Annotated in this window: 54 protein-coding genes (2 of these 54 cut by a window edge); 32 read left to right on the top strand and 22 right to left on the bottom strand. The window is 40.4% G+C overall.

The window, feature by feature from the left end; all coding sequences use genetic code 11:
- The 5 genes from aceF to ampD all read right to left on the bottom strand — a co-directional run.
- Positions 1-794, bottom strand: the start of a protein-coding gene (gene aceF, locus ACHUE3_RS11855; RefSeq protein WP_394192624.1) for a pyruvate dehydrogenase complex dihydrolipoyllysine-residue acetyltransferase. The gene continues 1,120 nt to the left of window position 1, outside the view; the window shows 794 of its 1,914 coding nt (coding positions 1-794); its start codon is at positions 792-794; the stop codon falls past the left edge of the window.
- An 11-nt stretch (positions 795-805) separates the two neighbouring features.
- On the bottom strand, positions 806-3,472 hold the full coding sequence (aceE, locus tag ACHUE3_RS11850; protein ID WP_394192623.1) for a pyruvate dehydrogenase (acetyl-transferring), homodimeric type: 2,667 nt from the start codon (positions 3,470-3,472) through the stop codon (positions 806-808).
- Positions 3,473-3,565: 93 nt separating this feature from the next.
- Positions 3,566-4,315, bottom strand: coding sequence for a pyruvate dehydrogenase complex transcriptional repressor PdhR (gene pdhR / locus ACHUE3_RS11845; RefSeq protein ID WP_099294704.1), 750 nt, complete (start codon positions 4,313-4,315; stop codon positions 3,566-3,568).
- Positions 4,316-4,896: 581 nt separating this feature from the next.
- The gene (gene ampE / locus ACHUE3_RS11840; protein WP_394192622.1) at positions 4,897-5,748 is read right to left on the bottom strand and encodes a beta-lactamase regulator AmpE; all 852 of its coding nucleotides are present in this window, start codon (positions 5,746-5,748) and stop codon (positions 4,897-4,899) included.
- A gap of 24 nt (positions 5,749-5,772) precedes the next feature.
- Complete coding sequence (ampD, locus tag ACHUE3_RS11835) at positions 5,773-6,318, bottom strand: 1,6-anhydro-N-acetylmuramyl-L-alanine amidase AmpD (protein ID WP_394192621.1); 546 nt, start codon at positions 6,316-6,318, stop codon at positions 5,773-5,775.
- A gap of 249 nt (positions 6,319-6,567) precedes the next feature.
- On the opposite strand from ampD, the gene nadC reads away from it, so the two are divergent.
- The 8 genes from nadC (at position 6,568) to yacG (ending at position 15,068) form a co-directional block, all read left to right on the top strand.
- Positions 6,568-7,413 carry a carboxylating nicotinate-nucleotide diphosphorylase gene (nadC, locus tag ACHUE3_RS11830; RefSeq protein ID WP_394192620.1) on the top strand — a complete coding sequence of 282 codons (846 nt, stop codon included), beginning with the start codon at positions 6,568-6,570 and terminating at the stop codon, positions 7,411-7,413.
- Positions 7,414-7,906: 493 nt separating this feature from the next.
- On the top strand, positions 7,907-8,335 hold the full coding sequence (locus tag ACHUE3_RS11825) for a pilin (RefSeq protein ID WP_394192619.1): 429 nt from the start codon (positions 7,907-7,909) through the stop codon (positions 8,333-8,335).
- Between the two features lie 383 nt (positions 8,336-8,718).
- Positions 8,719-9,723 (top strand): O-antigen ligase family protein, encoded by a 1,005-nt coding sequence (locus ACHUE3_RS11820; RefSeq protein WP_394192618.1) that lies wholly within the window; start codon positions 8,719-8,721, stop codon positions 9,721-9,723.
- A gap of 95 nt (positions 9,724-9,818) precedes the next feature.
- Positions 9,819-11,048 carry a type II secretion system F family protein gene (locus ACHUE3_RS11815; RefSeq protein ID WP_394192617.1) on the top strand — a complete coding sequence of 410 codons (1,230 nt, stop codon included), beginning with the start codon at positions 9,819-9,821 and terminating at the stop codon, positions 11,046-11,048.
- A gap of 112 nt (positions 11,049-11,160) precedes the next feature.
- The gene (locus tag ACHUE3_RS11810) at positions 11,161-12,066 is read left to right on the top strand and encodes a prepilin peptidase (protein WP_394192616.1); all 906 of its coding nucleotides are present in this window, start codon (positions 11,161-11,163) and stop codon (positions 12,064-12,066) included.
- 1 nt (position 12,067) lies between these two features.
- Positions 12,068-12,703 (top strand): dephospho-CoA kinase, encoded by a 636-nt coding sequence (coaE, locus tag ACHUE3_RS11805; protein WP_394192615.1) that lies wholly within the window; start codon positions 12,068-12,070, stop codon positions 12,701-12,703.
- Positions 12,704-12,817: 114 nt separating this feature from the next.
- Positions 12,818-14,497, top strand: coding sequence for a type IV-A pilus assembly ATPase PilB (pilB, locus tag ACHUE3_RS11800; protein WP_394192614.1), 1,680 nt, complete (start codon positions 12,818-12,820; stop codon positions 14,495-14,497).
- Between the two features lie 340 nt (positions 14,498-14,837).
- Positions 14,838-15,068 carry a DNA gyrase inhibitor YacG gene (yacG, locus tag ACHUE3_RS11795; protein WP_394192613.1) on the top strand — a complete coding sequence of 77 codons (231 nt, stop codon included), beginning with the start codon at positions 14,838-14,840 and terminating at the stop codon, positions 15,066-15,068.
- A gap of 86 nt (positions 15,069-15,154) precedes the next feature.
- On the opposite strand, the gene ACHUE3_RS11790 is transcribed toward yacG, so the two are convergent.
- Positions 15,155-15,688 carry a Spy/CpxP family protein refolding chaperone gene (locus tag ACHUE3_RS11790; RefSeq protein WP_394192612.1) on the bottom strand — a complete coding sequence of 178 codons (534 nt, stop codon included), beginning with the start codon at positions 15,686-15,688 and terminating at the stop codon, positions 15,155-15,157.
- A 185-nt stretch (positions 15,689-15,873) separates the two neighbouring features.
- On the opposite strand from ACHUE3_RS11790, the gene ACHUE3_RS11785 reads away from it, so the two are divergent.
- The 3 genes from ACHUE3_RS11785 to ACHUE3_RS11775 are packed head-to-tail and all read left to right on the top strand — an operon-like array spanning position 15,874 to position 18,909.
- On the top strand, positions 15,874-16,563 hold the full coding sequence (locus ACHUE3_RS11785) for a response regulator (protein ID WP_394192611.1): 690 nt from the start codon (positions 15,874-15,876) through the stop codon (positions 16,561-16,563).
- Positions 16,541-17,956: an ATP-binding protein gene (locus ACHUE3_RS11780; protein WP_394192610.1), complete on the top strand. Its 1,416-nt coding sequence runs from the start codon at positions 16,541-16,543 to the stop codon at positions 17,954-17,956. The genes ACHUE3_RS11785 and ACHUE3_RS11780 overlap by 23 nt, the downstream gene beginning before the upstream one ends.
- A gap of 2 nt (positions 17,957-17,958) precedes the next feature.
- Positions 17,959-18,909 (top strand): alpha/beta fold hydrolase, encoded by a 951-nt coding sequence (locus ACHUE3_RS11775; protein WP_394192609.1) that lies wholly within the window; start codon positions 17,959-17,961, stop codon positions 18,907-18,909.
- Here ACHUE3_RS11775 and ACHUE3_RS11770 read toward each other — a convergent pair.
- On the bottom strand, positions 18,876-19,784 hold the full coding sequence (locus tag ACHUE3_RS11770) for a cation diffusion facilitator family transporter (RefSeq protein ID WP_394192608.1): 909 nt from the start codon (positions 19,782-19,784) through the stop codon (positions 18,876-18,878). The genes ACHUE3_RS11775 and ACHUE3_RS11770 overlap by 34 nt on opposite strands.
- 108 nt (positions 19,785-19,892) lie before the next feature.
- Between ACHUE3_RS11770 and trmL the strand changes: the two genes are divergently transcribed.
- Positions 19,893-20,357, top strand: a complete 465-nt coding sequence (gene trmL, locus ACHUE3_RS11765; RefSeq protein WP_099294734.1) for a tRNA (uridine(34)/cytosine(34)/5-carboxymethylaminomethyluridine(34)-2'-O)-methyltransferase TrmL — start codon at positions 19,893-19,895, stop codon at positions 20,355-20,357.
- 88 nt (positions 20,358-20,445) lie between these two features.
- On the opposite strand, the gene gpsA is transcribed toward trmL, so the two are convergent.
- Genes gpsA through ACHUE3_RS11745 form a run of 4 tightly spaced genes read right to left on the bottom strand, consistent with a single transcriptional unit; the run spans position 20,446 to position 22,709 of the window.
- Complete coding sequence (gene gpsA, locus ACHUE3_RS11760) at positions 20,446-21,453, bottom strand: NAD(P)H-dependent glycerol-3-phosphate dehydrogenase (protein ID WP_394192607.1); 1,008 nt, start codon at positions 21,451-21,453, stop codon at positions 20,446-20,448.
- Between the two features lie 3 nt (positions 21,454-21,456).
- The gene (gene secB, locus ACHUE3_RS11755; RefSeq protein ID WP_394192606.1) at positions 21,457-21,942 is read right to left on the bottom strand and encodes a protein-export chaperone SecB; all 486 of its coding nucleotides are present in this window, start codon (positions 21,940-21,942) and stop codon (positions 21,457-21,459) included.
- A 47-nt stretch (positions 21,943-21,989) separates the two neighbouring features.
- Entirely contained in the window at positions 21,990-22,247 is a 258-nt protein-coding gene (gene grxC, locus ACHUE3_RS11750; RefSeq protein ID WP_394192605.1) for a glutaredoxin 3, read from the bottom strand.
- Positions 22,248-22,277: 30 nt separating this feature from the next.
- A complete protein-coding gene (locus ACHUE3_RS11745; RefSeq protein WP_099294742.1) occupies positions 22,278-22,709 on the bottom strand; it encodes a rhodanese-like domain-containing protein in 432 nt (143 codons plus the stop codon).
- Between the two features lie 203 nt (positions 22,710-22,912).
- Between ACHUE3_RS11745 and gpmM the strand changes: the two genes are divergently transcribed.
- The 5 genes from gpmM (at position 22,913) to ACHUE3_RS11720 (ending at position 28,873) form a co-directional block, all read left to right on the top strand.
- Positions 22,913-24,457, top strand: a complete 1,545-nt coding sequence (gene gpmM, locus ACHUE3_RS11740; protein ID WP_394192604.1) for a 2,3-bisphosphoglycerate-independent phosphoglycerate mutase — start codon at positions 22,913-22,915, stop codon at positions 24,455-24,457.
- Positions 24,458-24,460: 3 nt separating this feature from the next.
- On the top strand, positions 24,461-25,600 hold the full coding sequence (locus ACHUE3_RS11735; protein ID WP_394192603.1) for a murein hydrolase activator EnvC family protein: 1,140 nt from the start codon (positions 24,461-24,463) through the stop codon (positions 25,598-25,600).
- Between the two features lie 37 nt (positions 25,601-25,637).
- Positions 25,638-26,894 (top strand): S41 family peptidase, encoded by a 1,257-nt coding sequence (locus ACHUE3_RS11730; protein ID WP_394192602.1) that lies wholly within the window; start codon positions 25,638-25,640, stop codon positions 26,892-26,894.
- Between the two features lie 60 nt (positions 26,895-26,954).
- Positions 26,955-27,695 carry a divergent polysaccharide deacetylase family protein gene (locus ACHUE3_RS11725; RefSeq protein WP_394192601.1) on the top strand — a complete coding sequence of 247 codons (741 nt, stop codon included), beginning with the start codon at positions 26,955-26,957 and terminating at the stop codon, positions 27,693-27,695.
- A 341-nt stretch (positions 27,696-28,036) separates the two neighbouring features.
- Positions 28,037-28,873, top strand: a complete 837-nt coding sequence (locus ACHUE3_RS11720; protein ID WP_394192600.1) for a DUF2971 domain-containing protein — start codon at positions 28,037-28,039, stop codon at positions 28,871-28,873.
- Between the two features lie 229 nt (positions 28,874-29,102).
- Here the strand turns inward: ACHUE3_RS11720 and rpoH are convergent, their stop codons facing one another.
- From rpoH to ftsY, 4 genes are all read right to left on the bottom strand, one after another.
- Positions 29,103-29,966 (bottom strand): RNA polymerase sigma factor RpoH, encoded by an 864-nt coding sequence (rpoH, locus tag ACHUE3_RS11715; RefSeq protein ID WP_099294756.1) that lies wholly within the window; start codon positions 29,964-29,966, stop codon positions 29,103-29,105.
- 222 nt (positions 29,967-30,188) lie between these two features.
- Positions 30,189-31,175, bottom strand: a complete 987-nt coding sequence (ftsX, locus tag ACHUE3_RS11710) for a permease-like cell division protein FtsX (protein WP_394192599.1) — start codon at positions 31,173-31,175, stop codon at positions 30,189-30,191.
- A complete protein-coding gene (gene ftsE, locus ACHUE3_RS11705; protein WP_394192598.1) occupies positions 31,172-31,849 on the bottom strand; it encodes a cell division ATP-binding protein FtsE in 678 nt (225 codons plus the stop codon). The genes ftsX and ftsE overlap by 4 nt, the downstream gene beginning before the upstream one ends.
- 58 nt (positions 31,850-31,907) lie before the next feature.
- Positions 31,908-33,848, bottom strand: a complete 1,941-nt coding sequence (ftsY, locus tag ACHUE3_RS11700) for a signal recognition particle-docking protein FtsY (protein ID WP_394192771.1) — start codon at positions 33,846-33,848, stop codon at positions 31,908-31,910.
- Positions 33,849-34,046: 198 nt separating this feature from the next.
- On the opposite strand from ftsY, the gene rsmD reads away from it, so the two are divergent.
- From rsmD to ACHUE3_RS11635, 13 genes are all read left to right on the top strand, one after another.
- Positions 34,047-34,646, top strand: coding sequence for a 16S rRNA (guanine(966)-N(2))-methyltransferase RsmD (rsmD, locus tag ACHUE3_RS11695; protein ID WP_394192597.1), 600 nt, complete (start codon positions 34,047-34,049; stop codon positions 34,644-34,646).
- Positions 34,647-34,810: 164 nt separating this feature from the next.
- Positions 34,811-35,026: a 30S ribosomal protein S21 gene (gene rpsU, locus ACHUE3_RS11690; RefSeq protein WP_002957797.1), complete on the top strand. Its 216-nt coding sequence runs from the start codon at positions 34,811-34,813 to the stop codon at positions 35,024-35,026.
- A gap of 20 nt (positions 35,027-35,046) precedes the next feature.
- The gene (locus ACHUE3_RS11685) at positions 35,047-35,493 is read left to right on the top strand and encodes a GatB/YqeY domain-containing protein (RefSeq protein WP_394192596.1); all 447 of its coding nucleotides are present in this window, start codon (positions 35,047-35,049) and stop codon (positions 35,491-35,493) included.
- Between the two features lie 163 nt (positions 35,494-35,656).
- Positions 35,657-37,411: a DNA primase gene (gene dnaG / locus ACHUE3_RS11680; protein ID WP_394192595.1), complete on the top strand. Its 1,755-nt coding sequence runs from the start codon at positions 35,657-35,659 to the stop codon at positions 37,409-37,411.
- Positions 37,412-37,537: 126 nt separating this feature from the next.
- Positions 37,538-39,382, top strand: coding sequence for an RNA polymerase sigma factor RpoD (gene rpoD, locus ACHUE3_RS11675; protein ID WP_394192594.1), 1,845 nt, complete (start codon positions 37,538-37,540; stop codon positions 39,380-39,382).
- Positions 39,383-39,449: 67 nt separating this feature from the next.
- Positions 39,450-40,334: a 50S ribosomal protein L11 methyltransferase gene (gene prmA / locus ACHUE3_RS11670; protein ID WP_394192593.1), complete on the top strand. Its 885-nt coding sequence runs from the start codon at positions 39,450-39,452 to the stop codon at positions 40,332-40,334.
- Between the two features lie 277 nt (positions 40,335-40,611).
- A complete protein-coding gene (gene dusB, locus ACHUE3_RS11665; protein WP_394192770.1) occupies positions 40,612-41,583 on the top strand; it encodes a tRNA dihydrouridine synthase DusB in 972 nt (323 codons plus the stop codon).
- A 20-nt stretch (positions 41,584-41,603) separates the two neighbouring features.
- Positions 41,604-41,894 carry a DNA-binding transcriptional regulator Fis gene (gene fis, locus ACHUE3_RS11660; protein ID WP_002957804.1) on the top strand — a complete coding sequence of 97 codons (291 nt, stop codon included), beginning with the start codon at positions 41,604-41,606 and terminating at the stop codon, positions 41,892-41,894.
- Positions 41,895-42,086: 192 nt separating this feature from the next.
- Positions 42,087-43,673 (top strand): bifunctional phosphoribosylaminoimidazolecarboxamide formyltransferase/IMP cyclohydrolase, encoded by a 1,587-nt coding sequence (gene purH / locus ACHUE3_RS11655; RefSeq protein ID WP_394192592.1) that lies wholly within the window; start codon positions 42,087-42,089, stop codon positions 43,671-43,673.
- Between the two features lie 108 nt (positions 43,674-43,781).
- On the top strand, positions 43,782-44,600 hold the full coding sequence (locus ACHUE3_RS11650) for a class I SAM-dependent methyltransferase (RefSeq protein WP_394192591.1): 819 nt from the start codon (positions 43,782-43,784) through the stop codon (positions 44,598-44,600).
- Positions 44,601-44,618: 18 nt separating this feature from the next.
- Positions 44,619-45,902: a phosphoribosylamine--glycine ligase gene (gene purD / locus ACHUE3_RS11645; protein WP_394192590.1), complete on the top strand. Its 1,284-nt coding sequence runs from the start codon at positions 44,619-44,621 to the stop codon at positions 45,900-45,902.
- A 106-nt stretch (positions 45,903-46,008) separates the two neighbouring features.
- Positions 46,009-48,522: an EAL domain-containing protein gene (locus tag ACHUE3_RS11640; RefSeq protein ID WP_394192589.1), complete on the top strand. Its 2,514-nt coding sequence runs from the start codon at positions 46,009-46,011 to the stop codon at positions 48,520-48,522.
- Positions 48,523-48,625: 103 nt separating this feature from the next.
- Positions 48,626-49,435, top strand: coding sequence for a DUF2797 domain-containing protein (locus ACHUE3_RS11635; RefSeq protein ID WP_394192588.1), 810 nt, complete (start codon positions 48,626-48,628; stop codon positions 49,433-49,435).
- Here ACHUE3_RS11635 and ACHUE3_RS11630 read toward each other — a convergent pair.
- Positions 49,407-51,926, bottom strand: coding sequence for an EAL domain-containing protein (locus ACHUE3_RS11630; protein ID WP_394192587.1), 2,520 nt, complete (start codon positions 51,924-51,926; stop codon positions 49,407-49,409). The genes ACHUE3_RS11635 and ACHUE3_RS11630 overlap by 29 nt on opposite strands.
- A 74-nt stretch (positions 51,927-52,000) precedes the next feature.
- On the opposite strand from ACHUE3_RS11630, the gene ACHUE3_RS11625 reads away from it, so the two are divergent.
- Positions 52,001-52,297 carry a DUF4144 family protein gene (locus ACHUE3_RS11625; RefSeq protein WP_394192586.1) on the top strand — a complete coding sequence of 99 codons (297 nt, stop codon included), beginning with the start codon at positions 52,001-52,003 and terminating at the stop codon, positions 52,295-52,297.
- Here the strand turns inward: ACHUE3_RS11625 and ACHUE3_RS11620 are convergent.
- The 6 genes from ACHUE3_RS11620 to ACHUE3_RS11595 form a co-directional block, all read right to left on the bottom strand.
- Complete coding sequence (locus tag ACHUE3_RS11620) at positions 52,283-53,200, bottom strand: histone deacetylase family protein (RefSeq protein WP_394192585.1); 918 nt, start codon at positions 53,198-53,200, stop codon at positions 52,283-52,285. The genes ACHUE3_RS11625 and ACHUE3_RS11620 overlap by 15 nt on opposite strands.
- A gap of 86 nt (positions 53,201-53,286) precedes the next feature.
- The gene (locus ACHUE3_RS11615; protein ID WP_394192584.1) at positions 53,287-54,834 is read right to left on the bottom strand and encodes a serine hydrolase; all 1,548 of its coding nucleotides are present in this window, start codon (positions 54,832-54,834) and stop codon (positions 53,287-53,289) included.
- 20 nt (positions 54,835-54,854) lie between these two features.
- A complete protein-coding gene (locus ACHUE3_RS11610) occupies positions 54,855-55,349 on the bottom strand; it encodes a gamma-glutamylcyclotransferase family protein (RefSeq protein WP_394192583.1) in 495 nt (164 codons plus the stop codon).
- A gap of 12 nt (positions 55,350-55,361) precedes the next feature.
- Complete coding sequence (locus ACHUE3_RS11605; protein WP_394192582.1) at positions 55,362-55,985, bottom strand: LysE family translocator; 624 nt, start codon at positions 55,983-55,985, stop codon at positions 55,362-55,364.
- Positions 55,986-55,989: 4 nt separating this feature from the next.
- Positions 55,990-56,772, bottom strand: a complete 783-nt coding sequence (locus ACHUE3_RS11600) for a hypothetical protein (protein WP_394192581.1) — start codon at positions 56,770-56,772, stop codon at positions 55,990-55,992.
- 15 nt (positions 56,773-56,787) lie between these two features.
- Positions 56,788-57,258, bottom strand: a complete 471-nt coding sequence (locus tag ACHUE3_RS11595) for a CreA family protein (protein WP_394192580.1) — start codon at positions 57,256-57,258, stop codon at positions 56,788-56,790.
- 286 nt (positions 57,259-57,544) lie between these two features.
- Here ACHUE3_RS11595 and ACHUE3_RS11590 point away from each other — a divergent pair, with 286 nt between their 5' ends.
- Positions 57,545-57,671, top strand: partial view of a 5-carboxymethyl-2-hydroxymuconate Delta-isomerase gene (locus ACHUE3_RS11590; RefSeq protein WP_394192579.1) — the beginning only. Its footprint extends 203 nt past the window's final position; only the first 127 of its 330 coding nucleotides appear in the window; the start codon lies at positions 57,545-57,547; its stop codon lies beyond the right edge, outside the window.

Below are 57,671 nucleotides of genomic sequence, written 5' to 3'. Positions count from 1 at the left end.
ATTTCTTTTACTGTGCCCGCAAACGGTGCAGGAACTTCCATTGCCGCTTTGTCGCCTTCAACGTTTAAGATTGATTGATCTTCTTCAACCTTATCGCCGACCGCAACCATGACTTCAGTCACTTCAACTTCGTCACCGCCAATATCTGGCACGTTGACTTCTTTGCTACTTGACTGAGCACTTGCTGCTGGTGCAGATTCTTGCGCTGGCTCGTCTTGTGCAGCTTCGTCTTGTGCAGGTGCTGCTGATTCGCTACCAGCAACTTCAAAAACAAACACTAAAGAGCCTGTTTTTACTTTATCGCCAGTTTCAATTTTGATTTCTTTAACAGTGCCTGCAAACGGTGCTGGTACTTCCATAGCAGCTTTGTCGCCTTCAACGTTTAAGATAGATTGCTCTTCTTCTACGCTGTCGCCCACTGCAACCATGATTTCTGTTACTTCAACTTCATCATCACCGATATCTGGTACAGTCACTTCTTTTGTTGTTGAGCCTGAAGAGGCAGCAGGTGCTGCGTCTTCAGATTTAGCAGAAGCTTCTGGCGCTTTTTCTTCGCCAGCACTCTCGCCTTCAAAAATCATAATTAAAGAGCCAGTAGTAACCGTGTCACCTTCGCTTACTTTAATTTCTTTAACTGTACCCGCTTGCGCAGCCGGTACTTCCATTGACGCTTTATCGCCTTCAACAGTTAGTAATGATTGGTCAACTTCAACAACGTCGCCAACATTTACTAAGATTTCGGTTACTTCGACTTCATCGCCACCGATATCTGGTACATTAATTTCAATACTCATTGCAAAACCTCTTAAGCGTACAGTGGGTTAAGTTTGTTAGTGTCGATGTCGAACTTCTTAAGCGCGTCAACAACCACTGACTTTTCAACTTCACCACGTTTAGCAAGTTCAGATAACGTAGCAACAACAACATAACCTGCGTTAACTTCAAAATGACGACGTAAGTTTTCACGGCTGTCTGAACGACCGTAACCGTCAGTACCTAATACTTTGTAGTTGCTGCTAGGAATGAATGAACGTGCTTGCTCAGCGTAGTTTTTCATGTAATCGGTTGCTGCAACAGTCACTGAATCATTTAATACGCTAGTAATGTAAGCCGTTTTTTGCTCACCTTCAGGGTTAAGCATGTTTGAACGCTCAACGTCTTGACCATCACGAGTAAGTTCGTTGAATGACGTTACAGAGAAAACATCTGACGCAATGCCATAGTCATCACTTAAAATAGCTGCCGCTTTACGTACTTCAGTCATGATAGTACCTGAGCTTAATAGTTGTACGTTGGCTTTTTTGCCTTCGTAGCTTTCAAGCTTATAAATACCTTTACGAATACCTTCTTCAGCACCTTCAGGCATTGCTGGCTGTGCGTAGTTTTCGTTCATAAGCGTTAGGTAGTAGTAAATGTTTTCTTGGCCTTCACCGTACATACGACGAATACCATCTTGAATAATTACCGCTACTTCGTACGCATACGTTGGATCATAAGAGATACAGTTAGGCACTGTGTTAGCAAGAATGTGGCTATGACCATCTTCATGCTGCAAGCCTTCACCATTAAGCGTTGTTCGACCTGCCGTAGCACCTAATAAGAAACCACGTGCTTGTTGATCCCCTGCCATCCACGCCATGTCGCCAACACGTTGGAAACCGAACATTGAATAGTAAATGTAGAATGGGATCATTGGTAAATCGTTAGTGCTGTACGACGTTGCTGCTGCAACCCACGATGACATTGCACCTAACTCATTGATACCTTCTTGCAATACTTGGCCTGATGTTGCCTCTTTATAGTAAGAAACAATATCACGGTCTTGTGGAGTATAGTTTTGGCCATGCGGGTTATAAATACCGATTTGACGGAATAAACCTTCCATACCAAACGTACGCGCTTCATCGGCAATAATTGGTACGATGTTTTTACCAATACCTTTATCTTTTAATAAGATATTAAGCGCACGCACAAAGCCCATTGTTGTTGAAATGTCGCGCTTTTGCTCATCAAGTAGCGGCTTAAATGCGTCTACTTCTGGCAACTGTAACTTTTCAGAGAAGTTAGGAATACGCGTAGGCGTGTAACCTTCTAAATCTTTACGACGAGCATGTAAGTACTTGTACTCTTCAGAACCTTCTTCAAGCTCTAAGTAAGGTAAGTCTTTAATTGCTTCATCAGACACAAGATCTTGTAGACCTAAACGCGAACGTAAGTGTTCAACGTGTGTCATGTCCATTTTCTTAACTTGGTGCGCAATGTTTTTACCTTCAGCTGCTTCACCCATGCCGTAACCTTTTACAGTTTTAGCAAGAATAACCGTTGGACGGTCATTAGTTTGTTCAGCTTTTTTGAATGCAGCGTATAGTTTTGATGGCTCATGACCACCACGCTTAAGGGCAAAAATCTCGTCATCTGTCATATCAGCAACAAGTGCTGCTGTTTCAGGGTAACGACCAAAGAAGTGTTCACGTACGTAAGCACCGTCTTTCGCTTTATATGTTTGGTAATCACCATCGATGGTTTCGTTCATCAATTGTAGTAGCTTACCTGTGGTATCTTTAGCAAGTAAGATATCCCAACCGCTACCCCAAACGACTTTAATAACATTCCAGCCAGCACCTTTGAATAGACCTTCAAGTTCTTGAATGATCTTACCGTTACCCATTACAGGGCCATCTAGGCGTTGTAAGTTACAGTTGATTAGGTAGCAAAGGTTGTCTAACTTCTCACGAGCAGCAAAAGAGATAGCACCACGTGATTCTGGCTCATCCATTTCACCATCACCTAAAAACGCATACACACGTTGGTTTTTAGTATTTTTTAAGCCGCGACCATCTAAGTACTTTAAGAAACGCGCTTGATAAATAGACGCGATAGGACCAAGGCCCATAGATACTGTAGGGAACTGCCAAAACTCAGGCATTAACTTAGGATGAGGGTATGAAGGTAAGCCTTTACCGTCTACTTCTTGGCGGAAGTTATCTAACTGGGCAGCAGATAAACGACCTTCAACAAATGCACGCGCATAGATACCTGGAGAAATATGACCTTGATAATAAACTAAGTCACCACCGTCTACGTCATTTGGCGCTTTAAAGAAGTGGTTAAAACACACTTCGTAAAATGCTGCCGAAGATTGGTAAGACGCCATATGGCCGCCTAAGTCGAGGTCTTTTTTCGATGCGCGCAATACAATCATGATTGCGTTCCAACGAATAATAGAACGAATACGGCGCTCAAGGTTAACATCCCCTGGGTATGCTGGTTCTTGATCTACCGGAATCGTATTAACGTAGTTTGTGTTGATACCTGTTGGCATATCAACACCGTCTAAACGGGCTTGCTCTAATACTTGCTCAAGTAAAAACTGAGCACGTTCAACACCTTCTTCACGCACAACTGATTCAAGAGCTTGTAACCACTCTTGTGTTTCTAGCGCGTCTACGTCAATTTTATTGACTTCAGACATATGGAGGTTTCCTTATGTTTAAAATACGAATGTTTTTAATTAATACGGTAAATTGTGTGTTGCATCACCGTACTTGTTTAAATAGTTACTTTGCTAATTTTGCTTTGTGCGTCTTAAACTACGTTCAATTCGCGAATGCTCTTTGCCTGCTTCAAGCAATGCTTCTTCAATAAAGGCTAAGTGAGCATTACTGGCTAAACGAGCTTGTTCTGGATTCCCTTCAATCACCGCATCCATTAACAAACGGCGATGTTCTGCTAATTGCTTACTTATATGCGGTTTTTCTAACAATACAGTTAAGTTTTGTAAAATATTTTGCTCAAGCAGTGCTTGCATTCCTCGCACTAAATGAAGCAACACCACGTTGTGTGATGACTCAGCAACACTAAAATGAAAAGCATTGATTGCTTTAGCTTTTTGTTGCAAATCATCATTTGCTGATGCAATGCTGTCAAAACTTTGTTTCACTTTATCAAAGTCAGTACTTGTGCCACGAAGTGCAGCATAATATGCAGCAATACCTTCTAAGGCGTGACGAAACTCTAATAAATCAAATTGTGATTCAGGGTGTTTACTGATCAAATCAAAAAGCGGATCAGTGAGCCCTTCCTCTAGCTGGTTTTTTACAAAGGTACCGCCACCTTGACGGCGAGTAACTAAGCCTTTGGCTTCTAGCTTTTGAATTGCCTCACGCAATGAAGGGCGCGACACCTCAAACTGTTTTGCTAATTCCCGCTCTGGCGGCAGTTTTTCACCGGGTGCTAATGAACCCTCAAGAATCATATTCTCAAGTTGCTGTAAAATAACATCCGACAATTTTGCTGCTTTAATCTTTAAAGACATTCATCAACGTCCGCATTGTAGTGGGCTCTGGCTTAAACAACCAGATAGTGCCTATAGCTGAAACCAACAGGTAAATTGGTCATACCAAATTTGAGCCATACGTTATCAAAAAGCAAGTTTGCTGTCAATTTCACTAAGAATACATACAACAAAACAGCCTAACGCATTTAGCTCAAAGAATAAACAGTAGGTTATAACGAGAGGCTTTGGGAGGTTTTTTTGCTTGGCCTTCAAATGGTCTGACCAGATAATTACCACTTGAGAAGCGGACAACTTAATACCAGTAAATGACTTAAATATCTTTGCACCAAGAGAAGTAAATGAAAAAAACCACGGGCTAAGGGTAGCGAGCTTCGGGCTAAAAATGTATCTAGCAATCATGTAGGTCGTCATTCATGGCGTCATTTTTATTTGTGATTAAATAAAAATGACGCGCTAAAGCGCGACCTACACCTCTACACTTTATATGACTCTTAAGCGCAACGCCTCATAACCTCTTTGTGAATAAATCACTTAGAGCTATTAAAAAATTACGGGCTATAAATATAAATAGCACCTAGTCACTTCCCTAGAACTTTTTTTTACGCCAGCCCACCAAATAAGGTAAGCAGTGCTATTAGTACTAGATAAAATAAAACGTTACGTTTAACTAGCTTCATCATGCATGTTGCCTCTACTGTGCAACCAAAGTGCGCTTGCTCAATTTGCTCTGCGGCTAATGCCGTATCAGCCACAACTTTACGGTTGCTAACAGAGAAATCAAACACATACCTAAGCAAACAACTTGTACCTTTATTAAAGTTACCAATTACAAGGTAACCAAAGCTGGTAATACGTGCAGGTAACCAATCAAGCCAGAAAAGTAGTGTGTGAATAAGTTTGAAACGAGCTGCATAAGGTACTTTTTTATCTTCGCGCACCAAGTCGGCGTAAGTACGTACTAACGCATAAAATACAGCGCCTGGAGCACCTAAAATAACAAACCAAAAAATCACTGCACAATAAAAACGGAAATTAATCCAAGCCAGTGTTTGTCCAAACGTTTCACCACCGGGTTCATTTTCAGTTTTTTTCTGCCCCATTTGCAAAGCATATAAAGTCGCAGCTTCTTTATCATCACGGGTTAGTGCATTTAAATATGATTTATACAATGCGCGCTGTTTGGCACAGCCAAAACAAACAAGTAACACCACTATATTAACGACTAACTGCCACACCACAAAATCAGAAAACGTATAAACTAACGCAGTTGCGATAACGGGCAAAACTAGCCAGACCAAAAAACCATACGCTGAGTTAAACAGGCCATTTTCACTCAATTGCTTTTTAGAACGCGCTAAATAACCTTGTGCGTAATGGCTTATCTGCCAATAGTCAGAGCGCGCGCCAAGGCGCTCTAAAATTAATGCGATAATTATTGAAATTAAAATCATAATGTTCTCTTTAGTGAAGCCAAGTTAATTTAGGTCGGCAAAAAAATGTTGCCAGTCAAAACTTTCACCAGGATCGGTTTTTCGCCCAGGTGCAATATCACAATGTCCAACAATACGTGCTTTATTTATTGAAGGATACTTATTCATCAATAACTTAGTAATTGATTGTAATGTATTATATTGACTTTGGGTATAACCGCTAGTGTCGGTTCCTTCAAGCTCAATGCCAATACTAAAATCGTTACATTGTTTGCGCCCTAAAAACTCAGACTTACCAGCATGCCAGGCCCGCTGTATAAAAGGAACATACTGCACTATTTCACCCGTGCGCTTTATAAAGCAATGAGCAGAGACCCTTAAGCCGTCTAAATCAATAAAGCTTGGATGAGCATCGCAATCAATTGCTCCCATAAACAAATCATCAACATACTTAGTGCCAAACTCCCCTGCTGGTAACGAAATATTATGAATTACTAATAGCGATATTTCTTCTCCAAAGGGGCGTGCATCAAAGTGCGCACATTCACGCTGTGTTGCACCTTCGAGCCTTCCTTCACAATCAATTTGCATGCTATAAAACCATTATTACACTCTGTTGAAGATGCTAAAGGATAAAACATATAAATAAAAGCAGGCAATAACTTACTATAATAAACAGGTTTAATTTAACGAGTCGTAATTGAGTGTATTTGTGCCTTCAGATACTAGTCTATCTAAAATAATTTTGAACAACCCATAGCAAAGGGGTCATACCTCTTCTATTTGTTATGCAAACATAGTAAAATTTTGCCAATCTCCTAATTATAATGAGCTTTTATAATGTCTATTCCACACAGCCTTTTAAGCCAGTTAGTAAAACTTGCCCTTGATGAAGACTTAAATTACCAAAGCGCTGAGCAAGGTGACATTACGGCTGCCTTAATCCCACAGGCACAGCAAGCAAACGCCAAAGTAATCACCCGTGAAAACGCCGTTTTTTGTGGTAAAGACATTATATTAGAGGTGTTTAAACAAGTTGATCCCAGCGTACAGGTTAATGTGTTAGTGAATGATGGCGACGCAATAAAAGCCAACGACACCTTGTTTACAGCCAAAGGCTCTGCACGCGCTATTTTAACCGCAGAACGTACCGCACTTAACTTTGTACAAACCCTATCAGGCACAGCCACAACTACCGCACATTATGTTAAGGAATTAGCAGGAACAACAACACAGCTGCTTGATACCCGTAAAACAATCCCAGGCTTACGTGCTTTGCAAAAGTACGCAGTAAAATGTGGCGGCGGTGCAAACCATCGTATTGGTTTGTTTGATGCGTTTCTTATCAAAGAAAACCATATAGCGGCATGCGGCGGCATTGAAAATGCAGTTTCACAAGCAAAATTGAATCACCCAGATAAACCTGTTGAAGTAGAAGTTGAATCACTTGATGAGCTAGATCAAGCTATTAAAGCCGGTGCTGATATTATAATGCTTGATAACTTTACACCCGAGCAAATTAAACAGGCAGTTATACTAACGGACAAGCGAGCTAAAATTGAAGTATCAGGCAACATGACAATAGAAACGCTTAAAACGTATTCGCAAGCCGGAGTAGATTTTATTTCAAGCGGCGCACTTACAAAAAATTTACAATCAATTGATTTATCCATGCGATTCGAGTAAATATTCCAAGTTTAATGAATATATTATTTACCTAAAACGTTGACATTTTAAGCAATTAATCATTAAATACGCCGAAAGGCTTATTTTGTAACAAACTGTTAATTAGAGTTCCCTTTTTACAAAAAAACGATGCTATGATAAAACCATCGTTTGATGAAACGTAAAAACACCAAACCTAAATAACTAGATTTAATTACTAAGCACAGCCACTTTAGATTGCAAAAACTGCACTGAACGCCCTTAAATCACTAGGAAAGTTCTTAAAGTACAGACCAATGTTAAAGAAGTGACTTCCAAAACAATGTTTTAGTGCTAAAGTAAATTTAATAGTCTATTTTTAATTTAGGTTCAGTATTAGATTAAGTAGTAAATTAAGTATTAACGCATCATTTAAAAAAACAGTAAGAAAAGTTGCTTATACTCTTTAATGCGCAACCCGCTTAACGTGTAAATCAATTTAACTTACACACATACTATCCTTTAGGAGAGGAACATGGAAAAAATGACACAACAAAGTCAAAAGGGTTTTACCCTAATTGAATTAATGATTGTAGTAGCAATCATCGGTATTTTAGCAGCAGTAGCACTACCTGCTTATTCTGATTATCAAGCATCTTCAAAACTAACTGCTGGTTTAGCTGAAATTACAGGTGCTAAGACTGAGTTTGAAATTAAGAGAAATAACGGAGAGACTATCTCTGGAATCTCAGATTTAAAGAGCATTAAAAATACATCAACTAAAAACTGCACTATTACTGCAACAGGTACTACCATTGTATGTACAATCGTAAATGCCCCTTCACAAGTTAATGGCGCCACAATCACATGGACTAGAGATGATGCATCTGGTGCATGGTCATGTGCTACGGGTGGGATTACAGGTGATAAGTCATTAGCACCTAAAAGCTGCCCTGCTTCTTAATTATATAAAACTTCATAAAGCGCCTTTTTTGGCGCTTTATTTTATATCCAATGAAATTACAAAACCTAATAGTTAAATACCTAATAATTTTTTTTTCTTCGCTTACTTTATTACCTCTAATTCCTACTTTTTCTTATGACTATCACAATCACCAGCGGATTATTCAAGTAGCCACACTTCTCTGCATTAGTCTATTACTCATTATCAATTTAAATACATCAAAAAATTATCCTAAGATACAAAACGATCATATTTTTAAATACTTGCTAGCCTTTATAAGTTTGGGGGTAATCGCGTCGCTATTTGGTAATGAAGTGGAATTTAGTTTAATGTATACATTCCATATTTTATTACTAGTAATGGCCACGTATTATGTAACGAAGTTGAGCGATAAAAAATCGATATTAACGTTAATTTATGGGTTAATAGTCGCACATACTGCGCTTGTATTGATATGTACTTTAAACATTGTATTTACTCTTTATGAGCAGCAACCTTTGAACCGCTACGTAATATACTCAGGCTTTATCAACATACGTTTTTTTAACCAAGTACAAGTCTTCATTCTTCCTTTTTTAATTTTATTGCTAAAGTTTAAAAGCATTCAGCGTATTGTTTTTATAATATTGTTTTTAAACTTGTTGCTTATGTTTATAGGCCAAGCTAGAGGAGCCATACTATCATTTTTAGTAATTTGTATACTTGCCCTCGCCTTAAAAACGACATTAAAGAAACAAATCATAACTGGCCTAATCAGTCTTATGCTCGCCTTTTTAGCTTTTTATTTTTTGGATTCTCTCAATAAAGGAAGTACAGAGATCCTTAGAACAAGTTCATCTGGACGTCTTGATTTATGGCTAACTACACTATCTAACTTAAGTTTAAAAAATATCTTTATTGGTAATGGGCCTGGTATTTTTGGTATGTCAATAGGGAGCTCAGCGCCATTTAGCCATCCTCATAACTCAATTATAGAAGTGCTAAATGAATGGGGGGGGCTTGCACTCTTATGCCTTTTAATTGCTGTAGCTAAAACGGTTAAAAAATCCATCTATCATTTGAAATACGCTAAAAAAGATATAATTACTGAAGCTATTTTTTACTCATTTGTAATTGGGATGGCATATTCCTTGTTTTCTGGTGTGCATGTAATGCCTGTATCACAAACGCTTTTATTCTTAATGTGGGGTTTGCTTCTTGGCAGAATATACATCACTCAAAGTGTGTCTTGTAAAATAGGTAACTGGATTAAACTAGTGATAGCTATTTTATTTATGCTTGCATGCTACCTTTACGTAAATAAAATTCTAAGTATTTACGATAACATTGACCCTGAAAAAGGTTATACGATAGGACCACGCTTTTGGTCTGTAGGACAAAGACACTAAATTAACTAACGCCACAGTATTCAGACTAACAAGATTAAGTTATTCTACTTATACTGAACCAATTGTTTTAACAAAGATTAATCTGGACGTTCATAATGGCAAAAAAACAAGAAGATAAAGGATTAGATACATTTGAGTGGGTGGGTGTCAGCGCCAGAGGAAAAAAGCTAGAGGGTGAGCTTTCTAGTACCAGTATCGCTTTAGTTAAAGCACAATTACGCAAACAAGGTATTACCCCTTCAAAAGTAAAACGAAAAGCAAAGCCATTGTTTGGCATTAAGAATGTACAAAAAATAACACCGAAAGACATTGCATTAGTTACGCGCCAAATAGCTACTATGCTCATGGCGGGTGTACCACTGATTCAAGCTATTGAGATGATAGGCTCTGGCGCAACAAACAAAAGCGTCGGTTCACTCATGGCTAAGATTGGTGATGAAGTAAAAGCGGGTGATACTTTATCAAATGCACTGCGTAAGCATCCAAGGTACTTTGATGATTTATATTGCGATTTAGTTGCATCAGGTGAGCAATCGGGTGCACTTGATAAAATTTTTGACCGCGTTGCACTGTACAAAGAAAAGTCAGAAGCGCTTAAATCAAAAATTAAAAAGGCAATGTTTTACCCTATTTCGGTTCTTGTTATAGCGGGCATAGTCACATCGATTTTGCTTATATTTGTAGTTCCCCAGTTCCAAGATATTTTCGCTGGCTTTGGCGCAGAACTCCCTGCGTTTACTTTAATGGTGATTGGTATTTCTGAATTTATGCAAGAATATTGGTGGATAATACTCATTGCGATTGTTGGGTTTGGTTGGGCATATAAAGAAGCGCTACTTAAAAGTAAAAAACTGCGCGATGCAAACGATAGAGCTATTTTAAAACTACCAGTAATTGGTATGATTTTAAATAAAGCAGCGGTTGCACGTTATGCCCGTACACTATCAACCACCTTTGCTGCTGGCGTGCCTTTAGTTGATGCACTCGACTCAGCAGCGGGTGCGTCAGGTAATGCAGTTTATCGTTATGCTATTTTAGATATTAAAGCGGAGGTGAGCTCTGGTAATCAGATGAACTGGGCCATGCGTAATTCTAAAATCTTCCCCGATATGGTAGTTCAAATGGTCGCTATTGGTGAAGAGTCTGGCTCACTAGATGGTATGCTGGCAAAAGTTGCGACCATTTATGAGCAAGAGGTGGATGACGCCGTTGATGGCCTATCAAGTTTGCTTGAACCATTAATTATGGCTGTACTTGGCGTACTTGTGGGTGGTTTGATCATCGCCATGTACTTACCCATATTCCAGCTTGGTTCGGTTATTTAATAGCTGTAAGGGAAAGGCTCTAGGTTTCAGGGAAGTGAAAGGCCCTAGGTGTGCTCATCATAGCCCTTCCCCCTTGTAAAAATGATTTTCAACTTGATTTTTTAGGTATGTAATGCACGAATTTTTTCTCGACATAATCACTGTAATGCAAAGTCATTTATGGTTTTATTTACTCACTATTGGCCTTGTTAGTTTATGTGTGGGGAGCTTTTTAAATGTGGTTATTTATCGCATTCCAAAAATGATGCAGCGTGAGTGGCGCAGTGAATGCAGGTTATTGCTTGCTGATGAATTAAAAAGCGCAGATAAACCAACAGCAGTTGCTGAAGTGTTTAACCTAATTAAGCCTAATTCAACCTGCCCTAAATGCAAAACAGCAATTAAACCTTGGCAGAATATTCCTGTTATTAGTTGGCTACTACTCAAAGGTAAATGTGCCAGTTGCCAAAGCCCAATCTCGGTTCGCTACCCTATTATTGAAATGCTGACTGCCCTACTCAGTTTAGTTGTCGCTATAAGTATAGGGGCATCTAATTTAGCCCTGCTTTATATTGTCATTACGTGGGTGCTTATTGCCCTTACTTTTATCGATATTGATCACATGTTATTGCCCGATCAACTCACTCTCCCCTTAGTATGGCTGGCGTTAATTGCCTCTGTATTTGGTATAACAACAGTGACACCTGAAGAAGCTATTATTGGTGCTGCTTGTGGGTACTTAAGCTTGTGGAGCGTTTTTTGGCTATTTAAGCTAATAACAGGTAAAGAAGGGATGGGCTATGGTGATTTTAAATTACTTGCCGTATTTGGTGCCCTACTTGGTTGGCAGTCATTACTCACCATTATTTTGCTCTCCAGTGTAGTTGGCGCTGTTATTGGCATCGTTTTGCTAAGTATTCAAGGCAAAGACAAAGCCACGCCAATTCCTTTTGGCCCCTATTTAGCGATCGCTGGTTGGGTAACATTATTGTGGGGCGAACAGATTCAGCACTACTACTTTAACACCTTAGGTTATTAATATGACTCCTTCTACAGTTCATAAATGGGTTCTTGGGTTAACGGGCGGCATTGGCTCTGGTAAAAGTGCTGTGAGTGATATGTTTGAACAGTTTAATATAACTGTTGTTGATGCCGACATTGTCGCGCGTGAAGTCGTTGCGCTAAAGACTGAAGGATTAAAAGAAATTAAAGCCCATTTCGGTGATAAAGTACTCAACGACGATGGCTCTTTAAACCGCGCACAATTGCGTCAAATTATTTTTGCTGATGAAACTCAAAAAACATGGTTGAATAACTTATTACACCCACTAATAAGAGAAAAAATACTCAGCGATTTAAACAGTGCAACCAGTGAATATGTTGTACTCGTTGCCCCGCTTTTATTTGAGAATAGTTTAGATAAATACTGCCAACATACTTTAGTGGTCGATGTACCTGTTGAAGTGCAAATTAGCAGAACAGTTCGCCGCGATAATGTGAGTGAGCAGCAAGCAAAGAGTATCATTTCAGCACAAATGAAACGCGAAGATAAATTAGCAAAAGCAGATGATGTGCTTGATAATAATCGTGATTTAAAACTGGTTGCACGCGACGTACAAATACTACACTCACAGTATTTAATGCATGCAATAGCATTTAATGAAATTAGCCGCTAAATTTAACACTCTCGATAAAGTTTACGCTTTTTAACGCTAAAATGACAAGACAGATGTTATACCATTCTTTTTTCTGATAAATTGCAATCACTAGAAGATTTAACTGGGTGCACAATGAATATTAATTCACCATTACTTCGAAAATATATCACGTTAGGCCGTGTTGACGCAGAAGACGTTAAACTAAAACAACGTGAGTTTAACTCCACTGCGGAGCTCATTGCAAAATGCAGTGGCATAAGCGGGCAAGAGTTAGCCGAGCAATGTATTGATTTTTTTCGTGTCCCGCATTTTGATTTAAAAGATTTTGATGTTGGGCTCATACCCCAAGATTTGATCAAAGAAAAACTGATCAGGCAGCACCATATACTTCCCCTAATCAAAAAAGGCCGTAAGTTATATATAGCAGCATCAGATCCGACTGATTACGGCGCATTTGAAAACTTTGAATTTAGCACCGGCCTGTCATGCGAAGTGGTTGTTGTGGATTACCGCCAGCTCGATAATAAAATTGAACAACTACTCGATGCTACTGGCAGCTTGCACTTAAGCGAAGATGAGTTTAAAGAGTTTGCTGATTTAGATACAGACTCATCTAATGAGCCACAAAAAAACACTGAAGATGATAAAGATGATGCGCCAATCATTGTCTATATCAATAAAATATTGATGGATGCGATTAAAAAAGGCGCGTCCGATCTTCACTTTGAACCCTATGAACACAAGTACCGTGTGCGATTTCGTATCGATGGTATTTTGCATGAAATGGCCAGCCCACCAAACAGTTTAGCCACTCGCTTATCTGCGCGTATTAAAGTTATGTCGCGTTTAGATATTGCAGAAAAGCGCAAACCACAAGATGGCCGTATCAAGCTTAAAATTACTGAACGTAAAAGTATCGATTTTCGTGTCAGCACACTCCCTACTCTTTGGGGTGAAAAAATAGTAATGCGTATCCTCGATTCATCCAGTGCCATGCTTGGCATTGATGTACTTGGTTACGAACCTGAGCAGAAAAAGCTCTACATGGATGCGCTGCAACAACCACAAGGCATGATCTTAGTTACAGGTCCAACAGGCTCTGGTAAAACCGTATCACTGTACACGGGGCTAAACATTCTTAATCAGCCTGAGCGCAATATCAGTACCGCGGAGGACCCGGTTGAAATTAACCTCGAAGGCATCAACCAAGTACAAATAAACCCAAAAGCTGATATGACCTTCGCCAATGCGCTAAAAGCATTCCTGCGCCAAGATCCCGATGTAGTGATGGTTGGTGAGATCCGTGACCTTGAAACCGCTGAAATATCGATAAAAGCGGCGCAAACGGGTCACTTAGTTATGTCCACATTGCATACTAACTCAGCCCCCGAAACGCTTACCCGTTTATTAAATATGGGCGTACCTGCTTACAACGTTGCCAGCTCAATTAGCTTGATTATTGCCCAGCGACTAGCTCGTCGCCTTTGTTCGAAGTGCAAAACACCAGAAACCCTACCTGCCGAAGAGTTACAACGCCAAGGCTTCACACCACAGCAAATCAGTGAGCTTACGCTCTTTGCACCAAAAGGTTGTGACAGCTGTACCGAAGGTTACAAAGGCCGTGTAGGTGTTTACGAGGTTATGCAAATAACTCCTGAAATAGCACAAATCATTATGCGTGGCGGTAATTCTTTGGAAATTGCAGAGGTCTCATTAAAATCCGGATTTAATAACTTACGCTTATCAGGTCTTCGAAAAGCAGCAGCGGGTGTCACATCACTTGCTGAAATAAACCGAGTAACAAGTTTTTAAATGTAAATTAAAAGTGCTAGGTTTTAGGTGATAGCCAAAAGCCTAGCGTCTTTTTCTAATCCCAGGTGCCGGTTTTAGCCTTGAGTGATAGCCTCGGCTTAAAACTAATTGCCATATTATTCATTCGAAAAGAAGCCATAAAGTACTGCGCTTAATAAGTGCATATTGTCGCCATAAATGACGACCTGCATATATTTTTTATCTCATTTGCTCTCATTCACTTCTCTTTGTAAAATAGCTCCCCAATGCTTTATTCACAATAATAGACCCTAAACTAATAAGCTGAGTAAAGGGCTTAGTAACCTGAACTCTGGATAATAAATTTAAATGAGAATATTTTATGCCAACTGTAGTTAACTGCCCAACCTGTAAAGCTGATGTTGAATGGTCTGAGCAAAGCCCGCATCGTCCGTTCTGTTCAAAGCGCTGCCAGCTAATTGATTTAGGTGAGTGGTCGTTTGAAAATAATAAAATTTCAGCCCCCATTACATCAGCTGATGACTTGAGCCAAGATATGATTGAAGATATTGAAGAAATGCTCGCCAAAAATGATGACGACTTTTTTAAATAGCGACTAAGGTTTTATATGGACTCCCCGTAAACGCCCAAAAAGGCGAAAGTTACCTTTCGCCTAATCATCATTGAGCTTAAAATAATTTAACCTTCAGCTTTTTCATCCGCATTTCTATCGCCACGCTTGCCTTTACGATGACCTTTATCTTTCATTTTTTTAGCAAAACGCTTTTTCATTTTAGTGTACTTTTCACGCTGTTCGGCATTTAAAATTTGCCATACTCTGTGCTCCATTTTAAGTTTTTGCATAGCAAATTTTTCAATTTTAGCTTCGCGTAAATCTATAATTTCTTGTGCGGAGCTTTCGTCAAACGTTGCTTTTGCTAACAGGGTTTCCTTTTGAGCTTTAAAAGTATCACGCTGCGCTGTTCGCGCTTCTTTATCGCCGCGCATTGCCTTCATTTGCTCTTTTTGAACCTCAAATGCTGCTTTTAACTGTGCCTGTTGCTGTTGGGTTAGATCTAGTTTTGCAGCACCACGCTCAGAAAGTAAAAAGCCCGCTTCTGGCATGCCTTTACCATGGTGCATACCGCCTTTAGCCATTACAGCGCCTGTACCAAGTGCTGTTGTAGCTAAACCACAAATCAATACTAGTTTAGTGAGTTTACGTGTGATCATAATCATTACCTTTTGGTTGTATGTCTTTTGTCTTGGTTGACTTTCGTTGCCGCCTTAGCGAGTAAGTTAACTATAGCAACGGCAATGCAAAGCAACGCAAAGCAATGTAAAGGTTTTGTAAAGGTTCACTTTTATGCATATTAGAGCGTAAAATAGCGATATTGCAGCATGATAAGGTTAGCTAAATGAAACTATTAATGATTGACGATGACATAGGGCTATGTGAATTACTTAGCGAATACCTGTGTGCACAAGGCTATGAAATCGAGTGTGTTCATGATGGTGAGTTAGGCTTACATACAGCTCTAAAACATGAATACGCGCTAATTTTACTTGATGTAATGCTACCTAAACTCGACGGCTTTGATGTACTAAAGCAACTAAGGCAAACAAAGTTAACACCTGTCATCATGCTAACTGCCAAAGGTGAAGATTTTGACCGTATTTTTGGTTTAGAGCTTGGCGCTGATGACTATATCCCAAAGCCCTTTAACCATCGAGAATTACTAGCAAGAGTAAAAGCAATTACTCGTCGAATAGAACATATTACTAGTTTGAGCAACACCCAAGCCAACAAGCTTAATGTAAACAGCATAACAATCAATCTTGCCGCTCGTGAAGCCTACATAGATGAAAGCTTGCTAAGCCTAACAGGAACCGAATATGAAGTACTTGCCTTACTTGTTAAAAATGCTGGCGACGTTGTTAGTAAGGAACAAATAAGCGAAAAAGTACTGGGCAGACGCTTAGCTGCATTCGATCGCTCAATTGATATGCATGTGAGTAATATTCGTAAAAAAATAGCAGAGCATAACAGTGCAGAGCGAATTAAAACGATGCGAGGAACCGGTTATGTCTTTATCCAAGGAGAATAAAACAACTCACTTTGCTTGGCTAAAACACCCTCAAAACTTTTTGTTTTTTAAAATATTTATTTGGTTTTGGCTAACGGTGATAGGCACCATTACATCTTTGGTATTTCTTAGTAATCTAGCAATAAACCAAGTCAGTAATGAGCAGCTTCAGGGCCCAATGTTAAAGAACTTAGAATATGCAGCCAAAAGTTTTGAGCGAATCGCTTTAAAGCATAAAAAAAGTGCTGCAGATATCTTGCAACATCCACGATTAGCTAAGCGAAAACTACTTTATCTAAATTCAGATCAACCTGAGAACTCAATCACAAGTCGCCCTCCCGCAAGTGATATTGATTTGAGCCTTGTAAACTTTACTAAAAACATGTCGCCACAAGTTATTTTTACTGAAAACTTTGTAGCGTTTGGGCCAATCAAAACAACATTCCCTGAAGGCACTTTTTACTTATACGAAATAGATGAAAACAATCAGCCTCCATTTTTAATACGCTTAAAGTTAATGCCTATATGGTTAAAAATTGCCGTTGCTTTAGTTGCTTCATTAGCGCTGAGCTTTGTATTTAGTCGAAATTTAATTGCCCCGATCAATCATTTAAAACAAGCAGCCAACAAACTGTCACAAGGCGATTTAACAGCCCGTGCAAACATTAATGAAAACAGACAAGATGAGCTGGGGATATTAGGCCGAGAGTTTAACAGCATGGCAACGCAAATTGAGCAACTAATTGCTGCACAAAAACGCTTACTAGCTGACATTTCCCATGAGCTACGCTCACCGCTTACTCGTTTAAAAATGGCGACAGGCCTTGCCCAAATGCAAGCTGAGGATAAAAATCAAACCTATTTACTGCGCATTGAAAAAGAAGCTAATCAGCTCGATAAAATGATTGCAGATGTACTGCAAGTTTCACGCTTAGAGGCAAAAAGCCAACCACTGTCGTTACACAAACAATCTATGCAAGTGATCATCACTCACGTATTAAATGATGCACAGTTTGAAGCAAAACAAAGCAATAAAACATTACATATTGAAGGGCAACTCAATGTTGACATAAACTGTGATGAAAGCTTGCTCGCCAGCGCACTTGAGAATATTCTGCGTAATGCGATAAAATACGCAGCGCAATCCATTTCTATCAAGCTTACACTAACAGATGCTATCAACATTGAGATCAGTGATGATGGCCCAGGTGTTGAACCGCAAAACTTAGCCCGATTGTGCGAACCATTCTTTAGACAATCTGACGCCAGAGATAGAACCAGTGGTGGCACAGGTTTAGGATTGGCAATTGCAAAAAATGCGATTGCAGCCCACTCTGGGCATTTAACACTACACAATCAGACTCAAGGTGGTTTGAGTGTGCACATTGTTTTACCTATTTACAAGCAGCCATAGCCATGTTTTATAGCACTGAACACACTCTTTTTGAGCAGCAAAAGTACATTGACGACTTTTTTACTCAACAGGTAACTAAGCAACACCTAGCAACTCCCAGTGGCAACTTATACTATGGCTACGCGATTCCCAAACAAGCTCACACAGCAATCGTAATAAGCTCAGGGCGTATTGAAGGGTTAGATAAATACAGAGAGTTAATATGGGAGTTATATAACAATAACTACGCCGTCTTCATTGCGGATCATCAAGGCCAGGGGCGCTCATACCGCGCATTAAAAAACCCGCATAAGGGCTTTGTTAATGTGTTTTCTGATTACGCCAATGATTTAGCCATATTTGATTCAACAATTATAGCGCAGCACTGGCAAGGTAAAAAAGTAATGCTTGGTCACTCAATGGGCGGAGCAATCGCATTTAACTTTTTAACCCAGTTTGACCATAACTACAGTGGCGTATTTTTATCAGCGCCTATGTTTGATATTTACACTAAAGGCACACCAAAACCAATTGCTAAGCTAGTCGCTAAAATTGCCTGTTTTATGGGTTTAAATAAATTATACGCATTGGGTCAAGGCAACTATAAACCTGAAGCATTTGCGCAAAACACCTTAACGGGCAGCGAAGTTCGCTACCAATTATTTAGACAGGTTTATCAACAAGAGCCCAGCGTACAGTTAGGTGGGGTTACATATGGGTGGTTAAATGCTGCCTTTAAATTTATTAAAGACGCGCCACATTTAACACTCTCTATCCCAATGTTTATTGCAAGCGCGCAGTTAGACACCGTAGTTGATAACACTGCACAACACACCATTACCCACTTACAGAAAAATGCAATTTTAGAAACTTTTAGCGATGCTAAACATGAGCTCCTTTTTGAGCAAGACAGCATCCGAAAAGCCGTATTAACACGCTTTTACGAGTTTTGTAATTCAGTAACGTCAGCCTGACTCAATGATAATGGGTCTTGGTGGATGAGAATATCCATTTCACAATCAAATTGTTGCTGAATCATTTCGACGACCTCATCGGCCACATAGTGCGCCCTAATGAGTGGCAGTGTATCCTCAAGCTCTAAATGCATTTGTATAAATTTAACCTTGCCACCTTGTCGCGTTCTTACATCATGTACACCAAAAACGTCTTTATGGCTGTTGGCAATTTCAACTATTTGAAGTTTTTCATCATCGGGCAGCTCTTTATCCATTAAATGATCTGCGCTTTGTTTTGCAATATCCCAACTGTTATAAAGTAGGTACCCTGCAACACCAATCGCGAAAATAGGATCTGCATACTGAACGCCATTTCCTGCTAATAAAATCGCAACTAACACGGCAGCATTTAAGATAAGGTCGCCTTTGTAGTGAACCGAATCTGCTTTTATGGCAATGGATTCTGTATGGTTAATCACTTTAGTTTGCACAAACACCACCACCAGTGTACACAAAATTGCAAACGCACTTACCCAAACCCCGAGCATTGAATGACTTAATTCAACGGGGTTAAATAAACGCTCAATACCGTGAAACGCAAGCAAACACCCCGAACCTGCAATAAAAGCCGCTTGCCCCAATCCCGCTAAAGCTTCAGCTTTACCGTGACCAAAACGATGATCGTCATCAGCAGGGCGAAGAGCATACCCAAGTACTAAAAAACTCATCGCAGAAGCGGTAATATCCATTAATGAGTCAGTAAGAGAGCCCAACATAGACGCTGAGCCTGACGCTAACCAAGCCCAGCATTTGGTTGCAATCATTAGGCTGACCATTACCATGGTAACCACACTGGCTGTTTTAACCCAAAACTCATAACTGCGATGATGCACTGTTCTACCTACATGTGAGCAACTCTAATAAGCAGAGTATATCATTTTTTTTAAATGTTTAGTGTATACTCACCCGAGTAGAAAATTAGCTTATAATAAGGCACGCTCATGCTCGATATCGTTTTATACCAACCTGAAATTCCGCCTAATACCGGTAATATTATACGCCTATGTGCCAATACTGGGTTTTCACTTCATCTAATTGAGCCACTAGGTTTTGAGTGGGATGATAAGCGCGTTAAAAGAGCGGGTTTAGACTATCATGAGTTTAGTAATGTTCAGCGACACGCTTCATTTGAAGCCTACTTAGAAAAGTGTAAACCAAAAAAAGTCTATGCTTGCACTACTAAGGGCAGCCAGTTTCATCACCAAGCACAATACGAAGCAGGTGACAGCCTTGTTTTTGGCCCTGAAACACGTGGCCTTCCTGATGAACTAATACAATCATTACCTGGGGAGCAGCGGGTACGTATCCCAATGCAAGCGAATAGCCGCAGTATGAATCTATCAAATGCAGTTGCAGTGTTTGTGTATGAATCGTGGCGTCAGCTTGGGTTTCCTAACGCAGAGTAATGAGCTTTGTAAAAACGCATTCTTAAAATAAAAAAGCGCGATATAAATCGCGCTTTACTATTTAAGTCTAAACAATTAAAACTAAAAATTATTCAGACGTTTGCTCTCTACCTAACAATGCCATCGCGGCTTCTTTAACGTCTTTATTTTCATAAAGGACTTTATAGATTTGTTCTGTAATAGGCATTTCAATACCGGTACGCTGCGCAAGTAAATACACTTCTTTGGTATTGCGGTATCCTTCAACTACTTGTCCTATCGACTCGATAGCAGCATCCACCCCTTTACCTCCGCCTAGCGCTAAGCCAAAGCGACGATTACGAGATTGATTGTCTGTACAGGTTAGAATTAAATCTCCAAGACCAGCCATGCCCATAAAGGTTTCTGACTTTGCGCCAAGTGCACAGCCTAATCGACAAAGCTCAGCTAAGCCACGAGTGATAAGCGCTGTACGCGCATTCGCGCCAAAACCAAAGCCATCAGACATACCCGCACCAATTGCGATAACATTTTTAACCGCACCACCAAGCTGAATACCAATAAAGTCATCATTGTTATACACCCTAAACGAGCGGCCACAATGCAATAAATCTGCTAATTGCTTTGCAAAAGCAGGTGAAGTTGATGACACTGAAATTGCTGTAGGTAAGCCCATTGCCATTTCTTTAGCAAAAGTAGGGCCAGAAACCACAGCTAAAGGCACGTCATCACCCAGCTCTTGCTGTGCAACTTCTTGTAATAAGCGACCTGTATTGGGTTCTAACCCCTTGGTAGCCCATGCAACCTCTGCACCTTCGAGTAACGACGGTTTGATTTGTTGCAATGTGTCACCAAATGCATGGCTAGGCACTACAACCAAAATAATTTGACTATCACAAACTGCGCGATGCAAATCACATTCAAGGTGAAGAGTGTCAGGGAAAGTAACATCGGGTAGGTAACGTTGATTCTTCCGCTCAGCTGCAAGCGTGGCAACGTCGTCGCTATTGCGTCCCCAAAGTGTCACTTTATGACCATTTCGGGCTAAACAAATAGCAAGGGCGGTGCCATAAGACCCCGCCCCTAATACAGTAACAGCTGAATTTGCTGTACTCATAAATTATGCGTCTGCAGTTGCCTGATCAGCTTGCGCTGCGCGCTGCTGCATGTACTGAGCAAACAAAGCATCAAAATTAACTGGTGCAAGGTTAAGCTGTGGGAACGTGCCACGGTTAACTAAGTTAGAAACAGCTTCACGTGCATACGGGAATAAAACGTTAGGGCAAAAAGCACCTAGCATATGTGCAAGCTGAACTTCTTCAAGGTCACCTACAGTAAAGATACCCGCTTGTTGTATTTCACATAAAAATGCAGTTTCTTCACCAATAGAAGCAGTAACAGTCAATGCTAGTACTACCTCAAAAAGGCCTTCGTCTAATTTGTTAGAACGTGTATCAAGGTCTAATTTAACCTCAGGTGTCCACTCTTTTTGAAAAATTGCAGGAGAGTTTGGCGTTTCAAACGACACATCTTTTGTGTAAATACGTTGAATACTAAATTGTGCGCCAGATTCTTGAGCGGCTACGTTTTGATTTTCTTCGTTCATTGTAATTCCTAACTTTAATCGTTTTTATAATAAATACGTTAATTAATTTAAGCGCTTAATTTAGCGTCAAGTTTACCTTGAGCTTCAATAGCCATCATGTCGTCACAACCGCCGATATGCTCATCATTAATAAAGATTTGCGGTACTGTGCTTGCGCCACCTGCTTTTTGAATCATTTCAGCGCGAAGCTCAGTCTGTACACCAATATCTATATTTTTATACGCCACACCTTTACTTTCAAGCAATGCCAAAGCACGTTGGCAAAAAGGACAATACGCTTTGGTGTATAGAACAACATTACTCATACTAATTCCTCTATCGGCCAGTTAAATTTATTAACGACCTGTTGTGGTTGGTAGGCCTGCACTTTGCCATGCGCCCATACCACCAGATAAAACATAAACCGACTCAAACCCTGCTTTATGCATTGCTGTAGCAATACCAGAAGCGGTCATGCCCGTTGTACATACTAATATAATGGGTTTGCTCTTATGCTTTTCAAGGCTTGAAAAGTCAGATTGTTTAGCTTTTTCAGGGTTTAAATGCTCAGCACCCGCAATACGGCCATTATTAAATTCTTTTTGTGCACGTATATCAACAACTAAGCCGTCTTCACGGTTAATTAGTAACGTTAACTGTTGCGGGTTGATTTGACGGATTGCTGAAAATTTACTTTTAAACCATCCACCCACAATTAGCGCAACTAAAGCGACCCACGCTAAACTTAAAATCGGATGATTTCCGATAAATTCAATATATTGTTCCATGCGACTTCCACTATGAAAATTGTCCCGCACCAAAGGCGCTGGGGTTATTAATAACAGGGCTATAATCTAGCCTCGCAAGTATACGTGCTTGATGAAAAATTACCAGAGAGTGAAATATTTTAATATCCTGATTTGAATGCTGATCCACAAGCAAAAACACGGTATGCTAAGCATCCAACAGGTTGCAAATTTCAGGAGCTACAATGACACAGCATAAAAAACCTCTCGTATTAATGATTTTAGATGGTTGGGGATACCGCGAAGACACTCAAAGCAACGCAATCCTAGCGGCAAATACGCCTGTACTAGATGAGCTTTGGGCAACCCGCCCACACACATTAATTTCTGGGTCTGGTTTAGATGTTGGTCTGCCTGATGGTCAAATGGGTAACTCTGAAGTAGGTCACGTCAACCTAGGTGCTGGGCGTATTGTTTATCAAGACTTCACGCGCATTACCAAATCAATTGACGACGGTGAGTTTGAGCACAACCCTACGCTTGTTGAAAATATCGACAAAGCAGTAAGTGCAGGTAAAGCTGTACATCTTATGGGTCTTTTAAGCCCAGGCGGCGTTCATAGTCATGAAGACCATATTGTTGCAGCAATCAAAATGGCAGCAAACCGTGGCGCGAAAGAAGTCTACTTCCACGCATTTTTAGATGGCCGTGACACACCACCACGCAGTGCCCAAGCCTCAATTGAACGAATAGAAACCTTATTTAACGAACTAAACTGCGGTCGTTTAGCCTCTATCGTTGGTCGTTATTATGCAATGGACCGCGACAACCGCTGGAATCGTGTTGAGCAAGCGTATGACTTAATGGTTAGCGGCATTGCACAGTACAATTTTGCTAACGGTGTTGAAGCACTTGCCGCTGCATATGACCGCGACGAAAACGATGAGTTTGTTGCCGCAACAACAATAGCAGCAAATGGACAGCAAGCTGCGCAAATCAATGATGGCGACACGGTTATTTTCCTAAACTTTAGAGCCGACCGTGCCCGCGAGATGACACGTGCATTTGTTGATGCCGATTTTGATGGCTTTACCAAGAAAAAAGCACCTGAACTAGGTGGTTTTGTCATGCTCACTGAATACGCCGCTGACATTGATGCACCTGCGGCCTTTGCCCCAGAGCCACTTGTTAATGTACTAGGGGAATGGTTCGAGAAAAATGGAAAAACCCAACTGCGTATCTCCGAAACAGAAAAATACGCACACGTAACCTTCTTTTTCAGTGGCGGCCGTGAAGATGAATTTGAAGGCGAAACCCGCGAGTTAATACCATCTCCTCAAGTAACTACCTATGATTTACAACCTGAGATGAACTCAGAAATGCTCACCGACAAACTAGTCGAAGCCATCAAGAGCGGACAATACGACGCTATAATCTGTAACTACCCTAATGGCGATATGGTTGGCCACTCAGGTGTATTTGAAGCCGCAGTAAAAGCCTGTGAAGCGGTTGATAACTGTATTGGCCGTGTAGTAGCTGCACTTGATGAATTTGGTGGTGAAGCACTTATTACTGCAGACCATGGTAATGCAGAACAAATGGCAAACCCAAAAACAGGGCAAGCACATACAGCACATACCAGCGAGCCCGTTCCCTTCATTTATGTTGGCCGTGACGCCACACCTAGTGAAGGCAAAGCACTTAGTGACGTAGCACCAACAATGCTACACCTAATGGGCATGGAACAGCCTAGCGAAATGACTGGCACACCTATCATGACATTGAAATAAATCATGCAAAAAAGTGTTAACCTGTTCATTATTAGTCTGTTAATACTTACTTTATTCGCTATTGCCCCGGCAATAGCGAATGAAGACCGTACTAAAAAAGACCTCTCTGAAATTCAAAATGCGTTAAAGAAAAGTGAAGCCGAATTAGCAACACAACGCAAAGACATTGCAAAACTACAACAATCCTTAAAAGCATATGAACTAAACATAGCTAAGAATGCAAAGGCACTCTCGATTGCAAAACAATCGATTAAAGATACCGAAGCACAGCAAGCTAAACAGCAACGCCAAGCTAATAAATTAAAGCAACAACAACAAAATCTACAACGCGTACTCGCTGCACAACTAAAAAGTGCGTATATGTCAGGCGGTAATGACTACGCAAAGATGCTACTAAATCAACAAAACACGGCACAAGTAGAACGCACCCTTAGTTACTACAACTACCTTAACAAAGCCCGCATAGAGCAAATAGAAGAATTAAAAGCGTTAATGGTTGAGATAGAAGCAGTTCAAGCCGAACTTGAACAATCTAAAAAACACCTTGTCGCATTACACCAAGAGCAAAAATCTCGGCACCAAGCATTAGTTGATGCGCAAAAACAACGTAAGAATAATATTAGCGAATTACAAGCGAAACTTGATTCGACTAAAGGCGCCATAAACTATTTAAAAGAAAACGAAAAAACCCTTGTTACCACCTTACAAGAGCTCGAAAAAGAGAAAAATCAGACCATTGAGCTGATTGGCTTACAATCAAGTAAAGGGCGTTTAAATTGGCCAACAAAAGGTAAACTTGCACATCGCTTTGGTCAGCGAAAGCATAGCGGTATTGATTGGAAAGGAGTGCTAATAAGCGCTAATGAAGGCAGTCAAGTAAGCAGTATTCATAACGGGCAAGTTGTATATGCAGATTGGCTTAAAGGCTACGGTTGGGTGATTGTAGTAGACCATGGTGAAGGGTTTATGAGCCTGTATGGTCATACACAAACTCTACTCAAAGATGTAGGCGACACGGTACGTAAAGGCGATATTATAGCTTTAGTTGGGCAAAGCGGCGGACAAGCAAATTCTGGTCTATACTTTGAATTACGCCACAAAGGACGCGCAGTAAATCCTGTAAAATGGTGCAGACGCATTTAATTGACTAAACAGTGCTGCACCCAATGGGGAGCAGCTGATGCCAACAACACATACAACTATTGACCGTCTAACCAATTGTTTAGCCAGCAACAATGCCATAAAATCTTTAATGGTAATGTTTTTTATATGCTTTAGCCTAAACTGCTTTGCCGTTACTTCTATCCATGAGCTAAAGAAACAACAGCAACATGAAATCCTGTTTAATATACATGCTTACTATGTGGAAGATCTTTCCTTACAAAGTAGTTTTAATGATAAACAGCAATTCGAAACACTATTAAATCAACTTGATCCCTATTCAAAATACCTCGATGAAAGTGAACTAGACGCCCTATTTAATAGCACTAATGGCCGATACACAGGTTTAGGTATTGAAGTACAAGCCAAAGACGACCAAATTGTCATTATTAATGCACTAAACAACTCCCCTGCCCATAGTGCAGGTATCAAACAAAATGACATTCTTCTTGCTATAAATAATCAATCGGTTGCTAATAAAGATATTAGCCAAGTCGCAAATATGATTTTAAAGAGTGAATCAGCAACAGTGCAGTTAAGCATTAAGCGCAACAATACTTTGCAACCTCTTAGCTTTGCACTCACCCGTAGAGAAATTAACATTGAAAGCGTGAAAAGCGCATTGTATGACTATGGTGTGGGTTATATGGCGATTAAAAGCTTTAGCAACCACACATTACACGATGTTTCTCGCCAGCTTGCACAACTTGAAAGTAACTATGGCGGAGCATTAGCAGGGCTTGTGCTAGATTTACGCGATAACCCTGGTGGCACACTGCAAAGTGCGGTAGCCGTTGCTGATTTATTCTTACAGCACGGTACAATCGTCACCACAAAAGGGCGCTTTTATGATGCCAACCAACATTATAAAGCCAGCGCTGGTGATATTTTAAATGGCTCCCCTATTGTTGTATTGATCAATGAAAACTCGGCATCAGCCGCCGAAATACTTGCCGCAGCGTTAAAAGACAACCAACGCGCAACTCTAGTCGGCAATAAATCATTTGGTAAAGGTTCAGTACAATCATTAATTCCCTTAGGTAACGGTAATACAGCTTTAAAACTAACAACGGCTAAATACTTCTCACCTTCAGGAAAATCAATTGATGGAATTGGTGTTGCTCCAGATGTAGCGATTAATAAATCAACACTTTCACAAATAAATAAAGTCGCTATAATAAAAACTGAACAAGGAAACAGCAACGGTTCGTGGTTTAGTGATAACCCAACCGATCAACAGTTATTAAAAGCAAAGCAGTTGCTTACTATGAAGTGAAGTAGCTTAAATAAAAAGATAATAAAAATTATAAATTTGAAAAAAATACTTTTGCTAATTATGGCTATTTGCCTTTTACCTAGTTATGTACACAGTAAACAAATAGCCATTGTGATTGATGATATTGGCAATCATCAACGCGACCTAGAAACTCTCAACCTTCCTGGTAAAATTTCGTATTCGATTTTGCCCCACACCCCTTTTTCTCAAATATTTGCGCAATTAGCCAGTCAAACTAATAAAGAGCTTTTACTACATGTCCCAATGCAAGCGCTGGATCAAACTAAAGCACTCGGCCCTGGCGCACTGACCAACGATATGAATAAAGAGCAGTTACAAAGTACGCTTTACAATGCACTTGCAAGCCTTCCGCAAGTAAAAGGTGTTAATAATCATATGGGCTCAGACCTGACCCAAAAAAGCACACCAATGAAGTGGACAATGGAAGTACTCAAACAGCGTGGCTTGTACTTTTTAGATAGCCGCACAACAGGGTTAAGCCAAGCCCAAAACGTTGCCAACTTATACGGTGTTGAAAATGTAGGTCGCCATGTATTTTTAGACAACATCCCCAATGAGCAACAGCTGCAATTTAGATTTGATGAACTCAAGCACAAAGCTCAGCGTTATAATTTCGCTATAGCCATCGCTCACCCCTACCCTGAAACCATTGAGTTTTTATCGCGTAAACTCCCTGAACTAGAACAACAAGGATTTGAACTGGTGCCACTATCACAGCTGGTAGAGCGAAAATACATACAGCTCGCACAAGCTGAACCTAAAGCGGTTAATGCAAGGTAAGCTTAAAGTTATAAGGGAAAGGAGCGAGGTGCTAGGTTTTAGATTTTAGATTTTAGATTTTAGGTTCTAGGTGCTAGGTGCTAGGTGCTTGTCAAACAGCATAGTCCGTCGTTAAATTAATCACGTAGGTTGGGTTGAGAGCAACGAAACCCAACGATTAAAGGTATGAGTTAATAGACAGCTTTAAACAAAAGCCAGTCATCGAGATTTGCTTATTACTATAGTTAGTTGATTGGTCAAACTTCTCTTTGCGCATATATTCATGAAAATAAGCTTATTAATGCGTAGTTTGTTGCTATAACAAGACAATAAGCGCCCTTATAACTCCAGGAGAGAGTATTTTGCTTTTCAAATACCTAGAGCCAGATAGAATTGATGTTTTAGCCTCTGGTCATATACGTTTTACTCAGCCAGCCGATTTTAATGATCCTTTTGAATTTCAGCCTGTAATTTCGTCAGTGGCCTCAAAGGAAGAGTTAGATAAAGCTATGGATGAAGATCTTAAAACAATCGTCCAAGAAGAACTTCAAAAATTACCCTCAGAAATACGCACACAAATTTCACCTGCACAGCTAGAAGCTGTTACACGTAAATTATATGAACAGCATTGGCCTTCTTTGAAAACTAAATTGAAAGAAATGGGCAGTGAAACAACTAGAGTTTTTGTTGATAAAGCAAACACATTAATTGGTGTTCTTTCTCTAACGGAAAAAAACGACAATCTTTTGATGTGGTCACATTATGCGTATTCGCATAAAGGGTTCTGTATCGGGTTTGATAAAAATTCACCCTTTTTCAACAGAAAGAGAAGCGAGGTTGATGAGTTTTATCATTTGCGTAAAGTTTCATACAGTAAAATGAGACCGTCCAAACTTGTAAGTCAATTGAGTGGAGTAGAGCTATTTTTAATAAAGTCAAAGGCTTGGGAATATGAGCAAGAATGGAGAATGTGTGCTGTACTGGAAGATAGCGAAAAAACTATTAGTACAACATCCTTACCGATACACCTATTTCAATTTCCAAATTCAGCGCTCAAAGAGATAATTTTAGGTGCTTGTATAGAAAAAAATGTGAAAGAACACATTTTATCGGTGGTAAGAAAAAATTATCCTCACATAACAATTAAACAAGCAAAAATATCAAATGAAGAGTATGGCCTTGAGTTCATTGAGTTATAACAAGTGAATAAAGTTACGACCCGTCTGCTCATGGCACATTCAAGAGAGCCGATAATGCAAAACACTGACGCTAGATGGTTGGGTATTTTTTCGTTGGGTTTCGCAAGAGGGAAAAATAGCGGTGGTCACTTATGCTTATGACTTATCGCTTAAAACTTAAAGCTTCTCTAAAAGCAAAAAGCCCCGCATTTTCATGCAGGGCTTTCAAAAATTTATACAATGTTAAGCGTTAGCTCATTGCTGCTTGTAGCTTTTTCATTGCTGTTTTTTCAAGTTGGCGAACACGCTCAGCTGATACGCTGTACTTTGCAGCTAGCTCTTGCAAAGTAGCCTTATCATCAGACAACCAACGTGCGCTTACAATATCTTGTGAACGTTCGTCGAGTGTTTTTAATGCGCTAAACAAACGTGTGTGAGATTGCTCTTGCCACTGCTGTTGTTCAACTTCTTCAGCTAAATCGTTACTGCCGTCAGTTAAATACTGAACGGGTGAGTAAGTGCTGCTTGGCGCGTCATCGTTGTCGTCGCTAGTTAAATCAAAGCCCATGTCCTGGCCGCTCATGCGCGACTCCATTTCACGTACTTCTTTTTCACTTACACCTAGCTCATTCGCTACAGTTGCTACCTCAGCTTGGTTAAACCAACCTAGGCGCTTTTTATTTTTACGTAAGTTAAAAAATAACTTACGTTGTGCTTTAGTGGTCGCAACTTTAACGATACGCCAGTTCTTAAGCACGAATTCGTGAATTTCTGCTTTTATCCAGTGCACTGCAAATGAAACCAAACGTACGCCCACTGATGGGTCAAAACGTTTTACTGCTTTCATCAGACCGATGTTACCTTCTTGAATCAAATCCGCTTGTGGTAAGCCGTAGCCTGAATAGCCTTTAGCTATGTGTGCCACAAATCGTAAATGAGACATGATGAGTTGCTTTGCAGCATTAAGATCGCCGTCTTCCTGTAAGCGGGTCGCCAACTCTTTTTCTTGCTCAGCCTCTAGCATAGGTATTGTACTTACCGCTTGTAGGTAACCATCAATACTCGCGCTTTGCTGTCCAACTGTGAGTGCCATTGCGTATAAATCTTTACTCATTTTTCACCTCGGTGATAAACATTTGAAACCATCTTAGCACTCTTTAACCGAGAGTGCTAACTTCAATTTAAATCTTTTTTTCGATTGAAGCAAGTGATTTTTTCGATGTTTTTTATTCTACTTTAAACGTCTGAATATGCGATGAATTCTAGCTTTGCAGAGCGTTAGAAAAAATACCTAAGGATGTTTTCTAACGCTTTTAATGATATTACACATCTATTGTTACACTTTATCGGGTTCTATTTCTTTAATGTAACGATTTACTGATAGGTAAGAGCCAACAAAGCCTAGTGTGGTTGCTAATAATACCAATGAACCAAACTCTGGCACACTCAACCCGATTAAATCAAAGTGTGTTTGATACACACCCGCAACCTCAGTAACAGCTGCGCCCAACCACCACATCATTAAAGCAACGCATATAAAGGCAAACAAGCCGCCAATAATGCCATACCAAATACCCGTCCATAAAAAGGGCGCGTGGATAAAGGTGTTGGTCGCCCCTACTAGCTTCATTACTTGTATTTCTTCTTTTTTATCCATTATTGATAATCTAATCGTGTTGCCAATAATCAGTGTTACTGATGTAAGTAAAAGTAATGCAATAGTAATGACGCTTTCTTTTAATAAACTAAGTAGCGCGTTGAGCCTTTCAAGCCAAGCAATGTCCAGCTTGCCAAAGTCTACCTCACGTTCTTTTTCAAGTTTTGCAAGCAGTGCTCGGGCTGAATCTGCTTGGCGATGACGGCTAGTGGGTGTGACCAAAACAACGTCTGGTAGTGGGTTTTCATCTAAATACTCAAGTGCCTGGCCAAAACCAGATACATCTTTAAATTCAACCAGCGCATTTTTTTTTGAAATGAATGTGACTTTATCAACTTCTGGGTATAACGCTAAACGCTTTACTAACGTTTGTGTTTCTTGTTCGCTCATTGACTCTTTAACGAATAATGAAATTTCAGCTGCCTCTTCAAATCCGCTATTAATTTGTTGAACATTTTTAACCACTAAATACAACGTAGCCGGTAACGTTAAACTTAACCCTAGTACTGCAATCGTCATCATTGACGCCATTGGCGTTCGCCACATCTCACCTAAACTATGAATACCTTGGCGGAAAATATTCAAAACAAAAAAGTACCCAGCCGCTATAAATGATTTTTTTGCTCGTTCATTCTGGCTCTGACGACCTTTAAATAACAAACTCATAATGACACCTCAGCCAGTGGATCTTGACTCATACGGCCCTCTTTTAAAGTCAGGCTTCGATAACGCATACGCGAAATAAGCCCTAAATCATGGGTTGCGATTAACACTGTGGTACCGTGTTTATTAAAGTCTTCAAATAAGCGCAGTATATCCATAGATAATTCAGGATCTAAGTTACCCGTAGGCTCATCTGCAAGCAGCAAAGGTGGCGAATTAACAATTGCACGTGCAATACCTACTCGTTGCTGCTCACCACCTGATAATGTAGAAGGGTGACATTTTACTTTGTCTAACAAACCAACTTTATCTAAAGCTCCATGTACGCGCTTTTCAATTTGCTTACGGTGAGTCCCTTCGATGACCAACGGCAGTGCTACGTTATCAAATATTGTATGGCGCTCTAATAAGCGATGGTTTTGAAATATAATACCAATGTCACGACGGACATAGGGGATCTGCCTTGATTTAACAGCACTTAAGTCAACGCCATTGATCAATACTTTTCCTGCCGACGGACGCTCCATCAAGCTGATTAATTTAAGTAGGGTACTTTTACCAGCTCCACTGTGGCCTGTTAAAAAAGCCAGTTCACCGGGCTTGACATGAAAGCTCACTTTTTCCAATGCTCGGTGGCCGCCTGGATATGTTTTACTGACTTGCTGAAAATTTATCATTTTTATCCCTCAGCTAAAAAAGGCTTAAACCAGTTTGATTTAAGCCCTTTTTTTAAATTTACGCTTCGTCCTCGTCTTGGCTAAACAGCGCATCGATAAAGTCGTTACTGTTGAATGCTCTTAAATCATCAATACTTTCACCCACACCAATATAGCGGATCGGAATATTAAACTTATCAGCGACCGCGAAGATCACACCACCTTTGGCAGTACCATCCAGCTTAGAAAGTGTAATACCCGTTAAACCAACACACTGATTAAAAAGATTTACTTGGCTAATTGCATTTTGACCAGTACCAGCATCGATAGTTAACATGACTTCGTGAGGAGCATCTGGGTCTATTTTTTTCATTACACGGGCTATTTTTTCAAGCTCTTGCATTAAATTATCTTTATTTTGCAAGCGCCCTGCTGTATCAGCGATTAACACATCAACATTACGTGCCTTGGCCGCTTGGAATGCATCAAATACCACTGATGCACTGTCCGCACCGGTATGCTGCGCAATGACAGGAATTTCATTACGCTCACCCCATACTTGCAGTTGCTCAACGGCTGCAGCACGGAAGGTATCACCTGCGGCAAGCATCACTGATTTACCTTCGTTTTGAAATTGCTTAGCAAGCTTACCGATTGTAGTTGTTTTTCCCACACCGTTCACGCCAACCATTAAAATAACAAATGGCTTTTTATCAGCGGGCATTTCCAATGGTTGCTCTGCTGTTTTAAGCATTGCGGCCATTTCTTGCTTCATTAGCTCATAAAGCGCATCACCGTCTTTTAGCTGCTTTCGATCTGCTGCATCGGTTAAATTATCGATCAGCTTCATGGTGGTATCGACACCTAAATCAGCCGTTAATAATTGTGTTTCTAATTCTTCAAATAGTTCATCATCAATTTTCTTACCACTAAAAATTGACGCAAAACCTGAGCCTATATTCAGTTTTGTTTTGAGTAAGCCTTTTTTAAGACGCGAGAAAAAGCCTTCTTTTTTTGGCTTTTCTGCTTTTTTAGCTTCCTCTTTGGCAAGTTCGGCTGTAAGACGTTCTTGCTCTACACGCTCAGCTTCTGCCTTTTCAGCAGCAATACGCTCTTGTTCTACACGTTCAGCTTCTGCCTTTTCTGCAGCAATACGTTCTTGCTCTACACGCTCAGCTTCTGCTTTTTCAGTAGCAATACGTTCTTGCTCTACACGCTCAGCCTCTGCCTTTTCTGCAGCAATACGCTCTTGCTCTAAACGCTCAGCCTCTGCTTTTTCTGCAGCAATACGTTGTTGTTCTTCACGCTCAGCCTCTGCCTGCTCTGCAGCAATACGTTCTTGTTCTACACGCTCAGCTTCTGCTTTTTCAGCAGCAATGCGCTGTTGCTCTAAACGCTCAGCCTCTGCCTTTTCTGCTGCAATGCGCTCTTGCTCTACACGTTCAGCTTCCGCCTTTTCTGCTGCAATGCGCTCTTGCTCTAAACGTTCTGCCTCAGCTTCTGCTGCAACGCGTTCTTGCTCTACACGTTCAGCTTCTGCCTGCTCTGCTGCAATGCGTTCTTGCTCTAAACGCTCAGCTTCCGCTTTTTCAGCAGCAAGTCGTTCTTGCTCTACACGATTAGCCTCTGCCTTTTCTGTGGCAATACGCTGTTGTTCTAATTCTGCATCATGTTGCGCTTGCTCTGCGGCTTTGCGTTCAAGTTCCAAACGCATTGCTTCTTCTTGCTGTGCTAAACGCTCAGCTTGCTCACGGCGAACTTGCTCAGCCTTCTCTGCTTCGAGCAACTCTTCATGTGCTTTCTCAGCAGCAATACGCTCCTGCTCTACACGTTCAGCCTCTACTTGCTCTGCAGCAAGTCGCTCTTGTTCTGCACGTTCTGCCTCGGCTTTCTCTGCAGCAATACGTTCTTGCTCTGCTAACTGCTTTTGGTTATCAGCGTCTGCTGCCTGCTCTGTTTGTTGTTTATTTTCTGATTTGCCAAAACCTAGCCAAGACAGGAATTTACTTTTTTTTGCCATAGTTGCTAATAACCACTTATAAAAATCTGATAAACTAATGCAAATAGTTTTATCTGAACCCGCTTTTAAAGCCATTCATAAAACTATTGTCCAAGATGCTTATGGTAACACTTTTAGCGCAGTTGAAAAATGACGCACTACCATATGATGACAATATTATCTGAGCCGCGTTCTAGATACCATTTATTAGTGAGTTAAATGAGAAAAAAATCACCACAAAAACAATCAAATAATAAATCTAGCGATGGCTTTATTAGGATCATTAGCGGGCAATTTCGTGGTCGTAAATTACCTGTGAAAGATGTTGATGGCTTAAGGCCAACGACAGATCGAATTAAAGAAACGCTCTTCAATTGGTTAATGCAAGATACTCGAGATGCTAAAGTGCTCGATTGCTTTGCAGGCTCCGGTGGGCTGGGTTTTGAAGCCCTCTCTAGATTTGCTCACAGCGCCACCTTTTTAGAAATGGACAGTTCAGCAGCCGCGCAATTAAACACTAACGCGCAAACGCTTAATTTGAATAACGCAGACATTCATTGCGCCGATACTTTGCGTTATTTAGGTCAAAACACCAATGAACAACAATTTGATTTAGTTTTTGTCGATCCGCCTTTTCGCCAAGGTTTAGCTAAGCCATGCTGTGATTTACTAATAAAAAATAATTGGTTAAGTGAAAATGCACTTGTTTATATTGAAATTGAAAGCGAATTGAACAATCTTTCAATACCGAATAATTGGCTGTTATTAAAAGAAAAAATTGCCGGCCAAGTACAATGTCAATTATATCAAGTACAATAAAATTAGTAACATAGAATTTATTTTAGTTTGCAGTTAGAACTAGATAATATTTATCCTTTACATGTGGTGTGGCTTCGGATTACAATACCGCACCATTTTTGAACCACTTGATCATTGTTTGATCAACTTGAGCAACGCTCATTATTTAGGTAGGTGAATTTTTAATGCCAGTAATTAAAGTAAGAGAGAACGAACCGTTTGACGTAGCACTTCGTCGCTTCAAGCGTTCATGTGAAAAAGCAGGTATCCTTTCAGAAGTTCGTCGTCGCGAGCACTATGAAAAGCCAACAGCTGAGCGTAAGCGTAAAAAAGCTGCAGCGGTTAAGCGTCACATGAAGAAGCTTTCTCGCGATAACGCACGTCGCGTTAAATTATACTAATAGTATTAGGTCTTGTATAAATGAGCCTTTTAATAACGCTAAAAGATGCGCAAAAAGATGCGATGCGAGCGAAAGACAAAACACGTCTTAACCCAATTCGTATGGTGCTTGCTGCAATCAAGCAGCGTGAGATTGACGAGCAAATAACACTAGATGATGACGGTATTACCGCAGTTTTAGTGAAGCTTGTTAAACAACGCCGCGATTCATACACTCAGTACAAAGATGCTGGGCGTGATGATTTAGCTGAAGTTGAAGCCAGTGAAATTACAGCACTTGAAGAGTTTTTACCTCAACAATTGAGTGAAGACGAAATCATTGCTCTCATTGATGCGGCTATTGCTGATACTAACGCAGCAGGTATGCAAGACATGGGTAAAGTAATGGGTATAATCAAAAGCAAAGCTGAAGGTCGCGCCGATTTAGGTAAGATTTCTGGCTTAATTAAGCAACGATTAACTGCCTAATACGCCCACATACATAAAGTATGATTGAAGCAAACCGAGCCAAGTGCTCGGTTTCTTCGTTTTTAGCTTTAACAAAAATAGCATTTGTGTTCAAATCTAATTTTGCAGAACTAAAGCTAGTTCGTTCACCTTTTTCTATTTATTTCAGGACTACACTTTACTAATGGCCGGAAAGATCCCACGAAATTTTATTGACGATTTACTCGCCAGAACAGATATTGTCGAGCTCATTGACTCTAAAGTTGGTCTTAAAAAAGCCGGTAAAGATTACCAAGCGTGCTGCCCTTTTCATAACGAAAAGTCTCCTTCGTTTACTGTTTCACAAGATAAACAGTTTTACCATTGCTTTGGTTGTGGCGCTAACGGCAACGCAATCTCCTTTGTTATGGAATACGACAAACTTGAGTTTGTTGATGCAATTGAAGAACTTGCCAGCTTATTAAACCTCGATGTGCCACGCGAACAAGGTAACACCAGCTCAGGCCCACAAAGAACCGCAGAGCAAAAACGTTCTGATTACGACTTAATGCTACACGCCGCACGTTTTTATCAACATCAATTAAAACATCATGCAAACTCTGCTGATGTCATTGAATATGTTAAAGGCCGTGGCTTAAGTGGCGAAACCGTTAAAAAGTTTATGATTGGTTATGCACCGAGTGAGTGGGAAGGCTTATGCCAACAGCTCGGTCGTAACAAAGAACAAAAAGAGCAACTAGTAGAATTAAAGCTCGCTTCGGAGAAAACGCCTGGCAGGCAGTTTGATTTTTTTCGTGACCGCCTAATGTTTCCTATCCGCGATAAACGAGGTCGTGTTATCGCGTTTGGTGGTCGGGTTATGCAAGCTGATCAAGGCCCAAAATACTTAAACTCACCAGAGACCCGTATTTTCCATAAAGGCTTTGAACTGTATGGACTTTACGAGGCAAAGCAAGCACATAAAAAGCTTGAGCATGTCCTTATTGTGGAAGGCTATATGGACGTGGTCGCCCTCAGTGAACAGGATATAGAATACGCAGTAGCGGCTCTTGGCACTGCAACAACAGCAGAGCACATGCATACTTTGTTCAGAACAACCGACAAAGTAATTTGTTGTTACGATGGTGACCGTGCAGGTCGCGATGCTGCTTGGCGCGCGCTTGAAAATGCGTTGCCTTACTTAAGTGATGGTAAAGCACTGCAATTTGTATTTTTACCTGATGGCGAAGACCCTGATTCACTAGTACAGCAAGAGGGTAAAGAAGCCTTTGAGCAACGCTTAGCAAAAGCGGATGACTTTACTCAAGTGTTGTTTAACAAATTAAGCCAAGAAATTGACTTAACTAGTGATGCAGGCAAAGCAAAATTACTCAGCGCGGTACTCCCGTTAATAGAAAAAATACCCAGTGAGTTTTATCAAGAAAATTTACTTGAGCAACTAGGGCGATTAATTGGCCGTACAAAAGAGCAATTAAATAGCCGCTTAAAAACGCCTAAGCAACAGCATTCAATTGAGCGAAAATTTAAAATAACGCCAATGCGCCGTGCTATTGGCTTGCTAGTGCAGCATCCTAGTTTGGCAAATGCAGTGCCTTATTTACCTGATCTTGCCCAAATGAATATTGCAGGTATTGCACTGTTAATAAAATTACAGCATTACGCGTTAGAAAAAGGCAGAATCACTACCGCTCAATTACTTGAGGCGTTTAGAGAAAGCCCTGAGTATGAAGCACTGATCAAATTAGCCACTTGGCGTCATGAGATAAATGACGACCGCTTAGAAGATGAATTTAAAAATACTTTTAAATTTATTGAAGATCAGTGTTTAAATTATCGACTCGAGACCCTATTAATAAAAGACAAGACACAAGGCTTAAATAGCGATGAGCGACTCGAGTGTCATTTATTAACTCAAGCGCTAAAAGGAACTAACAGCTAGTCAAAATTGATAAATGCTGTTATACTGTGCTATTCACTGCGTCAAATAATACTTAGTTTGGCTTATTTATTATAAGCAAGCTGGCGCCTGTTGTATCAACTTATCAGAGTGGAAGAAACAATCTCTATGGATCCAACTCCTCAGTCACAATTAAAACTTCTGATTCAAAAAGGTAAAGAGCAAGGTTATTTAACTTTTGCAGAAGTTAATGATCACCTTCCACAAGATATTATCGATTCAGATCAAGTAGAAGATATCATTAGCATGATCAATGATATGGGTATCAAGGTTAGCGAAAACGCGCCTGATGCCGATGAATTGATGATGCAAGAAACCACGACAGATGAAGACGCAGCAGAAGCCGCAGCCGCTGCGCTTGCTACTGTAGATAAAGAAATCGGCCGTACTACGGACCCGGTTCGTATGTACATGCGTGAAATGGGCACAGTTGAACTACTGACCCGTGAAGGCGAAATTGTCATCGCTAAGCGTATTGAAGAAGGCATCAACCAAGTACAGATCTCGGTTGCTGAGTACCCTGAAGCAATTACTTATCTTCTTGAACAATGGGATAAATTTGAAGCTGAAGAAATGCGCTTAAGCGACATTATCTCAGGTTTCTTCGATCCTAATGAAGATGAAACGCAAATTTCTGCAACGCACATCGGTTCTGAATTAAGCGAAAAAGAGCTTGATGAAGAAGATAAAGATGATTCAGAAAGTGATGATGACGAAGATGAAGAAGAAGTAGATACTGGCCCAGATCCTGAAGAAGCCCGTGTTCACTTTGAAAATCTTCGCGATCTTTATAATAAAGCACGCGACACTTTTGATAAAAAAGGTCGCTCTCATCCTGATTCAAAAGCCGCTATTCTTGAAATCGGTGAGCTATTCAGAACATTTAAACTAGTACCAAAACAGTTTGATCGCATGGTTAACAACATGCGTGAAATGATGGACAGAGTTCGTATTCAAGAACGTCTTATCATGAAACAAGCGGTACAATTTGCAAAATTACCAAAGAAAACCTTTGTTAAGCATTTTGCAAATAACGAAACAGATTCATCGTGGCTTGATTTAGAAATTTCAGCTAACGAAAAACATTCAGCTAAACTTGAAGAAGTTAAGCCTGAAATCATACGTTGTATTAATAAGCTAAGTGCAATCGAAGAAAGCACTGGTTTAAGCATTGAGCGCATTAAAGACATCAACCGTCGTATGAGTATTGGTGAAGCTAAGGCTCGCCGTGCGAAAAAAGAAATGGTTGAAGCAAACTTACGTCTAGTAATCTCAATTGCGAAAAAGTACACCAACCGTGGTTTACAATTCTTGGACTTAATCCAAGAAGGTAACATTGGTTTGATGAAAGCCGTTGATAAGTTTGAATATCGCCGTGGTTATAAGTTCTCAACTTATGCAACGTGGTGGATACGTCAAGCTATCACTCGCTCGATTGCTGACCAAGCACGTACTATCCGTATTCCGGTACATATGATTGAAACGATCAATAAATTGAATCGTATTTCACGTCAAATGTTGCAAGAAATGGGTCGTGAGCCAAACCCAGAAGAGTTAGCTGAGCGCATGTTAATGCCTGAGGATAAAATCCGTAAGGTACTTAAAATCGCGAAAGAGCCGATTTCAATGGAAACACCTATCGGCGATGATGAAGATTCGCACTTAGGTGACTTCATCGAAGATACTACTATTGATTCGCCAATTGATTCGGCAACAATGGAATCTCTTCGTGGTGCTACTAACGATGTACTTGCAGGCTTAACAGCCCGTGAAGCTAAAGTATTACGTATGCGTTTTGGTATTGATATGAATACCGACCATACTCTAGAAGAAGTAGGTAAGCAGTTTGACGTAACACGTGAACGTATTCGTCAAATCGAAGCGAAGGCACTGCGTAAACTACGACACCCTTCTCGCTCTGATTTACTTAAGAGCTTCTTAGACGCTAAATAATTAGCTGCTAACAAACATAATCAAAAGGCCGCTGTAGCGGCCTTTTTTCTATTTCAAGGAAATAATCATGGCTTGGATCCAAATCCGTATTAATGCTAATGCCGCAACTGCTGATGCTGTCAGTGACTTATTAATGGAAGCTGGAAGCGCGTCTGTTACCTTCATTGATGCTAAAGACACACCTATCTATGAGCCTAAAATTGGCACAGTCGAGTTTTGGGCTGATACTACTGTTATTGGCCTATTCGAGGCTAATCATGATATGAACGCGGTTATTGAGCTATTAAAGCGCCATGACGAGATAAGAGACTCGTTAGTTTATAAAGTTGAGCAACTAGAAGATAAAGACTGGGAACGCGAATGGATGGATAACTTCCACCCGATTCAATTTGGCGAAAAGCTCTGGATTTGCCCAAGCTGGCGCGATATTCCAGACCCTGATGCCGTAAATGTATTACTCGACCCAGGCCTTGCATTTGGTACCGGCACACACGCCACCACGGCACTGTGTTTAAAATGGCTTGAAAGCCAAGACTTAACGGGTAAGACCGTGGTCGACTTTGGCTGTGGCTCAGGTATTTTAGGCATTGCTGCTATCAAGTTAGGTGCTGAGCGTATGATCGGCATAGATATCGACCCACAGGCCCTTGAAGCGAGCCTTGATAATGCACAGCGTAACGGTGTAGCAGATAAACTTGAGGTATACCTGCCAGAAAATCAGCCTGAATTTACAGCTGATATAGTGGTAGCAAACATTTTAGCCGCCCCACTACGTGAATTACATGGCGTGATTTTAGGCTTGTTAAAACCTGGCGGTAAAATTGCTATGTCAGGCATTTTAGAAGAGCAGGCACAGTCAGTTGCAGATATTTATGCGCCGTTTATTACCCTAGATGAGATTGCAGTTGAGGGTGAGTGGACCCGTGTTAGCGGCCAAAAGAACATTAATTAAGTGCGCCACCCTTAATTAATTATTAACCCTTAATACGTTTGTAAAGCCTGTAATTAACAGGCTTTACCTATTATTTACACACCTATTTACATAACTAAATAAACCCTATATTTTTATTCTGTTTAAATAACAAACAAATAAACCCACTCTTCAAACTGTTATCAAAAGTCAATACGAAAAAGTCAAAAAAAAGTCACTTTTGTTCAATTTATAGCCTTTGTTTTTTAGCGAAAACACCGTAAACTTAGCGCCCCTTGAAAAGAGGCCTTTGAATATAGTGCGTATCGGTTCATACCAACTTGAGAATAATGTGATTGTCGCGCCAATGGCGGGCATAACTGACAGACCATTTAGACAGCTTTGCCGACGCTTAGGTGCGGGGCTTGCCGTGTCTGAAATGCTGTCGTCAAATCCAAAGGTATGGAAAACCGAAAAATCGATGAACCGTATGGATCACAGCGGTGAATCAGGAATACGCGCAGTGCAAATAGCAGGAGCTGATCCTGAGCTTATGGCTCAGGCTGCACAATTCAATGTCAGCAATGGTGCACAAATCATAGATATAAATATGGGGTGCCCAGCTAAGAAAGTGAACAAGAAACTCGCAGGCTCAGCCTTATTACAGTTTCCTGATTTAGTGGAAGAGATCGTCGACGCAGTGGTTAACGCGGTTGATGTACCTGTAACATTAAAAATCCGTACTGGGTGGGATCAGGATAACCGTAACGGTGTTGAGATTGCGAGAATAGCTGAACGCTATGGCATTGCTTCATTAGCCGTACATGGACGCACGCGTGCATGTATGTATAAAGGTGAAGCAGAATACGCCACAATCAGGGATATAAAGCGTTCAGTGTCGATACCTGTGGTTGCTAATGGTGATATTACATCACCAGAAAAAGCAAAGCAGGTTTTGGACTATACGGGTGCAGATGCCATTATGATTGGTCGAGCCGCCCAAGGTCGCCCTTGGATATTTAGGGAGATAGACCACTTTTTGCGAACCGGAGAACATTTACCTACACCTGAGATTTCAGAAGTGCGAGGTATTTTGATGGAACACTTAGTGAACCTTCATGCGTTTTACGGGGAACCAATGGGAGCGCGCATAGCTCGAAAACATGTATCTTGGTATTTGCAAACCCATGACAGTGACGGTCAGTTTAGGCGAGTATTTAATGCTCTCGATAATTCACAGGCACAAATCGAGACATTAGAGCAATACTTTAAAACACTAGCAGCTAACTAAGAAAGAAAGAGATATATACAATGTTCGAACAAAACGTGACTTCTCCATTTATTACTAACCCTCATGTTCAGTCACACGAGAAACCGCAGCCATTACGCGATGCAGTGAAAAAAGCTGTTCATCATTATTTAAAACAGCTTAACGGTCAAGATGTGCAAGACGTTTACGACCTTGTTCTTTCTGAGCTAGAAGCACCATTACTTGAAGAAGTAATGACTTACACACGTGGCAACCAAACACGTGCGGCAATCTTACTAGGTATCAACCGTGGTACTTTACGTAAGAAACTTAAAAAATACGGCATGAACTAATACTGCGCAGTGATAACTCTCACTGCTCATGTTTAAAAAAGCACCTTCGGGTGCTTTTTTTATGGCTATAGTTTATTACTAAATTGCAAAAAGCTCATGGCTAATGACTCGTTATAAGTCGTTTTTTCAGTCGGAATCAGTTAAAATAGCGCCTTTCTAAGCTAGCTCAAACACTGAGGTAATCAAACTACAATGGATACACATCGTCCAATTCGTCGCGCACTACTAAGTGTGTCAGATAAAACCGGTATCGTTGAATTTGCTCGTTCACTTGAATCACAAGGTGTCGAACTTTTATCAACTGGCGGTACTTGTAAATTACTTGCTGATAACGGCATTAAAGTCACTGAAGTATCTGACCACACAGGTCACCCTGAGATCATGGATGGTCGCGTAAAAACTCTTCATCCAAAAATTCATGGCGGCATCTTAGCGCGTCGTGGACAAGATGAAGAAGTAATGGCTGAGAATAACATCTCTGCTATCGATATTGTTGTAGTTAACTTATACCCCTTTGCGAATACAGTCGCTCAAGAGAACTGCAGCCTTGAAGATGCTATTGAAAACATCGATATCGGTGGTCCAACTATGGTGCGTGCTGCGGCTAAAAACCACAAAGACGTGACTATCGTAGTAAATGCAAAAGATTACGACCGCGTAATTAGCGAAATGCAAAGCAATGATGGCTCAACTTCGTACAAAACCCGTTTTGATCTAGCCATTGCAGCTTACGAGCACACAGCTCAGTACGATGGTATGATTGCTAACTACTTCGGTAAAATGGTTGCTGATTACACTGATGAAGCGGCTGAGGAAACTAAATTCCCACGTACAATCAATATGCAGTTCACTAAAAAGCAAGATATGCGCTACGGTGAGAACTCACACCAAGACGCGGCCTTTTATGTTGAGAACGACGTACAAGAAGCTTCTGTTGCAACTGCCGTACAGCTTCAAGGTAAAGCCTTATCGTTTAACAACATTGCTGACACTGACGCAGCTCTTGAATGTGTTAAAGAGTTTGACGTACCAGCATGTGTTATCGTAAAACATGCAAACCCATGTGGCGTGTCGATTGGTGAAAACATTCTTGAAGCCTATGACCGTGCATTTAAAACTGACCCTACATCTGCATTTGGTGGCATCATTGCCTTTAACCAAGAGCTTGATGCCCAAACCGCAGAAGCAATTGTTGCACGCCAATTTGTTGAAGTGATCATTGCACCTAAAGTATCTGAAGCAGCAGCACAGATCGTATCTGCAAAGCAAAATGTGCGTTTATTAGAATGTGGTGAGTTTTCTGCTAAAGGCACAAGCCATGACATCAAACGTGTTAACGGCGGTGTATTAATTCAAGACCGTGATTTAGGTATGGTAACGCAAGGCGACTTAAAAGTTGTGTCTAAACGCCAGCCTACTGAGCAAGAGCTTAAAGATTTATTATTCTGCTGGAAAGTAGCTAAGTTTGTTAAATCAAACGCTATTGTTTATGCCCGTGACGGTATGACAATCGGTGTAGGCGCAGGCCAAATGAGCCGCGTTTATTCAGCTAAAATTGCCGGTATTAAAGCCGCTGATGAAAACCTTGAAGTTAAAGGTTCAGTTATGGCTTCTGATGCATTCTTCCCATTCCGTGATGGTATTGATGCAGCTGCAGAAGCTGGCATTACTGCTGTGATCCAACCAGGTGGTTCAATGCGCGATGAAGAAGTTATCGCAGCAGCTGACGAAGCTGGAATGGCAATGGTGTTTACTGGTATGCGTCACTTCCGCCACTAATCACGCAAAGAGCTAACTGTATCAGTTAGCTCTTTTTGTTTGCACTAAATTCACGTATTCTGCTTATTCTATAACCTCTTGTAAAATTATAATGTGAAGGAACAGACGATGAAATTTGCACTAAAATCTCTATTGGTTGCTACGTTAGCAGTCAGCTCAACAATGGCTCTTGCACACAACCACAGCGCCGACTCGACACTGCAAAAAGCTGTCGAATCTGCTGAGCGCAATAATGAGCGAGACCAGTATCGTAATCCTGTACAAACATTGGATTTTTTTGGTTTTAAACCAACTATGACCGTGGTTGAAATTGCCCCTGGTGGCGGTTGGTACAGTGATATTTTAGCGCCTGCATTAAAAGGGCAAGGTACTTACTATGCTGCTCACTTTCCTGCAGATTCATCGGTTGGTTACTACCAACGCTCACTGGCGAGTTTTAAAAAGAAAATCGCTGAAGATAAACGATATAGCCAAGTTAAGGTTACAGAGTTTGCTCCACTAACACATTTAGAAATAGCTCCTGCAAACAGCGCAGATATGGTATTGACCTTCCGCAACGTGCACAACTGGTATATGAGCAAAGAAAAAGACGCAGCATTAAGTGCCTTTAAGTCTTTTTTCTCAGCATTAAAACCAGGCGGAACGCTAGGTGTGGTAGAGCATCGCTTACCTGAAAGTAGCGCTGATGAAATGCAAAAGTCGTCAGGTTATATGAAGCAAAGTGTTGTTATTGCACTTGCTAAACAAGCAGGCTTTGAACTTGAAGCAAGCAGTGAAATCAATGCAAACCCTCTTGATACAGCTGATCACCCTAAAGGGGTATGGACCCTTCCACCACGCTTAGCGCTTGATGAAAAAGACGCAGCTAAATATAAAGCGATTGGTGAAAGTGACCGTATGACGCTGAAATTTAAAAAACCGCTTTAATAGATAGGAAATTTCGCCATGAATGTATTAGTCATTGGCAGCGGCGGCCGCGAACACGCACTTGCGTTTAAGGCCGCTCAAAACACCAAAGTAACCACTGTATTCGTTGCCCCAGGTAATGCAGGTACAGCCCATGAACCAAAGCTTGAAAACGTTGCTATTAACGTTGAAGACCTAGAAGGCCTACTGAACTTTGCAAAGCAAAACAATGTTGGACTTACAATCGTGGGCCCTGAAGTACCGTTGGTATTAGGTGTGGTAGATAAGTTCCGTGAGCACGGCTTAGCAATATTTGGCCCAACCGCAGGCGCTGCACAGCTGGAAGGCTCTAAATCGTTTACTAAAGACTTTTTAGCGCGCCATAATATTCCAACTGCGGATTACCAAACGTTCGAGCAAATCGACCCTGCCCTTGCCTATTTAAAAGAAAAAGGTGCACCGATTGTCATCAAAGCTGACGGTTTAGCTGCAGGTAAAGGCGTTATTGTTGCGATGACTGAAGCTGAAGCTGAAGATGCTATCCGCGATATGCTTGCAGGAAATGCTTTTGGTGAAGCCGGTAGTCGTGTTGTTATCGAAGAGTTTTTAGAAGGTGAAGAAGCATCTTTCATCGTCATGGTTGATGGCGAAAACGTTCTACCATTTGCCACTAGCCAAGACCATAAACGTGCTTACAATGGCGATAAAGGTCCAAATACCGGTGGTATGGGTGCATACTCACCTGCGCCGGTTGTTACTGACGAAATTCACCAGCGCATCATGAACGAAGTTATTAACCCAACGGTTGAAGGTATGGCTAGTGAAGGCCACCCTTATACTGGTTTCTTATACGCAGGTTTGATGATAGATAGCGACGGGACGCCTAAAGTTATCGAATATAACTGTCGTTTTGGCGACCCTGAAACGCAACCTATGATGCTACGCTTACAATCAGATTTAGTCGAATTGATTGAAGCAGCTAATCGTGTTGAACTTGATAAAACCACTATTGAGTTTGATTCACGCGCAGCAGTTGGTGTGGTATTAGCTGCTAAAGGCTACCCTGATAGCTACCCGAAAGGTGATGCAATCAATGGTCTTAAAGTAAACTATGCCGAGGGTGAAAAAGTTTTTCATGCAGGCACTAAACAAGACGGCGATAACGTAGTCACTGCTGGCGGGCGCGTATTATGTGCCACGGCACTGGGTAATACAGTAACTGAAGCACAGCAACGTGCCTACAAGCTGGTTGATGAGATTAGCTGGGAAGGCATGGAGTATCGTACTGATATTGCTTACCGTGCAATTGCACGCGAGCAATAAGCCATACTTTATTGTTATAAAATTTAATATAAAGCGCAGTTCACTGCGCTTTTTCTTTTTAGAAAGATGCTACACTTATCGGAGGATCCGCAAAAGACGACAAACATTGAAAAACAATTACTTTCGTTATCACTTTATTGCCGTTTTAATTTTAATATTATTATTTTATGTCATCGCAAATTTTGCGAGCAATCTCGCGAATCCCACTAAATATACAATAGATAAAACAACCCCCATCTATTTAAAGCATAGTTACTTAATAGACGATACGAAAAAACTGCCAGATGAGATTGTATTAAACAGCCTCCATACTTTTATAGCTAAGCCATTTGAGACAATAAACTGGAACTTCACCCCCCGCAATTATTGGCTAAAAATAAAGCTCGATAACCGCAGTCATAAAGACGAAAACGTTGTCGCTCATTTCGATAACCCGATGATAGATCACTTAACGGTATATCACTTAGATGAGAACAATGAGGTAGCTACACAAGCCCAGCTAGGTGATTTAAAAGAGGGGTTAACTCTTTTCCAATATAGCGTGCCCCATATTTATTTGGACATTCCTTCAAATACTCAACATACATTATTAGTAAAAATAGACACAACAGGTATCAGTAAAACTCCCATTAATTTATATTCAGAGGAAGATTTTCAAAGTTTAAATCGCTCACAAGCGACGATTTGGGGTATCTTTGTTGGCGTACTCATTATGGCTGCGCTCTACAACCTAGTGCTCTTTTTTGGTATTAGAGACCGTGTATACCTGATATACATTGGCTATATTATCAGCGCGATAGTTTTAATGGGTGGAGTGCTTGGATTTGGCTTTTACCTCTGGCCAGTTAGCTGGCAACTGTTTTTTCAAAAATATATTATCGTAAGTAATTACGCCATCTCTATTTTCACGCTCGCATTTTGCACCATGTTCTTACGTTATCACAAAGAACGTTGCTGGCGCTTTAAAGCCAGTGTCGCGTTAATGGTCATTATGTTTATTTTGGCTTTAGCCTCTTTTTTTATTGTTGAAAATATCGCTGCGAGAATCTTTTTTTCCACTATGGTGCTGTTATACATTATCTGCATCATTATGATTTACAACAAGCTACGTAGTGGTTTTAGGTGGGCTAAGTTTTATGTTATTTCATGGATACCACTTATCATTGGCGCTGCAATTCAGCCTTTAGAATTAACTGATGTATTGCCATACAGTTTTGCTATTCGTCATGCCTTTTTAGTTGCTATTTTATGTGAAGTAATTTTAATGGCTATGGCACTGGCTGATCGTGTACGCTACCAGCGTGAGCGTGCGCTTTACCACGCAACCCATACACAGCAAACAAAATTGCTTAATAGTGCAATGTTAAAGCAAGCTTATATGAGCCTTGAACAAGCACAACGCAAAAAAACTTTGTGTTTAATTAAAATTCGCTATTTTCACTCATTACATACTTTATTAACACCAACACAAAGTAATAATCTAATCATCAAAGTCGCGCAGTCTTTAGAATTACAGCTCACTGGTGAGCGCCAATTTACTCACTTAGATTCAACGTTAGATAGTCATTCCAAATTAGCTGACTTAGGAACAGGTATTTTTGCCTGCATTTCAACAAAAACACAAAGTGCAGAAGAGTTGTCATTATGCCTAGCTAAAATTATTAAAGGGTTACCTAAACAATATGAAATACAAGGATTAAATTTGCAGCTAAAGTATGCTGCCGCGATTAGCTTTTCACTAGATAGTGATAACTTTGAGGCTTGCTTGCAACGTGGTTACGTCACTCTAAAGCAAGCTAAAAGTAGTCTCACAAGTATTAGTGATTCACAGCAAAAGACTAATCAATTTATGGATATAGAGCTTGCCGCAAAATTGCAAGCAGCCATTAAAAATGACAGCCTCGCTTTACATCACCAAGCACAATTAGATCTTAGCACTAAACATATTGTTGGCAGCGAAGTTTTACTACGCTGGCCAACACCTGAGTATCGTTATTTAAATATTGAAGAGCTCATACAGCTTGCAGAAAGAACAGGGCTTATCAATGAGCTGACTTTATGGGTATTAGAAAAAAGTTGCCGCGATTTACAGGTTCTTAATAAACAAGGTTTCACTGAGCATACAGTGAGTATTAACTTAAGTGCTAAAAACTTGAGCATCAACAAGTTAGCGGAAAAAGTTGAAAATATATTACTTAAATACAACATACCAGCAAGGCAAATTAAGTTTGAACTTACTGAATCTGCATTAGTGAAAAACCAAGAAAAAATGCAGCACCTAATATCGCAATTTCATGATCAAGGTATCCACGTTATTCTTGATGATTTTGGCACAGGCTATGCGTCGTTAACCTACCTTCTACACTATACATTTTCTAACTTAAAAATTGATCGCTCCTTTGTCAGTAATTTAGAGAGTAACGCATCCCATAAAGTAATTGTAAAAACAGCCATTGATATGGCCCATAATTTAGGGATCACTGTAACAGCTGAAGGCGTTGAGGATGAGCATACTCACAATGCGTTAAAAGCAATGGGAGCTGATTTTACTCAAGGCTATTATTATTCTAGACCGATTCCATTCGATGAGTACCTTAGTTTCTTAGCCGCCCAGCAATAAAGACGAAACTAGCTCTCTAGTCTATACATAATCGCTTATAGCTACCACATACAGCAGTATTTTTGGTACCATCCCTTTTTTAAACATCTTTAGGGGCGTAAAGATGCAAGGCACACTTAAAAAGCTAAAATCTTCTCTGACACAGCCAATTCAATATCACCTTCCTGTTGGTGATGAACTGATTGATTTGAATGCTTACATTGGTAAGCAACTTACACTCACGTTTAGTGGCACGATTTTATGCTCTAGTTGTGGTAAAAAGACCAAAAAAAGCTACTCTCAAGGCCATTGCTTTGTTTGCATGCGTAAGCTTGCCAGCTGTGATATGTGTATCATGAAACCTGAAACTTGCCACTATGATCAAGGCACCTGCCGCGAGCCACAGTGGGGCGAAGAAAACTGCATGATCCCACATTATGTTTACTTAGCTAATACATCAGGGCTTAAAGTTGGCATCACTCGCCATACACAAATACCAACACGTTGGGTTGACCAAGGTGCTACTCAAGCATTACCTATTTTTAAAGTACAAACACGCTTACAATCTGGTTTAGTTGAAGTTGCACTCGCGCAGTTTATTGCTGATAAAACCAATTGGCGCAATATGCTCAAAGGCCAGAGTGAAGTACTTGATTTAAAAGCCTCTGCCGCTGAGTTAATACCGCAAATTGCAGATAAACTTAATGAACTTGCCGAGCTATTTGGTGCAACAGCCATTGAACAACTTGACGAAGATGTAGTTGATTTATCGTTTCCAGTGACTGAATACCCAACTAAAATTAGCTCGTTTAATTTTGATAAAGAGCCTGTTGTAAGCGGTATTTTGCAAGGAATTAAAGGCCAATATCTCATTTTTGATAAGGGCGTTATTAATATCCGTAAATTTACATCTTATGAAGTAACTGTTGAGTAAATTGCGAATAAAACGCTAACCATTGCCGCTGCGCTAACGGGCGGCAATAGTGATACCCCTGGATAACATCACAGCCTAAACTAAATAAATACGTTTGTTGTGTTAGCTTCTCTACACCTTCGGCAATTACCGTTAAGTTTAAATTTTTTGCCAATGAGACAATTGCAGCCACTATTTCGCTATTGCCGTATTCATCGGGCACTTTTGCAATAAAACTGGCATCAATTTTCAACGTATCAAACGGCAGTTTGGTCAAGTAACTTAATGCCGAATACCCCGTACCAAAATCATCTAAAGCTATGTTAACTCCGAGTGCTTTTACCTTTTTTAGTTCTTTCTTAGCTTGTGTGAACGAACTAATAAAACTGCTTTCTGTAAGCTCAATCTCAAGTAAGTGTCCTGATAGCTTGTGTTTAGTAAGCATGGCTTCAATACTACTCGCCAATTTTCCCTGACTTAAATGACATGCAGAAATATTAATAGCTAATCGACCCGCTTTGATACCCAAAGCTTGCCACTGTTCAAGGTGCTTCCCTGCCTGCTCTATAACCCATAAATCAAGTTGCACAATCAACCCCAGTTCTTCCGCTAATGGAATAAAATGCGCAGGCGAGATAACACCGAGTGTAGGGTCGTGCCATCGTAATAATGCTTCAACACCCTGAAGTTCTTTGCTTTGTAGATTTAACTTAGGTTGAAAATAGAGTTCAAATTCATCATTTTCTAAAGCAAATTGAAAACGACTCATCATTGCCAGTCGTTCAAGTGAGCGTGCGTTCATAGATGATTTAAATAACTGAAAAGAATTACGGCCCTGATCTTTTGAACGGTACATCGCAATATCAGCATGCTTTAACAGTGTTTCGCTGTCTTGTCCGTCCTCAGGGTAAACAGCGGCCCCTAAAGAGGCAGTGATCCGCACATCAGTTCCCTCTAACATGAATGATGCTTCTAAATTTTTTAGGATGCTATTAGCCAGTTTGCTGACCGATTCGAAATTTTCAACATTAAACAGTACAACAAACTCATCACCACCCAAACGAGCAAGGGTGTCACCTTCATCAAGTATACGGTCTATACGCTTAGCAACTAACTGAAGTAGATGGTCGCCTGCGCCATGTCCTAGCGTGTCGTTTATTTCTTTGAATCTGTCTAAATCAATAAACATAACAGCAAGCATAGTATTATCACGGTGGGCACTGGCCAGCGCCATATTTAGCCTATCATTAAATAAGCGCCTGTTAGGTAGCCCTGTCAGTTCATCAAAATAAGCTAGTTGGACTATTTTTTCCTCCGCGCATTTACGCTCTGTAATATCACTAAAAATAGCGGCATATAATTTTTCGCTATTATGCGGCTCTTTAATTTCAATAATCGTCAGCCACTCAACATACAATTCGCCACTTTTTTTACGATTACAAATTTCCCCTTGCCACACACCATGCTCTTCAATTTGCTGCCACATTTTTTTATAAAAATTATGATTGTGTCGACCTGAGCTTAATAAGCTGGGATTCTTCCCTATAACTTCAAACTCTTTATAGCCTGTTAATTCAGTAAACGCTGGGTTTACTTGAATAATCACGCCTTCTTGTGAGGTAATCATGATGCCATCTAACGAAGAGTCGATAATTTTGTTCGCTAGAAATAGATTACGTTGTGAATGTTGTAATGCTACATCTCTTTGCTGCAGCACTTTTTCAAGCTCACAACAATACGCACTTTCAATTTCATTAATCAAATGCTCAAGTGACAGTACACCTTCAATTTCGCCTTCTTCAATAACAATTAAATGTCGCACATGGTTATGGGACATTAATCGGTATGCATCAAATAAGCTTTCAGATGGGCTAATATGATGAACAGAACGATTAACAAAATCCCAGCACAAACCATCACCACAGCTATCAAGAATTAAGTTCAGCAAATCACGCTGGGTTATAATACCGTGCTCTTGTAAATGCTCGTTAAAAACAAGAATTGCTTTATCATTACGCTGGCGCATTTTAGCAATCGCGTCAGTCACAATCATATCGCTTGGTACAATCAAAATATTTTTATTGTATTGATCATTGATTGTTCTAAATTGTAAGTAATGATCCAGCCCTTGATTGCGCACAATATCACTGATACTTAATACACCACATGGCAAGTGACTTTCATCAGTGACTAACAAATGCCGTACGCTATTTTGATGAAAAATAAGCGCTGCATCACTCAAAAGCTGCTTACTAGAGACGCTCAAAACAGGGGATGACATAACCTGTTCAATAACAATGTCTTTGACAGACTGATTAGTGAAATCAAGCTTCATACAATCAGATTCTGTCCAAACACCAATAATATCTTGCTGCCCTCTTACAAATATAGCGCTCACATTATGTGCTCGCATAAGCTTGACCGCCTCTATAAGCCTAGTCTCTTTTGCGCAAGCAATAACCTTGTTAGTATATACATCATGAACTTTTTGATAACGGCTGTTTTGGGGCATAATAGAGTTCTTGGCAGCGAAAGGGTCTAAAGTATAAATAGCCTCAGTAAAAACAACTTGATTTAGGACAATAAATGAGTCACTTCCAACCCTTAATACTGATTTATAACCAAGAAATTGACATTATAGAACAGCCTAGCGACCTCGAAAATTTACTGTATGGGATAAGTAAAAACCAGCAAGAAGAGGTGGTTTTATTAGATAAAATAACAGGCTATAAGAAACTAAATAACACTCCCTCACAAGCGTTATCATCCAGCGAATTAGCCATATTGGTTAAAGAGTATTTAGCAAAAGAAGGGCAATGTTGCTTAGCTAAAATAGACCACCTAACACCGGCTCAGGCATTTGATTTATTAGCTATCGACTAGTGCTTTAACATGCGCTACAGCGCTGCGTCCTAATGCCGATAAAGCATACCCACCTTCAAGGTAAGAGATAATCCCTTTGCAGTTATGTGCTTTACTCAATGAAGCTAACTGCTCTGTTAACCAGATATAATCATCCTCGACAAACTTTAGACTTGCCATGTCATCTTCAAGATGTGCATCAAAGCCTGCGCTAATAAAAATAAGCTCAGGATTAAAAGCTGACAATTTAGGTAACCATTGCTGATCATAAAGTGCTTTTAAATCATTGCCATCACTGGCAATTGGTAGTGGAGAATTCACTAATGTGGCATTATTTTCAATGGCAGTATTAGGATAAAAGGGATATTGAAATAAGGAGCAAAAAAGAACGTTTTCATCGTCCATAAAAATATCTTGCGTGCCGTTACCGTGATGCACATCAAAATCAACAATAGCAATACGTTTAACGCCTTTTCTTTGCGCATACCTAACCGCAATAGCTAAATTGTTATACACGCAGAACCCGCTCGATGCCGAACGTGTAGCATGATGTCCAGGTGGTCTGACAGAACAAAACGCCGCATCTAAATTATCAGCAAGTACTTCGTCTACCGCCAACAAGCCAGCTCCTACCGCTCGTTCAACTGCTTTTAAAGAATCAGGGCATAACCAAGTATCACCATCTAATGAGGCAAGTCCTTCATCAGGCAAAGTATTTTCAACATGTCTAATAAGAGACTCATCATGCACAAGTAAATAATGTTCTCTTGATGCTTTTGGCGCTTGTTTTTGCTCTACGGCAATATCCAACCCACTTGCAAGAAGGCGATCTGCAATGGCATCCAAGCGCTCAGGGCACTCTGGGTGATCCGCTATCATTTTATGTTTACGACAGTGTGGATGAGAGATAATTGCAGTGCGCATACAAAGCTCCTTATAAATTAGCTGAGGTAACTATAACAAAGCCACCCGTAGGTGGCTTTGCGACTTTGGTTTATGTGCTCTACTTATTACTTTTGGGCTTGTAGATTTAGGTTTCTAAAATCAAAGCTAAAATCAGTAACCGACGTTGAAACAGCGCGCATATCAGCGCTTTGTACACGGTTTTTAGGGCTCATCTTAAACTCTATGTAGGCATCCGCTTCAAGGAGCTTTTCATCCCACTTCACTATAAAGGTATTGCCTGTGTAATGCTCCAGTTGGCCTTTTAAACGCTTAGTATGGGTAAAATCAATACGCAGCTTACCGTTTAACTCTTCAATGACTACATCACCATACCAATCATCATTTAAAGTGCCTGTGTAGCTGATATTTGGTAGTTGTGGCTGGTAATCTGCAGGTGCTTCAGGTTTGGCATTTGCGTACGCTTTTTGCTTACCTTCAAAGTGCTTTTTAGCTAAATCTTCAACCCAGTCTTTATCTTCAAGGTCAAATGCATCCTCTAGCACTTCGTAAGTAATCGCAGAGAGTGCACTAAATGCTTGCTGATTGCTCAAGATGACAATACCTAAATTCTTCTCGGGTACCAAGGTTACCTGCGATACCATGCCTAGAATCCCACCACCGTGAGCAAGCTTTTTAACCCCATGGAAGTCTTCAATACTCCAACCTAATCCGTACCCTCTAAACTGCTGATGATAGGCTTCAAAAGCACTTTTAGAAGCCAGCGAAGTAATATGTGGATGCCACATTTGCGCTTGCTGCTTTTCACTGAACAGTTGCTCTCCATTTGGCATTTTGCCACCAGCAAGTTGAGTACGAAGCCACTGGCTCATATCACTCACACTTGATGCAATTGCTCCAGCACCACGAAAGTCTTCCAAGTAATTAACAAAAAAAGGATTTAATTTACCATCCATGGGTATGTGACCCGTCGCCCAGTTTTTATTGCTATTTGGGATACGTGAAAAGCCAGCGCGTGAGTTTTTCATTTTTAACGGCTGTAACATGTTCTTTTCAATGTAGTCGTTCCAACTCATACCAGAAACACGGGCAACGACTTCACCAGCGGTAACAAACATTAAGTTGTTATAGGCGTATTTACTGCGAAAACTACTCGCCGGTTTTAAATACTTTAAACCTGCTAAAATCTCTTCTACTGATTTATCAGTATCAGGCCAGATCATCAAATCGCCTTGACCTAAACCAAAGCCACTACGGTGACTCAATAAATCACGGATAGTCATCTCTCGGGTGACATATGAATCGTATAAACGAAACTCAGGTAGATGATCAATCACTTTGTCATCCCAGCTGATTTTGTCTTCATCAACCAGCTTGGCTAACGCCGCGGCGGTAAATGCCTTTGTATTTGATGCAATACCAAATAAGGTGTTTTTATTTACTTTTTCCCCGGTCTCTAAGTGAGTTACACCAAATCCTTTAGCAAACACCACTTTATCATTTTCAACAACAGCGACGGCCATACCTGGGACATCAAAGCGTGCCATTGAATTTTCAATAACTTGATTTAATTGTTCAGTATTTATTTGTGCTTGGGCACAAAACGACAAACCAGTTAACAGTGTCGCTGCAATGGCTATTCTCTTCAATTTCATAACATTCCTTGGCGTAATTTTTATTGTTTATGTACGGCAAACTCAATAGCTGCACGTGCTTTATCGCTATCTTGGCGGGTGGGCCGCGACTTGATATTTTCACTGTACGCATTTGGTAGTTCAGCTTCAAGCGCCCCGCGATGAACGTGCTCTATGTACCAGTCATAAGGTAGGATTGATGCATCTGTGGTGTTTGCAATATAACAATGTGCAGTTACTTTTTTGCCATCAAGTAAAATAACTTCAACATCTACACAATCGTAACGCGGCCCTTCAATCGCATCGAGAATCTCTTTTTCATCAGGCGTTATCTGATATACCACCCCATACACTTGTGCGTCTTGAGCGGTGCTTTTTCTTACACTGCATTTGCCAGAACCATCAAGGCTGACCATATCAAACGTTAACTCATACCCTATTAAACGCGCCGTCCCGACTCGTTTAACTTCAGGAAGACGTGCTAATAAACGATTTGACGACATATTTGAGCCAAACGAAAAATTATAAAGTGCCATGCTTGTTTACTCCTACAAAACCACGCGTAATGCTAATGCGATTAAAATCACACCTATACCTCGGTCGAACCAATAACCACTCTTTTGAAAAAAGCCTCGTACTACAGGCTTTGATAACACTAATGATAAAAACGAAAACCAAACCCACGTTGCGACAGCCATATACACACCATAACCTGCTTGCACCAACAACGGTGTTGTTTGACTGATCACCAAAGTAAATAACGACATAAAAAATAGTGTTGCTTTAGGATTAAGTGCATTTGTTAAAAAGCCACGCCGAAACGCAACCCAGACAGACTCCTCACTTTGGGTTTGAGGTACTTCTTCGCCCGAATTTACTGCGGGCTTCGCGCTACGAAGTGCTTGAAATCCTATATATGCTAAATAAGCGCCTGCTAAGTATTTTAACGCCATAAATACAGTCGGTGATTGAGCTAACAAAACCGCAACCCCCAATAAGCAATAACCCACATGCAGTAATATCGCTAAGCCAACACCAAAGCTAGTCCATAGCGCATTACGCCGACCATGTTGAATACTTTGTTTAAGCACAATTGCAAAATCGGGACCTGGACTTGCTACTGCAAAAAAGTGTGCCAACGCTATGAGGATAAATTCATCTAAATAATTCAAATCTTTATCCGGCCTTTTTTTCGTCTAGCGCTAGTAAAAGCGGGTTTGCAGTTTCATTTAATAGTGCTTTTATCTCTCTTTGCGCTTTCTTAAATTGGCTGCGTAGGTGTGGCTTCAGATGCTTTTTCGAGTCGTTGTGACCTTTAAAGTGACATATTAAAGCGTGCATAAACAAAGTTTGTGATTCAGTTAATGCAGCTTGCCTATTCGCGTAAGGGTTATAGCACGACCCGCAGCCACCTTTAAACTGATAAACAGTGTTACTCATCATCACACCAAATCCTAAAAAGCAGGCTAATGCATCGCTGGCTTGAGGTAAAAACTCTTTACCACCTGGCGGTAACACACCAACATGGTGAATCATGATCGTCGCAAGTGTTCCTGCAAAACTCGCCACCAAATCCTGTGGTTGATTTATTTGGTTTGGATTAAACGACACATTAACTAAGTGCGGTGGTGCAACTATGAGGCTACTGTTTGGTGAACGTAGCGTGTCAGTAAACTCAAAATGCGGAAACACTTGTGGCTGAAGCTGCGCAGGCCCAACAAGTTGAATCGGCCAAGCTTGCATACCTGCATAACCCACAACTCGCTGAAATACTTTGCTAGCCATTTCTTCAACACTGGATACAGGATCAGGAAAAAATTGATGATTCGGTAACACTAACTGTGTTTTATTGATAAAAAACTCGCTGTCAAAATGCTCAACAGCCCACACAAATGTATCAATTAACCATTGTTGCTCTTGTGCGTCTAACAACGGCTTAGGTTTAAATAAAGCTAACATAATCAACTCTTAATATTATTGTTGGGTACTTGCCCATTGCCATGCCTGAGTATTATAAAGCGGCACAGTCGATAAAGCGTGATGATGGCTCCCAGTCGATTCTTTAGTTGAATATGAGAGATATAATAACGACCGTGTTTGTGCATCATAAATTCGACGTACTTTTAAAGATTTAAACAAAATGCTTTTTGATGATTTAAAAACAACTTCACCTGACTTGCTTCGGTCAATATCAGCTAACTGCTCAGCTGTAATAGGGCCGGTTTGACGACATGCAATCGACATATCCGAAGGATCTGAAAAATCTAAGTTCGCTTCAATGTGACTAATATGGCATGTCACCCCTGTGACCAAAGGATCTTGTTGTGAAACGACTTTAATATCTTTTGTTGTAAATAGCCCCAAGCTAACAGATGCAGCATCGTCTGAGCAGCCAACTTGCATGGCCAAGAGCACAACAATTCCTATCACATTTAAAAGCTTCATAGCCTTTCCTTTTAGTTTAAAATTAACGAGATTTATCGTATTTATGTGTTATACGGTTACATTTTTGTAATTGCTATGTTTCAATAATAACTGAAATATTCATCGACAACGAGCGCCATTATGATGATAAAAGCAAACACTGTTTGATAAGTCTATCGCCGTTTTATTTGAAACCCATAAGGTTGCCACTATAGTTAATGATGAGTGATGCTTATGCATTTTAATAACGGCGCTTTTAATCAATTTCAAACTTGTGTTTTTATTTACCGCTTTTAAGGAGTTTGCAATGCCTCATATAGTGATTGAGCATTCTGAAGATTTACCTCTATTACCTCAAGTCTTAGTAGATAAAGTACACCAGACCACGTTTGAAAGTGGTTTGTTTGAGCTTTCAACAATTAAAACTCGTGCCA

The organism is Pseudoalteromonas atlantica, from assembly GCF_043641955.1.
Classification (GTDB): domain Bacteria; phylum Pseudomonadota; class Gammaproteobacteria; order Enterobacterales; family Alteromonadaceae; genus Pseudoalteromonas; species Pseudoalteromonas atlantica_A.
Note: the sequence above shows the minus strand (reverse complement) of the source record. Positions and strands in the feature narration are given on the sequence as shown.

What these genes read in the sequence shown, in the direction of transcription:
- aceE (WP_394192623.1), bottom strand. Translation starts at nt 3,472, where the DNA reads ATGTCTGAAGTCAATAAAATTGACGTAGACGCGCTAGAAACACAAGAG.
- pdhR (WP_099294704.1), bottom strand. Translation starts at nt 4,315, where the DNA reads ATGTCTTTAAAGATTAAAGCAGCAAAATTGTCGGATGTTATTTTACAG.
- ampE (WP_394192622.1), bottom strand. Translation starts at nt 5,748, where the DNA reads ATGATTTTAATTTCAATAATTATCGCATTAATTTTAGAGCGCCTTGGC.
- ampD (WP_394192621.1), bottom strand. Translation starts at nt 6,318, where the DNA reads ATGCAAATTGATTGTGAAGGAAGGCTCGAAGGTGCAACACAGCGTGAA.
- nadC (WP_394192620.1), top strand. Translation starts at nt 6,568, where the DNA reads ATGTCTATTCCACACAGCCTTTTAAGCCAGTTAGTAAAACTTGCCCTT.
- ACHUE3_RS11825 (WP_394192619.1), top strand. Translation starts at nt 7,907, where the DNA reads ATGGAAAAAATGACACAACAAAGTCAAAAGGGTTTTACCCTAATTGAA.
- ACHUE3_RS11815 (WP_394192617.1), top strand. Translation starts at nt 9,819, where the DNA reads ATGGCAAAAAAACAAGAAGATAAAGGATTAGATACATTTGAGTGGGTG.
- ACHUE3_RS11810 (WP_394192616.1), top strand. Translation starts at nt 11,161, where the DNA reads ATGCACGAATTTTTTCTCGACATAATCACTGTAATGCAAAGTCATTTA.
- coaE (WP_394192615.1), top strand. Translation starts at nt 12,068, where the DNA reads ATGACTCCTTCTACAGTTCATAAATGGGTTCTTGGGTTAACGGGCGGC.
- pilB (WP_394192614.1), top strand. Translation starts at nt 12,818, where the DNA reads ATGAATATTAATTCACCATTACTTCGAAAATATATCACGTTAGGCCGT.
- yacG (WP_394192613.1), top strand. Translation starts at nt 14,838, where the DNA reads ATGCCAACTGTAGTTAACTGCCCAACCTGTAAAGCTGATGTTGAATGG.
- ACHUE3_RS11790 (WP_394192612.1), bottom strand. Translation starts at nt 15,688, where the DNA reads ATGATCACACGTAAACTCACTAAACTAGTATTGATTTGTGGTTTAGCT.
- ACHUE3_RS11785 (WP_394192611.1), top strand. Translation starts at nt 15,874, where the DNA reads ATGAAACTATTAATGATTGACGATGACATAGGGCTATGTGAATTACTT.
- ACHUE3_RS11780 (WP_394192610.1), top strand. Translation starts at nt 16,541, where the DNA reads ATGTCTTTATCCAAGGAGAATAAAACAACTCACTTTGCTTGGCTAAAA.
- ACHUE3_RS11775 (WP_394192609.1), top strand. Translation starts at nt 17,959, where the DNA reads ATGTTTTATAGCACTGAACACACTCTTTTTGAGCAGCAAAAGTACATT.
- trmL (WP_099294734.1), top strand. Translation starts at nt 19,893, where the DNA reads ATGCTCGATATCGTTTTATACCAACCTGAAATTCCGCCTAATACCGGT.
- gpsA (WP_394192607.1), bottom strand. Translation starts at nt 21,453, where the DNA reads ATGAGTACAGCAAATTCAGCTGTTACTGTATTAGGGGCGGGGTCTTAT.
- secB (WP_394192606.1), bottom strand. Translation starts at nt 21,942, where the DNA reads ATGAACGAAGAAAATCAAAACGTAGCCGCTCAAGAATCTGGCGCACAA.
- grxC (WP_394192605.1), bottom strand. Translation starts at nt 22,247, where the DNA reads ATGAGTAATGTTGTTCTATACACCAAAGCGTATTGTCCTTTTTGCCAA.
- ACHUE3_RS11745 (WP_099294742.1), bottom strand. Translation starts at nt 22,709, where the DNA reads ATGGAACAATATATTGAATTTATCGGAAATCATCCGATTTTAAGTTTA.
- gpmM (WP_394192604.1), top strand. Translation starts at nt 22,913, where the DNA reads ATGACACAGCATAAAAAACCTCTCGTATTAATGATTTTAGATGGTTGG.
- ACHUE3_RS11735 (WP_394192603.1), top strand. Translation starts at nt 24,461, where the DNA reads ATGCAAAAAAGTGTTAACCTGTTCATTATTAGTCTGTTAATACTTACT.
- ACHUE3_RS11730 (WP_394192602.1), top strand. Translation starts at nt 25,638, where the DNA reads ATGCCAACAACACATACAACTATTGACCGTCTAACCAATTGTTTAGCC.
- ACHUE3_RS11725 (WP_394192601.1), top strand. Translation starts at nt 26,955, where the DNA reads ATGGCTATTTGCCTTTTACCTAGTTATGTACACAGTAAACAAATAGCC.
- rpoH (WP_099294756.1), bottom strand. Translation starts at nt 29,966, where the DNA reads ATGAGTAAAGATTTATACGCAATGGCACTCACAGTTGGACAGCAAAGC.
- ftsX (WP_394192599.1), bottom strand. Translation starts at nt 31,175, where the DNA reads ATGAGTTTGTTATTTAAAGGTCGTCAGAGCCAGAATGAACGAGCAAAA.
- ftsE (WP_394192598.1), bottom strand. Translation starts at nt 31,849, where the DNA reads ATGATAAATTTTCAGCAAGTCAGTAAAACATATCCAGGCGGCCACCGA.
- ftsY (WP_394192771.1), bottom strand. Translation starts at nt 33,848, where the DNA reads ATGGCAAAAAAAAGTAAATTCCTGTCTTGGCTAGGTTTTGGCAAATCA.
- rsmD (WP_394192597.1), top strand. Translation starts at nt 34,047, where the DNA reads ATGAGAAAAAAATCACCACAAAAACAATCAAATAATAAATCTAGCGAT.
- rpsU (WP_002957797.1), top strand. Translation starts at nt 34,811, where the DNA reads ATGCCAGTAATTAAAGTAAGAGAGAACGAACCGTTTGACGTAGCACTT.
- ACHUE3_RS11685 (WP_394192596.1), top strand. Translation starts at nt 35,047, where the DNA reads ATGAGCCTTTTAATAACGCTAAAAGATGCGCAAAAAGATGCGATGCGA.
- dnaG (WP_394192595.1), top strand. Translation starts at nt 35,657, where the DNA reads ATGGCCGGAAAGATCCCACGAAATTTTATTGACGATTTACTCGCCAGA.
- rpoD (WP_394192594.1), top strand. Translation starts at nt 37,538, where the DNA reads ATGGATCCAACTCCTCAGTCACAATTAAAACTTCTGATTCAAAAAGGT.
- prmA (WP_394192593.1), top strand. Translation starts at nt 39,450, where the DNA reads ATGGCTTGGATCCAAATCCGTATTAATGCTAATGCCGCAACTGCTGAT.
- fis (WP_002957804.1), top strand. Translation starts at nt 41,604, where the DNA reads ATGTTCGAACAAAACGTGACTTCTCCATTTATTACTAACCCTCATGTT.
- purH (WP_394192592.1), top strand. Translation starts at nt 42,087, where the DNA reads ATGGATACACATCGTCCAATTCGTCGCGCACTACTAAGTGTGTCAGAT.
- ACHUE3_RS11650 (WP_394192591.1), top strand. Translation starts at nt 43,782, where the DNA reads ATGAAATTTGCACTAAAATCTCTATTGGTTGCTACGTTAGCAGTCAGC.
- purD (WP_394192590.1), top strand. Translation starts at nt 44,619, where the DNA reads ATGAATGTATTAGTCATTGGCAGCGGCGGCCGCGAACACGCACTTGCG.
- ACHUE3_RS11635 (WP_394192588.1), top strand. Translation starts at nt 48,626, where the DNA reads ATGCAAGGCACACTTAAAAAGCTAAAATCTTCTCTGACACAGCCAATT.
- ACHUE3_RS11630 (WP_394192587.1), bottom strand. Translation starts at nt 51,926, where the DNA reads ATGCCCCAAAACAGCCGTTATCAAAAAGTTCATGATGTATATACTAAC.
- ACHUE3_RS11625 (WP_394192586.1), top strand. Translation starts at nt 52,001, where the DNA reads ATGAGTCACTTCCAACCCTTAATACTGATTTATAACCAAGAAATTGAC.
- ACHUE3_RS11620 (WP_394192585.1), bottom strand. Translation starts at nt 53,200, where the DNA reads ATGCGCACTGCAATTATCTCTCATCCACACTGTCGTAAACATAAAATG.
- ACHUE3_RS11615 (WP_394192584.1), bottom strand. Translation starts at nt 54,834, where the DNA reads ATGAAATTGAAGAGAATAGCCATTGCAGCGACACTGTTAACTGGTTTG.
- ACHUE3_RS11610 (WP_394192583.1), bottom strand. Translation starts at nt 55,349, where the DNA reads ATGGCACTTTATAATTTTTCGTTTGGCTCAAATATGTCGTCAAATCGT.
- ACHUE3_RS11600 (WP_394192581.1), bottom strand. Translation starts at nt 56,772, where the DNA reads ATGTTAGCTTTATTTAAACCTAAGCCGTTGTTAGACGCACAAGAGCAA.
- ACHUE3_RS11595 (WP_394192580.1), bottom strand. Translation starts at nt 57,258, where the DNA reads ATGAAGCTTTTAAATGTGATAGGAATTGTTGTGCTCTTGGCCATGCAA.